At 63.1% G+C, this 56,592-nt stretch carries 52 protein-coding genes and 1 pseudogene (2 of these 53 running past the window's edge); 26 read left to right on the top strand and 27 right to left on the bottom strand.

Translation table 11 applies throughout. From position 1 onward, the window contains the following. From AC2FML_RS14315 to AC2FML_RS14260, 12 genes are all read right to left on the bottom strand, one after another. Window positions 1–209: the 5' portion of a hypothetical protein gene (locus AC2FML_RS14315; protein WP_093963201.1), read on the bottom strand. 55 nt of this gene lie to the left of the window's left edge; the window shows 209 of its 264 coding nt (coding positions 1–209); its start codon is at window positions 207–209; its stop codon lies beyond the left edge, outside the window. Further along, on the bottom strand, window positions 166–1,719 hold the full coding sequence (locus AC2FML_RS14310) for a cytochrome D1 domain-containing protein (RefSeq protein ID WP_496783695.1): 1,554 nt from the start codon (window positions 1,717–1,719) through the stop codon (window positions 166–168). Before AC2FML_RS14310 ends, AC2FML_RS14315 begins: the two co-directional genes overlap by 44 nt. Then, window positions 1,694–2,908, bottom strand: coding sequence for a heme d1 biosynthesis radical SAM protein NirJ (gene nirJ / locus AC2FML_RS14305; RefSeq protein ID WP_170457573.1), 1,215 nt, complete (start codon window positions 2,906–2,908; stop codon window positions 1,694–1,696). The genes AC2FML_RS14310 and nirJ overlap by 26 nt, the downstream gene beginning before the upstream one ends. Window positions 2,909–2,913: 5 nt before the next feature. After that, the gene (gene ahbB / locus AC2FML_RS14300; protein WP_496783694.1) at window positions 2,914–3,396 is read right to left on the bottom strand and encodes a siroheme decarboxylase subunit beta; all 483 of its coding nucleotides are present in this window, start codon (window positions 3,394–3,396) and stop codon (window positions 2,914–2,916) included. Beyond that, complete coding sequence (locus tag AC2FML_RS14295) at window positions 3,393–3,845, bottom strand: Lrp/AsnC family transcriptional regulator (RefSeq protein ID WP_170359686.1); 453 nt, start codon at window positions 3,843–3,845, stop codon at window positions 3,393–3,395. Before AC2FML_RS14295 ends, ahbB (AC2FML_RS14300) begins: the two co-directional genes overlap by 4 nt. Beyond that, window positions 3,842–4,831 (bottom strand): siroheme decarboxylase subunit beta, encoded by a 990-nt coding sequence (gene ahbB / locus AC2FML_RS14290; RefSeq protein ID WP_170359688.1) that lies wholly within the window; start codon window positions 4,829–4,831, stop codon window positions 3,842–3,844. The genes AC2FML_RS14295 and ahbB (AC2FML_RS14290) overlap by 4 nt, the downstream gene beginning before the upstream one ends. Window positions 4,832–4,834: 3 nt before the next feature. Beyond that, window positions 4,835–5,983, bottom strand: a complete 1,149-nt coding sequence (locus tag AC2FML_RS14285) for a cytochrome D1 domain-containing protein (RefSeq protein ID WP_496783693.1) — start codon at window positions 5,981–5,983, stop codon at window positions 4,835–4,837. Further along, window positions 5,980–6,330 carry a c-type cytochrome gene (locus tag AC2FML_RS14280; protein WP_174822313.1) on the bottom strand — a complete coding sequence of 117 codons (351 nt, stop codon included), beginning with the start codon at window positions 6,328–6,330 and terminating at the stop codon, window positions 5,980–5,982. The genes AC2FML_RS14285 and AC2FML_RS14280 overlap by 4 nt, the downstream gene beginning before the upstream one ends. Beyond that, window positions 6,323–7,084, bottom strand: a complete 762-nt coding sequence (cobA, locus tag AC2FML_RS14275) for a uroporphyrinogen-III C-methyltransferase (RefSeq protein ID WP_496783692.1) — start codon at window positions 7,082–7,084, stop codon at window positions 6,323–6,325. Before cobA ends, AC2FML_RS14280 begins: the two co-directional genes overlap by 8 nt. Before the next feature lie 213 nt (window positions 7,085–7,297). Continuing rightward, window positions 7,298–7,705, bottom strand: coding sequence for a cupredoxin domain-containing protein (locus AC2FML_RS14270; protein ID WP_496783691.1), 408 nt, complete (start codon window positions 7,703–7,705; stop codon window positions 7,298–7,300). A 54-nt stretch (window positions 7,706–7,759) separates the two neighbouring features. Then, window positions 7,760–9,547, bottom strand: a complete 1,788-nt coding sequence (locus AC2FML_RS14265; protein WP_496783690.1) for a NapC/NirT family cytochrome c — start codon at window positions 9,545–9,547, stop codon at window positions 7,760–7,762. 145 nt (window positions 9,548–9,692) lie between these two features. Next, window positions 9,693–11,369, bottom strand: coding sequence for a cytochrome D1 domain-containing protein (locus AC2FML_RS14260; protein ID WP_170359698.1), 1,677 nt, complete (start codon window positions 11,367–11,369; stop codon window positions 9,693–9,695). Window positions 11,370–11,602: 233 nt separating this feature from the next. On the opposite strand from AC2FML_RS14260, the gene AC2FML_RS14255 reads away from it, so the two are divergent. Then, the gene (locus tag AC2FML_RS14255) at window positions 11,603–12,796 is read left to right on the top strand and encodes an NnrS family protein (protein ID WP_496783689.1); all 1,194 of its coding nucleotides are present in this window, start codon (window positions 11,603–11,605) and stop codon (window positions 12,794–12,796) included. 5 nt (window positions 12,797–12,801) lie between these two features. Here the strand turns inward: AC2FML_RS14255 and AC2FML_RS14250 are convergent, their stop codons facing one another. Beyond that, complete coding sequence (locus AC2FML_RS14250; protein ID WP_496783688.1) at window positions 12,802–13,908, bottom strand: Hint domain-containing protein; 1,107 nt, start codon at window positions 13,906–13,908, stop codon at window positions 12,802–12,804. Between the two features lie 244 nt (window positions 13,909–14,152). On the opposite strand from AC2FML_RS14250, the gene AC2FML_RS14245 reads away from it, so the two are divergent. From AC2FML_RS14245 to AC2FML_RS14220, 6 genes are read left to right on the top strand one after another with little or no spacing between them, the layout of a single operon-like run. After that, entirely contained in the window at window positions 14,153–14,602 is a 450-nt protein-coding gene (locus AC2FML_RS14245) for a c-type cytochrome (RefSeq protein ID WP_005977183.1), read from the top strand. Between the two features lie 15 nt (window positions 14,603–14,617). Beyond that, window positions 14,618–15,985: a cbb3-type cytochrome c oxidase subunit I gene (locus AC2FML_RS14240; RefSeq protein ID WP_170341159.1), complete on the top strand. Its 1,368-nt coding sequence runs from the start codon at window positions 14,618–14,620 to the stop codon at window positions 15,983–15,985. 5 nt (window positions 15,986–15,990) lie between these two features. Beyond that, entirely contained in the window at window positions 15,991–16,800 is an 810-nt protein-coding gene (locus AC2FML_RS14235) for a CbbQ/NirQ/NorQ/GpvN family protein (RefSeq protein ID WP_170341161.1), read from the top strand. An 8-nt stretch (window positions 16,801–16,808) separates the two neighbouring features. After that, a complete protein-coding gene (locus AC2FML_RS14230; protein WP_496783687.1) occupies window positions 16,809–18,731 on the top strand; it encodes a nitric oxide reductase activation protein NorD in 1,923 nt (640 codons plus the stop codon). After that, complete coding sequence (locus AC2FML_RS14225; RefSeq protein ID WP_496783686.1) at window positions 18,728–19,276, top strand: cytochrome c oxidase subunit 3; 549 nt, start codon at window positions 18,728–18,730, stop codon at window positions 19,274–19,276. The genes AC2FML_RS14230 and AC2FML_RS14225 overlap by 4 nt, the downstream gene beginning before the upstream one ends. A gap of 4 nt (window positions 19,277–19,280) precedes the next feature. Then, on the top strand, window positions 19,281–19,556 hold the full coding sequence (locus AC2FML_RS14220; protein ID WP_496783685.1) for a cytochrome C oxidase subunit IV family protein: 276 nt from the start codon (window positions 19,281–19,283) through the stop codon (window positions 19,554–19,556). 58 nt (window positions 19,557–19,614) lie between these two features. Here AC2FML_RS14220 and hemA read toward each other — a convergent pair whose 3' ends face one another. After that, window positions 19,615–20,838, bottom strand: coding sequence for a 5-aminolevulinate synthase (gene hemA, locus AC2FML_RS14215; RefSeq protein ID WP_496783684.1), 1,224 nt, complete (start codon window positions 20,836–20,838; stop codon window positions 19,615–19,617). Window positions 20,839–21,017: 179 nt separating this feature from the next. Here hemA and AC2FML_RS14210 point away from each other — a divergent pair, with 179 nt between their 5' ends. Next, window positions 21,018–21,719 (top strand): Crp/Fnr family transcriptional regulator, encoded by a 702-nt coding sequence (locus AC2FML_RS14210; protein ID WP_170359769.1) that lies wholly within the window; start codon window positions 21,018–21,020, stop codon window positions 21,717–21,719. Between the two features lie 10 nt (window positions 21,720–21,729). Here AC2FML_RS14210 and AC2FML_RS14205 read toward each other — a convergent pair whose 3' ends face one another. The 6 genes from AC2FML_RS14205 to AC2FML_RS14180 all read right to left on the bottom strand — a co-directional run bounded on the left by AC2FML_RS14205 (window position 21,730) and on the right by AC2FML_RS14180 (window position 27,765). Next, window positions 21,730–22,725, bottom strand: coding sequence for an ABC transporter ATP-binding protein (locus AC2FML_RS14205; protein ID WP_496783683.1), 996 nt, complete (start codon window positions 22,723–22,725; stop codon window positions 21,730–21,732). Between the two features lies 1 nt (window position 22,726). Beyond that, window positions 22,727–23,755, bottom strand: a complete 1,029-nt coding sequence (locus tag AC2FML_RS14200) for a Gfo/Idh/MocA family protein (protein ID WP_496783682.1) — start codon at window positions 23,753–23,755, stop codon at window positions 22,727–22,729. Beyond that, window positions 23,752–24,591: a carbohydrate ABC transporter permease gene (locus AC2FML_RS14195; RefSeq protein WP_170341791.1), complete on the bottom strand. Its 840-nt coding sequence runs from the start codon at window positions 24,589–24,591 to the stop codon at window positions 23,752–23,754. The genes AC2FML_RS14200 and AC2FML_RS14195 overlap by 4 nt, the downstream gene beginning before the upstream one ends. A gap of 14 nt (window positions 24,592–24,605) precedes the next feature. Beyond that, a complete protein-coding gene (locus tag AC2FML_RS14190) occupies window positions 24,606–25,520 on the bottom strand; it encodes a carbohydrate ABC transporter permease (RefSeq protein ID WP_496783681.1) in 915 nt (304 codons plus the stop codon). Window positions 25,521–25,588: 68 nt separating this feature from the next. Further along, complete coding sequence (locus AC2FML_RS14185; protein ID WP_496783680.1) at window positions 25,589–26,839, bottom strand: ABC transporter substrate-binding protein; 1,251 nt, start codon at window positions 26,837–26,839, stop codon at window positions 25,589–25,591. 32 nt (window positions 26,840–26,871) lie between these two features. Then, a complete protein-coding gene (locus AC2FML_RS14180) occupies window positions 26,872–27,765 on the bottom strand; it encodes an N-acetylmuramic acid 6-phosphate etherase (RefSeq protein WP_496783679.1) in 894 nt (297 codons plus the stop codon). Window positions 27,766–27,922: 157 nt separating this feature from the next. Here AC2FML_RS14180 and AC2FML_RS14175 point away from each other — a divergent pair, with 157 nt between their 5' ends. The 7 genes from AC2FML_RS14175 to AC2FML_RS14145 all read left to right on the top strand — a co-directional run bounded on the left by AC2FML_RS14175 (window position 27,923) and on the right by AC2FML_RS14145 (window position 35,668). Then, window positions 27,923–28,810, top strand: coding sequence for a glucosamine kinase nucleotide-binding domain-containing protein (locus tag AC2FML_RS14175; protein ID WP_496783678.1), 888 nt, complete (start codon window positions 27,923–27,925; stop codon window positions 28,808–28,810). Further along, entirely contained in the window at window positions 28,807–29,574 is a 768-nt protein-coding gene (locus AC2FML_RS14170; protein ID WP_170367411.1) for a GntR family transcriptional regulator, read from the top strand. The genes AC2FML_RS14175 and AC2FML_RS14170 overlap by 4 nt, the downstream gene beginning before the upstream one ends. Window positions 29,575–29,582: 8 nt before the next feature. Then, the gene (locus tag AC2FML_RS14165; RefSeq protein WP_496783677.1) at window positions 29,583–30,614 is read left to right on the top strand and encodes an SIS domain-containing protein; all 1,032 of its coding nucleotides are present in this window, start codon (window positions 29,583–29,585) and stop codon (window positions 30,612–30,614) included. Then, the gene (nagA, locus tag AC2FML_RS14160; protein ID WP_496783676.1) at window positions 30,611–31,762 is read left to right on the top strand and encodes an N-acetylglucosamine-6-phosphate deacetylase; all 1,152 of its coding nucleotides are present in this window, start codon (window positions 30,611–30,613) and stop codon (window positions 31,760–31,762) included. Before AC2FML_RS14165 ends, nagA begins: the two co-directional genes overlap by 4 nt. Window positions 31,763–31,913: 151 nt before the next feature. Next, the gene (locus AC2FML_RS14155) at window positions 31,914–32,831 is read left to right on the top strand and encodes a dihydrodipicolinate synthase family protein (RefSeq protein WP_496783675.1); all 918 of its coding nucleotides are present in this window, start codon (window positions 31,914–31,916) and stop codon (window positions 32,829–32,831) included. A 3-nt stretch (window positions 32,832–32,834) separates the two neighbouring features. Next, window positions 32,835–34,331 carry an aldehyde dehydrogenase gene (locus AC2FML_RS14150; RefSeq protein WP_170452747.1) on the top strand — a complete coding sequence of 499 codons (1,497 nt, stop codon included), beginning with the start codon at window positions 32,835–32,837 and terminating at the stop codon, window positions 34,329–34,331. After that, the gene (locus AC2FML_RS14145) at window positions 34,328–35,668 is read left to right on the top strand and encodes an NAD(P)/FAD-dependent oxidoreductase (protein ID WP_496783674.1); all 1,341 of its coding nucleotides are present in this window, start codon (window positions 34,328–34,330) and stop codon (window positions 35,666–35,668) included. Before AC2FML_RS14150 ends, AC2FML_RS14145 begins: the two co-directional genes overlap by 4 nt. A gap of 42 nt (window positions 35,669–35,710) precedes the next feature. Here the strand turns inward: AC2FML_RS14145 and AC2FML_RS14140 are convergent, their stop codons facing one another. Then, entirely contained in the window at window positions 35,711–37,261 is a 1,551-nt protein-coding gene (locus AC2FML_RS14140; RefSeq protein WP_496783673.1) for a trimethylamine methyltransferase family protein, read from the bottom strand. A gap of 161 nt (window positions 37,262–37,422) precedes the next feature. Between AC2FML_RS14140 and AC2FML_RS14135 the strand changes: the two genes are divergently transcribed. After that, window positions 37,423–39,048, top strand: coding sequence for a GMC family oxidoreductase (locus AC2FML_RS14135; protein ID WP_496783672.1), 1,626 nt, complete (start codon window positions 37,423–37,425; stop codon window positions 39,046–39,048). Window positions 39,049–39,082: 34 nt separating this feature from the next. Then, window positions 39,083–40,048, top strand: coding sequence for a cation efflux transmembrane domain-containing protein (locus AC2FML_RS14130; protein WP_496783671.1), 966 nt, complete (start codon window positions 39,083–39,085; stop codon window positions 40,046–40,048). On the opposite strand, the gene AC2FML_RS14125 is transcribed toward AC2FML_RS14130, so the two are convergent. The 5 genes and pseudogenes from AC2FML_RS14125 to AC2FML_RS14105 all read right to left on the bottom strand — a co-directional run bounded on the left by AC2FML_RS14125 (window position 40,042) and on the right by AC2FML_RS14105 (window position 45,053). After that, complete coding sequence (locus tag AC2FML_RS14125; protein WP_170407401.1) at window positions 40,042–40,707, bottom strand: D-lyxose/D-mannose family sugar isomerase; 666 nt, start codon at window positions 40,705–40,707, stop codon at window positions 40,042–40,044. The two genes, AC2FML_RS14130 and AC2FML_RS14125, sit on opposite strands and share 7 nt — an antisense overlap. Window positions 40,708–40,725: 18 nt before the next feature. Then, window positions 40,726–41,652 carry a carbohydrate kinase family protein gene (locus AC2FML_RS14120; RefSeq protein WP_170367402.1) on the bottom strand — a complete coding sequence of 309 codons (927 nt, stop codon included), beginning with the start codon at window positions 41,650–41,652 and terminating at the stop codon, window positions 40,726–40,728. A gap of 39 nt (window positions 41,653–41,691) precedes the next feature. After that, window positions 41,692–42,672, bottom strand: coding sequence for a glucokinase (locus AC2FML_RS14115; RefSeq protein WP_496783746.1), 981 nt, complete (start codon window positions 42,670–42,672; stop codon window positions 41,692–41,694). 48 nt (window positions 42,673–42,720) lie between these two features. Continuing rightward, window positions 42,721–44,019, bottom strand: a pseudogene (locus AC2FML_RS14110) (GH1 family beta-glucosidase); the annotation flags it as partial. A gap of 2 nt (window positions 44,020–44,021) precedes the next feature. Continuing rightward, window positions 44,022–45,053: a LacI family DNA-binding transcriptional regulator gene (locus AC2FML_RS14105; RefSeq protein ID WP_480634143.1), complete on the bottom strand. Its 1,032-nt coding sequence runs from the start codon at window positions 45,051–45,053 to the stop codon at window positions 44,022–44,024. Between the two features lie 231 nt (window positions 45,054–45,284). Here AC2FML_RS14105 and AC2FML_RS14100 point away from each other — a divergent pair, with 231 nt between their 5' ends. The 9 genes from AC2FML_RS14100 to AC2FML_RS14060 all read left to right on the top strand — a co-directional run bounded on the left by AC2FML_RS14100 (window position 45,285) and on the right by AC2FML_RS14060 (window position 56,434). Then, the gene (locus tag AC2FML_RS14100) at window positions 45,285–46,553 is read left to right on the top strand and encodes an ABC transporter substrate-binding protein (RefSeq protein WP_496783669.1); all 1,269 of its coding nucleotides are present in this window, start codon (window positions 45,285–45,287) and stop codon (window positions 46,551–46,553) included. Between the two features lie 63 nt (window positions 46,554–46,616). Further along, window positions 46,617–47,624 (top strand): carbohydrate ABC transporter permease, encoded by a 1,008-nt coding sequence (locus AC2FML_RS14095; RefSeq protein ID WP_170359279.1) that lies wholly within the window; start codon window positions 46,617–46,619, stop codon window positions 47,622–47,624. Between the two features lie 11 nt (window positions 47,625–47,635). Beyond that, a complete protein-coding gene (locus tag AC2FML_RS14090) occupies window positions 47,636–48,784 on the top strand; it encodes a carbohydrate ABC transporter permease (RefSeq protein ID WP_496783668.1) in 1,149 nt (382 codons plus the stop codon). Window positions 48,785–48,793: 9 nt separating this feature from the next. After that, complete coding sequence (locus tag AC2FML_RS14085; RefSeq protein ID WP_496783667.1) at window positions 48,794–50,449, top strand: alpha-glucosidase; 1,656 nt, start codon at window positions 48,794–48,796, stop codon at window positions 50,447–50,449. A gap of 3 nt (window positions 50,450–50,452) precedes the next feature. Further along, window positions 50,453–51,535: an ABC transporter ATP-binding protein gene (locus AC2FML_RS14080; RefSeq protein ID WP_496783665.1), complete on the top strand. Its 1,083-nt coding sequence runs from the start codon at window positions 50,453–50,455 to the stop codon at window positions 51,533–51,535. A gap of 351 nt (window positions 51,536–51,886) precedes the next feature. Then, window positions 51,887–53,011, top strand: coding sequence for an extracellular solute-binding protein (locus AC2FML_RS14075; protein ID WP_170341229.1), 1,125 nt, complete (start codon window positions 51,887–51,889; stop codon window positions 53,009–53,011). Between the two features lie 124 nt (window positions 53,012–53,135). Then, entirely contained in the window at window positions 53,136–54,248 is a 1,113-nt protein-coding gene (locus AC2FML_RS14070) for an ABC transporter ATP-binding protein (RefSeq protein ID WP_170341232.1), read from the top strand. 12 nt (window positions 54,249–54,260) lie between these two features. Beyond that, a complete protein-coding gene (locus AC2FML_RS14065) occupies window positions 54,261–55,181 on the top strand; it encodes an ABC transporter permease (protein WP_170341829.1) in 921 nt (306 codons plus the stop codon). Then, the gene (locus AC2FML_RS14060; RefSeq protein ID WP_170359288.1) at window positions 55,178–56,434 is read left to right on the top strand and encodes an ABC transporter permease; all 1,257 of its coding nucleotides are present in this window, start codon (window positions 55,178–55,180) and stop codon (window positions 56,432–56,434) included. Before AC2FML_RS14065 ends, AC2FML_RS14060 begins: the two co-directional genes overlap by 4 nt. Window positions 56,435–56,476: 42 nt before the next feature. Here the strand turns inward: AC2FML_RS14060 and AC2FML_RS14055 are convergent, their stop codons facing one another. Then, window positions 56,477–56,592, bottom strand: the 3' end of a protein-coding gene (locus tag AC2FML_RS14055) for a beta-galactosidase (RefSeq protein ID WP_496783663.1). 1,804 nt of this gene lie beyond the right edge of the window; 116 of the gene's 1,920 nt are visible here — the last part of the coding sequence; its start codon lies off the right edge, out of view — the gene reads right to left on this strand; its stop codon occupies window positions 56,477–56,479.

Raw genomic sequence — 56,592 nt, 5'->3', positions numbered from 1 at the left:
GCCGGAACCCCAAGGGGCACACACCAGATCAGCGCGGCCACCGGTGTAACTGCGCCGAACCCCAGCGCATGGGCGATCAACCCGGCCAGAAACAGGTTGATGGCGACGGTCAGCGCCGTCGCCGGATACAACAGAATGGCCAGTTTCCAGACCGGCCAGCGCCCGTCAGTGGCTGGTGCCTTCCGAGAAGGTGATCTTGTTCCAGACATTGTATTTCCCCGAAGGTTTGCGCATCGGCAGGCGTTTGATTTCCTCGAGCGTCTGCGCGTCATAGACGATCACCGCGCCGTCATCCTCCCAGATCGACACCAGCGCATGGGCGCCGTCGCGGGTGAATTCCACATGCGCCACGGTCTTGCCGGGCGCGGGCCGCAGGGTTTTGACGATCTCGAGGCTCTGCTTGTCAATCACATGCATCGCATCCTTGTTGGGGCCGAAAAACACGTCGGCCCAGACATAGGGCGAGTTCTCGTGGCTGCGCATGAAAAAGCCCGGGCCTTCGGTCTCGATCCGCCTGATCGTTTCCCAGGTGCCCATGTCGATGACCGAGATGGTGGCTTCGGTCAGGTGCGGCGTGGCCATCACCGTGGTGCCGTTCCGTTCCCAGGTGATGCCCGAGCCCAGATGCGGCATGCCGGGCAGGTCCAGATCCGCCACTTTCTGCCCGATCACAAGGTCGATCACCTGACCGCCCTTGCCATCGCGCGACGCGCCCATGACGTATTCATAGCTCTGGTCGAAAAAGAAATCGTCCAGATAGTCGGGCGTGGTGATCTTGCGCACGGGGAAGGGGTCGGGGTTCTTGAACTGCCCCTCGATCCGGAAATCATGGCCCAGCCCGAATTGCGGCGGGTTGTCGCCATAGAACACTTCCCAGATCTCGGGCACGTCCTTGAGCGCCAGCACGAAGCTTTCGCGCGGCGGGGCCTGGTACACCGCCGAGACCCGGCTGGGCTTGCCCTTCTTGCCCTTGACCTCGACCACCCTGGCCACCGACAGATCCTCGGTCGACAGCAGGGTCAGGCTGTTGGGCAGATAGTTCGCAACGGCCAGCCACTTGCCGTCGCCCGACATGGCGATGTTGCGGCTGTTCAGGCCGGCGCGGATGCGGCCCACCTGTTTCAACGCCCAGATGTCGTATTTCTGCACCCAGCCATCGCGCGACATGATGAATACATAGCGCCCGTCGGGGCTGAACTTGGGGCCGCCATGCACGGCAAAGGGGGTCTCGAACCGGTCCAGAACCTCGAAGGTGTCGCCGTCCAGAACGCTGACATGGTGATCGCCGGTTTCCACCACCAGCGTGATGTTCATCGGGTCGCTGTCCCAAACCGGCGCATCGACCGGTGCGTAATCGGCATCCAGAGTACGGCTGGCCATGATCTGTTCGGCATCCCATTCGGGGTCCACCTCCAGCGGAGATTTCAGCCAGCCCGCCAGTTCCTCGATCTGCAGCGCGTCGAGTTCGTGTGCGAAGGCGGGCATTTGGGTGGCCGGACGCCCCTCGGCGATGACGGCGGCTACGCGGGGGCCGCGCATGCGTTTGAGCGTTTCGGGGATCAGCGCCGGACCGACGCCGCCCAGCCGGGCCTCGCCATGGCAACTGGCGCAATGCTCGGCGTAATCTGATTGAGCATCCGCCCAAGCCGTTCCAGCTAGCAACACCGAGCACAAAGTACCGAATTTGAGTGCCTTAAAAGAACTGATGCGCCGGATCATGGCTTTTCCCCCGGAAAGGCGTGACCTGCAGGCGCTCGCCCGCGCCGTCCACGCCGATTTCGTCATTGGTCAGGTAGCAGGCCGGGTCTTCGGCCCACGGATCGCCGGTCAGTTGCAGGGCCCGGATGCGGGTATTGCCGCCGCAGACATCCTGCAACCGGCAGGTGCCGCACCGCCCCTTCAACGGGCGCGGCCGCGTGCGCAGCAGGGCCAGCATCGGGTCATCGCCGGACCACAGCTCGGAGAACGGAGTGAGCTTGACGTTGCCGACCGTGTAGTCCGACCAGTAGGTATCGGGATGGACGCGGCCCAGATTGTCGATATTGGCCACGCCCAGACCGCTGGAATTGCCGCCCCAATGGGCCAGATGTTCGCGCACATGCGCGACGGTATCGGCGTCGAACCGGGCGGCGGCCCAGTTCAGGAAATACCCGGCATCCGCGTCGTTGTTGCCGGTCACGATGTCCAGCGGGCGTCCGCCCGAGGCGGCCTCCCATGCGCGGTTCAGCAACAGGTCGAGCCCCTGCCGGGTGCGCTGATGTTCCGCGTCCTCGCCCCGGTTCTTGTCGCCGCGCCCGGCATAGACCAGATGCGAGAGATAGAACTTGTCCACCCCCTCGTCGTCGCACAGTTTCAGCAGGTCGGGAAGGTGGTGCTGGGTGCCTTCGGTCAGGCAGAACCGCAGGCCCACCTTGATGCCGCGTTTCTTGCATTCGCGCACGCCGCGCAGGGCGTCATCAAAGGCGCCCTCGACCCCGCGAAACCAGTCATTCGTGGCCCCGATCCCGTCGAGCGAGATGCCGACATAGTTGAAGCCCACGTCGGCGATCATGTCGGCCGTTTCGTCGTGGATCCGCGTGCCGTTGGTCGACAGGGCCAGCATCGGCACCAGCTGGCGCGCGCGCCGGGCGATGTCGAAAAAATCGAACCGGTCCAATGGCTCCCCGCCCGAGAGGATCAGGGCCGGGACGCGAAATTGGCCCAGATCCTCAAGGGTGACCATGGCTTGCTCGTGGCTGAGCTCGCCCGGGAAGGCCACATCCGCAGACACGGTGTAGCAATGGCGGCATTTCAGGTTGCAGCGCCGGGTCAGGTTCCAGATCACCACCGGCTTCACCGGTCCGGGGCGGCGTTTGCGCACCGGCGTCGGGTTGACAAGCTGCTGCATGTATTCGGTCAGGCGGAACATTGGTCTCAGCCTTTCGCTTTCAGGCGCAGCCCGGTTTTCTTCAGGATGCGCGTGGAATAGAGGATGTCGCTGCCCCGGCAGGCCGATCCAAGGATTGCGGCGATCTGGCCGCGTTTCTGTTCGACCTCATCGGGCGAGCTGCCGTGAACCATGGCGAACAGGTTGTAGGGCCAGTCGGGCAGAGCGCGGGGCCGTTCGTAGCAATGGGTGACAAAGGGTAGCGCTCCGATTTGCGCGCCGAGTTCGCCGATCAGGTCGTCCTGCACGTCCCAGACCGTCATGCCGTTCGATGTCATGCCCAGCTTGTAGTGGTCGGGGGCTGCGGCGATCCGCCGGATCACCCCGCGCGCCTTCAACGTGGCCAGCCGATCCAGCAGGGCGGCTTCCTCGATCCCCAGATCGTCGGCGACCTGCGCATAGGGCGCGGGCACCAGGGGCAGCCCGCCTTGGAGAGCCTCGATGATCCGTCTGTCGGTTGCGTCGATCATGCTGCCACCCGGAAGCCGATGAAAAATTCCTGCAGTTTCGGGAACCGGTGAACCGTGAGTCCCGTCTTGCGTTCGATCGCGTCGGCCGTGGCGGTGATCGCCTCGGGCGTTTCGGTCGCCAGAACGAACCACATGTTCAGCCGGTGCGTGCGTTCATAATTATGCGCCACCTCGGGGTGCGCATTGATTTTGGTCAGGACGGTTTCAAACTCGGCCTCGGGCACAGCCATGGCGCACAGGCAGAAATCCCCTCCCATGGCGGCGGCGTCGAAGAACGGGCCGAACCGGGTGATGACCCGGTCGGCCTTCATCCGCGCCAGCCGGTCCAGTAGGTCCTGTTCGGTGATCCCCAGTTCGGCCGCCACGTCGGCATAGGGGCGGGGGGTCAGCGGCAGGTCCTCCTGCAGGCGGTTCAGCAGGCGGCGGTCGGTGTCGTCCAGCGGGGTCATGCGGCGGCCTCTTTCGGTTTGATCAATGCGCCGGTCTGTTTGAAGCACCGGGTCGAGAACAGAACCTTGTGCGCGGCGCCCGCCAGTTCGGGCAGGGCGGCGGCGCCGGCCAGGATACCCCGCGCCTCGGAGCGCGACCGGGCGTGGATCATGGAGTAGAGCCGATAGGGCCATACGCCCTCGACCGGCTGGCGTTCATAGCACAGGGTCACGCCGGGATGCGCGGCCAGTGCGGGGCCCGCGTGGTCGATCCGGTCGGCGGGCAGGTCCCACACGACCATGGCGTTGGCCGACCACCCCAACGCCCGATGCCGCACGATGACCCCAAGGCGTGAGATGACGCCTGCTTTGTGCAACCCCCGGATACGGTCCATCACGTCTTCGGGGGCCCGGTTCAGGGATTGGGCCAGCGCCGCGTAGGGGTCGGCCATCAGCGGCAGCCCCGCGCTGAGCGCCTGCAGGATGTCGCGGTCGCCTTGCCGCAGAACGCTCCGGTCGACCGTACGCGGCCGAGGCACGCGGCGCGAACAATCGGACATGCGAAAACCCAGATCGACGTTGAACGGGCGGACCAGACGCAGATCCAGCACGCGCAGCCCGGTGCGGTCGCTGATCCGGGCCAGTGTGGCATCCACATGCGCCCGGTCGGGGCCGGTGGCCACGAACCACAGGTTCCAGTCATCCTCGCGCTGGTAATTGTGGTTCACGCCCGGTTCGGCGTCGATCAGGGCGGCGATCTGTTCCACCTTCTCCTCGGGCGCGGCGACGGCGGCCAGGGTGCTGGCCGAGGCCACGCCGGGCGCGACCGTCGCGCCGACACGGGTGATGCGCCCGGCGGCGCGCATGCGGTCCAGGCGGTCGATCACTTCGGCCTCATCCAGCCCCAGCGCCGCGGCCAGCACTTGGAACGGCCGGTCGGTGACGGGAAAATCGCGCTGCCAGTCATCCAGCAGCCTTCGGTCGATCGGGTCGGTGATATGGCACATCGCTTACAGCCCCGTTCTGTGCGCACGCGCGGTGAAGAAGATGCCCGAGGGGCTGTCGGCCGGGATTTCCCGCAGCTTTTCAAAGCTGTGGGTGTCATAGACCATGATCTTGTTGGCATCGCGCACGCTGATCCAGACCTCGTGCCCACGCGGGGTGAACTCCATGTGCAGCACCGCCGGGCCGGGTTTGAACTCGTGGATGACCTGTTTGCTGACCGTGTCGATCACTTGGATCGTGTCGTTCATCGGGTGGGCGAAATTCACCCAGACCTGCCGGCCGTCGGGCCGCGCCATGGCAAAGACGGGCTGGCCATAAGTCTGGGTGCGCCCGGTTTCCGTGAGTTTATCGGCATCGACCCAGAGCACCTGGTGATGGCCGACGGCCGGCAATACGAATTCGGCGCCCGTATGCGCCCAGCCTTCCAGATGGGGCATCTTGTAGACGGGCATCTCTTGTTGGCCGCGCCCATAACCGGGCAGCACCCGGATCGGTTCGGGCGTGTCGTCCCACAAATCCAGAGCGGTCAGCCCGTCCTGCCCGAACAGGCCGGTGATGTAGGTGCGGCCATTGGCGGTGATCAGTGCGTCATAAGGATTTTTACCCATGTCGGTGATCTTGGTGATCTGAGGGTCGGTGCCGCGCGCGAAATCGGCGATCCAGGTCTCGCCCGTATCCCACATGGTGAACACGAAACGGCGGCCCGGTGCATCGACCAGGCCGATGGTCTTGCTGCCGGTAGGGATGTCGGCCACCAGATCCAGCGTGTCGGCGTCAAAGACGCGCACCCCGCCGGGTTCATAATTCGACACCGCCACCAGCTTGCCGTCGTCAGAGATCGCCCCGCCGATGGCGTTCCCGGCTTGCACGACGCGCTTGGCGATCTGACGGGTCACGATATCGACCTTGGTCAGCCCTCCGTCGCGCCCGAACACATAGGCAAAGCGTTCGTCGGGCGAATAGACCAGCGAGGCATGGGACAGATCGCCCAGTCCTTCGATCCGGGCCAGTGCGGCGCGGTCGGACTGATCGACCAGCAGGACCGAGCCGGTGCCCCGTTCGATCACCAGCCCCAGGTCTCCGGTGGCGGTGGGGTCGGCATGGGCTGCGGTCATCAGCAGCGAGGCCGCGAGGCCAAGGACAAACTGTTTCATTGGGCCTCCGGTTTCAGCAGATAACGGGCGATCCATTCGGCCTCTTCCTCGCTGATGAGGGGCCGCCACGGCGGCATGGCCGTGTCGGGGATGCCGTCCAGGATTACGCCGGTCAGGATTTCGGGGTCATAGTGCTGCAGGTTTCCCGCCCGCAGATCGGGGCCCAGCCCGCCTTTCAGGGTCAGGCCGTGGCAGGACCCGCAATCCTGATGCACCAGACGTTTCAACGCGTTGGGGTCCAGCGTGTCGGCGGCAAAGGCCGAGGTGGCCACCAGCACGGCGGCGGTCAGCACCGCGCGCCCGGGCCAGTCCTGGCGGGCCGGTTCAATGGGCAGAGTCCTAGCCATGAGCGTGCTCCAGCAATTCGGCAACCGGCCGTTCGGCATAGAGCGATACGACCTTGCCGATGATGAACAGGGTGGGGGCGGCCAGACCGGCCGCGCGCACGTCGGCGGCGACACGGTCCAGACGCGAGACAAGGCGGCGCTCGTCCGGGGTGGTCGCCTTGCCGACGGCCAGGACGGTGGTCGATCCCGGCAGGTTCTCGGTCATCAGGCCCATGGCGATCTGGCCGATATTTGCGACGCCCATGTAGATGACCAAGGTGGTGTCAGGGTCCGCCAGGCGCTTCCAGTCGAGGTCCAACACCTTGTCGGCCTGACGATGGCCGGTGACATATTGCACCGATGTGGCCAACCCGCGATGGGTCAGCGGCACGCCGGTCGAACAGCTCGCCCCCTGCGCCGCGGTTATCCCGGGCGCGTATTCCACGGCAATGCCATGGTCCATCAGAAACGCCGCCTCTTCCGAGCCGCGGCCAAAGATCATCGGATCGCCCCCCTTGAGGCGGGCAACCCTGTGGCCCGCGAGGGCCTGTTCCAGCAGGATCTGGTTGATCCGGTCCTGCGGCACGGTATGGCATTTGGGCGCCTTGCCCACGGGGATCAGCTGCGCACCGGGGGCGTGCATGGCCAGGATCTCCTCCGAGACCAGACGGTCGTAGACCACCACATCCGCCTCGCGCAGCATACGCAAGGCGCGCAGGGTCATCAATTCGGGGTCTCCGGGTCCGGCGCCGATCAGAAAAACCTTACCGCTCATGGTGCAATCTCGCTTGGTCTGAATGTCATCGGGACCCGGGTGTTCCGGTAGGTTCCGAGCGCGGACAGAGCGGCGGATCGGGACGTTGCTGGGATGGCCGGGCGTGTCATGGCCGCAGACTGGCGCATTCGCAAAGAGGCCTCCTTGACATAAGTTAAGGAGCGCGGGATTTGCGCCCGCGCTCCTTTAGTTTGCCTGTATGTCTGCCTGCGTTCAGGGCTCGACGGTGACCATGCCGACCATGTTCTGCGTTTCCCAATGCGGGCCGCACAGATAGTTCTGCGGGCCGGGTTCAAGGAACGTCATCTCGACCGATTCCTCGGGGAAGATGCGGTCGGATTCGGGCCGGCTGCCGTCCTCCAAAAGCACCGAATGGCTGGTGCGCTTGTCCACGTTGACCCAGCGCACCGTGGTGCCGGGCTTGACCGTGATCTGGGCCGGGCAGAAGTGGTACTTGTACATCAGCACCACCTCGGCATCCAGCACGGCGTCGGAAGGATCGCCGAAGAGTTCGACATAGCTTTCCTCGGCCTCGGCGCAGATCTGGTCGGCTTCATCGGCTAGGGCTGGCAGAACCATCGCCAGGGTCAGGACTGCGGTCAGAAGGGGCTTGGTCGTCATGGTCGCGTGTCTCCTCGGCCGTGGAAAAGGGGCCGTATCGCCGGCCCCTTTTCGTTACTGTTTGACCACGTTGATGTCGGCGCTGTCGTCATCCAGCGCGAGGCTGGTGTTCAGCGTGACGTGGTGGAACCGTGCGGCCGAGTGGTCATCGTGGATGGCAAAGCCCACCGTGTAGGTCTTGCCCGGCTCCAGCGGCACGTCGCCCGGTGCGCCCGAGTTCAGCGGCCGCGAGAACACCACCGTCCACATGCCGCCCGACAGGCTGGCCGAGGCCGAGATCTCGCCATCGTTGACCGCGCGCTGTTCCAGCAGATAGCCATTGGTGGCGCTGCCGTCGGCATAGACGCGCATCAGGTCAAGGAATGTGCCGTCCTGCAGGTATTGCGCGATCTGCTCTTCGGCCTGCAGCTTGTCCCAGCCGCCTAGCGGCTTGCCGCGCCGGCCTTTGACTTCGACCTCGGTGCGGCTTTCGCTGATGTACTTGGTGACGGTGTCCTTGGCCGTCAGGCGTGCGGCCACGTCCGGGTTGGCGGCGATGGTTTCGGCATCGGGCGCAAAGGGCATATAGGTGTTGTCGGCGTGGCACGAGGCCCAGCACCCCACCTGTTCGCCCAGCTCGATCCCGGTGCCGGTGATCATCATTGCGACCTTGATCGGGTTGTCCGGGTCCATCTTACCGCCGTCGACGAAGGGCGCGGGATTGTGGCCCGCATCCGCCCATTGCAGCCGGATATACAGGATTTCGTCGTCATGCGCGGCCTGAACCGTAGCGTCGATCACCCCGCGCTTGCCGGGGATGGGGGTCGGTTCGAGATCACCGCCAGCGACGATCTTGTTGCCGATCGCGTCCAGCTCCTTGGCGTGGCAGGTCGAGCACTGGTCGCCACCCTTGGTCAGAGGGCGTGCGCCACCGTGGGTCTTGCCGTTCTGCACCCATTCGAACGAAGCCTGTCCCGGATAGAACAGTTTCAGATCGGTGCTGGCCACGGCGTTCCAGTCGATGTTGCCACCAACGTCGCTGCCGCCCGAGGCCGCGGCGTCGGTTGCTGTGCCATCGGCCTTGGCGCGTTCCTCGGCCAAGGCGGTGTCGACCGCTGCAGCGATCTGCGCTTGCACCGCCTCCTGCTGGGCTTTGCGGGCGGCTTTCTCGGCTTCGGCCTCGGCGGCCTCCTTGGCTTCGATCCGCTCCAGGCTGGCCAGGTATTCCGGCGGGATCGGACGGGCGAAGGCCGGGTTCGGGGCTTCGAGCTCTTCCAGGAAATCTTCGGGTGCGCGGTCACGGATGTTCGAGTGTGCGATACCCTTGTGGCAGTCGATGCAGGTTTGGCCCACCTCCATCGCGTTCAGGTGCTGCTGCCGCGCGCGTGGCTTCTGGAACTCGGGCATCATCGACTCGAAATCGTGGCAGTTGCGGCACTCGCGCGAGTCGGTCTTTTTCATCCGCTGCCATTCGTTCATGGCCAGATGGATGCGCTTGGCCTCGAATTTCTCGGGCGTGCTGATCGAGCCAACCATCTTGCCGTACAGCTCTCTCGAGGCTTTGATCTTGCGGATGATCTTGTGCGTCCAGTCCTTGGGCACGTGGCAGTCCGAACAGACCGCGCCCACGCCCGAGCGGTTCACGTCATGGATCGTTCCCTTGTACTCGGTGTAGATATAGTCGCGCATCTCATGGCACGAGACACAGAATTTCTCGGTGTTGGTGGCTTCCATGGCGGTGTTGAACCCGCCCCAGAAGATGATGCCGGCGACAAAGGCCGCGGCGATGCCGGCCACGGGCATTCCCCACAGGAAATACCGGCGCCAGATCGGTTTTTTCTTTTCCGGTTCGGACTGGGTCATGTCCAGGCTCCGTTTTGGCTGTCATGTCTGGCCTTGGATTTCAGGCCGGTTGGAATGGCGGTTGGGATGCCGGGCAGGGCGCCGCGGACAAACGTGGAAAGGGCGGGCGAGGGGCCCGCCCTTTCCTGTGCTTGCTGCCAACCCGTCAGGTGACGTGGTTCGAGCGGTTGTAGACGTTGAACTTGCCGGTCGGCGCATAGAGCCCGTCGATACGGCCGATCTCTTCCAGCGTCTTGGCGTCGAAGATCACGATTTGACCGTTGGGTTCCTTGGAGTCAGACAGGTTCCACTTGGAGACCCAGACCTCGGTGCCGTCGGCATTGAATTCAAAGTGAACGGCGGCACTGCCTTCGTCTTCGGTGATCTGGATCGTTTTCACGATCTCGCCGGTCTCTTTCGAGATGACTTGCACCGACTGCTGGATTTCCGGCTCGGGGTGTTTGGTCTGGTCAGCCCAGATGTAGTCCGAGTTCGGGTGGGTGCGGACAAACAGGCCGGGGCCGTCCGTCTCTACTTCGTAGCAGACCTTCCAAGCCTGATCCGGGTGGCCTTCGGGGTCGTTGCCCCAAACGGTCACGGTACCCACACCCAGGTGGGTCGTGCCGGCAACCGGTCCACAGTTCGGATCGACCCAGTTTGCGCCCGGTCCGGGGTGCGGCAGGGCGGCGGTGTCGATCATCGCCTCCAGCTTGTGGGTTTCAGTATCGACGACCACCATTTTGTTCGACGCGTTCGCGGCGATCTGGAAATAGCGGCCCGTCGGGTCAAAGAACCCGTCATGCAGGAACTTGGCGCTGTCGATCTTGTCGATGCGCAGGTTGTCGAGGTCCGTGTAATCGACCTGCCACAACTGGCCCAACTCTTTCACGGCGACGATCCAGGTCGGTTCGTTCGGTGTCGTGTAGATCGCGGCCACGCGGCTTTCTTCGACATAGTCGCCGTCCACGTTCACGCCGCGGGTCGAAACGACCTTGAGCGGTTCCATGGTTTTGGCGTCAACGATCGCGAAGTGAGGCGGCCAGTAACCACCACCGATGACGTATTTGCCATCGCCGGAAACTGCGACGTCGCGGGCGTCATAGGCGATCTTGACCTCAGAGACCAACATCTTGTCCGGCGTCTGCCAGAGGTCGATTTTGGTCATCTTGCCGTCGCGACCCATGGTGTACCAGAAGCGGCCGGGATGTTCCGGTTCGGTCAGGCTATGGTGTTCGGACGCTTTCAGAACGTGCACGGCATAGCCGGTGGGGATGTGGGTCAGCACCTCTTTGGTGTCGCCGTCGATTACGGCCACCTTGCCCACGTCACGTTCGATGACGACGAAGAAGTTCTCCCAGTTGCGACCGTGCAGCGGCTCGGTCGGATAGTCTGCCTCTTCGACATAGACCTTGCGGGTCGCCTTCATCTGTTCCAGCGACATTTCCGGCGGCTTGGGCGGGTCCATCATGATGTAGGTCGCCATGTCGCGGATCTGCTCCTCGGTCATGATGTCCGAGAAGTTGTTCATACCGCCTTCGGTGCCCCACGCGATGATCTTTTCAAGGCGCTCCTGGCCCAGTTGCAAGGTGCCGCCTTCGGTCACGGTGCCGTCGGCTGCGGTTTTCTTCCAGTGTGGCTCGAGGTTCTTGCCGGTGGCGCCCTTGCGCAGCACGCCGTGGCAGCCGGCACATTGTTCGAAGTAGAGCTGTTTCGAAGCCTCGAAGGCTTCGTCGCTCAGGGTTGGCTCTTCGGCGAATGTCGGAGCAGCGACGCTGCCCAACAACATGGCCAGACCGACCCTGAAGGCGCGGCCGGTGGTGTAATGGCTGATTCCAAGTGACATGATCACTCTCCGTTTGCTGGTGAGGCAGGCCGGACACTGCGCCGGGACGGGCGTCTTCTCCTTGACGAAAGTCAACGGAGGGGGTGTTCAGACGGAAATGACGCGGAAAAAAGCCATGAAAATAAGTGCTTTTTGGGGTCATGTTTTCGCCGACGCTTGATTTTGGTTAAGGGGCGCGGGTCCGCCGGTTGCTAGTGCTTGGCCATCGAACAGCTTGGCCAAGGAGAGCAGGCATGCCATCGGCAATCACGCGCGTTATGGGTGAGGGGTTCCGGGTCTTTTTTCTGTTTGCAGGTCTTTACGGCGTGTTTGCCGGTCTGGCCTGGGGAGGGTGGCTGGCAACGCTGGCCGGGGTCGAAATGTGGACCGAGGCGCCCTATGCCATGAGCCCGCCGATGTGGCACGCGCACGAGATGATTTTCGGCTATGCCAGTGCCGCACTGGGCGGGTTCTTTCTGACCGCCGTTCCCAACTGGACCGGTGCCCCTGAGGCGCGGCGTTTGTTTATTGCCGCTGCAGCGGCGCTGTGGTTGGCCGGTCGCGTGGCGCTGTGGTTTTCGGGTGTGATCGACCCGGTGATTGTCGCGGTGCTCGATCTCGCCTTCGTGCCGGTTCTTGCGGCCAAGATCGCCACCCAGCTGATCCGGCGACCAAAACCGCAGAACATGATCTTTCTTCTGTTGCTGGCCTACATCTGGGTGTCCAACCTGTTGACCCATCTGGACTGGATCGGTGTGACGGTCGGAACCCTCGATGTCGGTCTGCGTACAGGACTGCTGGCCTTGTGTTCCATGATCTCCATTCTGGGTGGTCGGATCACTCCGGCCTTTACGCGCAACGCAATGAAGCGCGCAGGCGTGCCCGAAGCTGAGTGGCCTGTCAGTCGCGATTGGATGGAAAAAAGCAACATGGTGCTGGCCCTGCTGCTGCCCGCTGTGATGCTGATCTTCGGGGCCGGGCACGCGGTCGCGATTCTGGCGCTGGTCCTCGGAGCGATACAGGGCTTGCGCCTGTCAGGTTGGCGGGGGGCTTGGGCTGTCCGGCAGCCGATTCTGTTTGCGCTGCATCTGGCCTTGGGGATGCTGGGCCTTGGACTGGTTCTGTGGGGAATGGGCTTGTTGGGCCTCGGCAGTGAACTTGGTGCGCTGCATGTGTTGGGCATCGGCTGCGTCGGTGGCATGACGCTGGCGGTCATGAGCCGCGCGGTGCTTGGCCATAGCGGACGGGCGCTGGTCGCCCCCGCGCCGGTGGTCGTCGCCTACGGAGCTATGGCTCTGGCTGCGATTCTGCGCTGGATTGGGTCCGGGTTGGACGCGCAATTCTTGACTGCCATGCTGGTTGCCGACGGGCTGTGGATCAGCGCGATGGCGCTGTATGTGGTGGCGATGTGGCCGGCCTTGGTGGGTCCGCGTGCGGTACCGTCCTGAGCGGCTCAGGCCCGGTCGATCAAAGGTCGCGCGTTTTTGACATGCCGATGGATCATGTGCCGCGCACGCTTGCCGGTTTCGGGAATGGGCCGAGCGGCGATCGGGACATGATCCGGGTCGTCAAGCTCGGGGAAAATCTCGAAGATCTCGTCTCGGGCATCGCGGCCAATGCTTTTGAGTGCTTCGGGCCCGGTGTACAGGCTTTCCGACGGAGCCCCTTCGGCGGTCACGATTTCATGGCGGTCGAACAGAATGTGGTAGTACGTCACGCTGCTGGCGGTTTCATCGGCATGAACGCCGGGAACGCCGACCAGCTTGTGGGCTGGGATCAGCACCTCTTGGGCGTCGAACATGCGCACGGCAATCGACGAGCGAACCAGCATCCGGTGCTGCGGAGAGACCCGCAGGTCGCGCCGCGGTAGACCCGCCCCCAGCGCTCCGGCTGATACACAGATCGGACGCAGGCGTGGGTTGGCCTGCAAATCGATCGACGTCAGGGTGCGCGAGCCGATCCAGCGAATCGGTTGCGGGCCGTGATCGAGCGTCAGCACCAGATCGCCTTCGGCCAGATCTTCTATCGCCTTGGCGCCGGTGGGTGTTTCGATCAGCGTACCGGCGGTAAAACAGGGCACGTCGACAATGGCTGTGGGATCGGTGGTGTCCGGAGCGTTTGAAGGGGTCACATTCGAACGAATGAAGGAATAGGCGGTACCGGGTACCAAAGGTTCGGACGTGATGTATCCGACAAGATTTCCTTCAACCTCGACCCGGAAAACATCGATCGTACCGCCGCCCGGTTTGGTCAGGGCATAGGATTCTTCCAGATAGATAGCGCCGGAATCAAAGGTGGTTGATCCGTCAAGGCTGGTGACGACGCCTGTCTGTGTCAGGTCATCGCCGACTTCGTTGTTGAAACGGTCGCCGTTGAAATCAGTTCCGTTGTCCGGATCTCCGTTCACGAGCGTTCCACCGGCCGCGTCGGTTACGTCAAATACCCGGCGATCGGTGTTCGGATCATAGCCTGAACTCAGAGTGATGGTACCGGAGTTAAACCCGGTAAAACTAAGTGAAATCACCCCTGGCGCGTAGCCGATATAGGAATAGTTCGCCATCTCTTACTCGTTCACTCGCTCAATCAAAGACACCGGAACAGCACATCACGGATCCGGAAACTCCATCTGACTTCGCACCCTGATAACAGCGGTTCAAGGCGATTTCGGGGCATTTCACGCTTATTTTAAGGGAATGTAGCCTATTGGCCGTGTGCCAGGACAGAGTCTTGACTTTCGTTAAGGCGGCAAACCGCCCATCCCGCCATTGTCCCCCCACCAGCAAAGCGGCGCAAAGGAGAGCGCAATGCGAGAAGTCATGACCAAGAGCATGGCCCGCAACATATTCTATGGCGGGTCACTGTTCTTCATTTTAATCTTTCTGGCCCTGTCGGCCCACTCACACCTGTACATCGTCAATTCGCCGAACTCGGCGAAGCTGGATGAGAGCGTGATCCGGGGCAAACACGTCTGGGAAAAACACGCCTGCATCAACTGTCACTCGATCATGGGTGAGGGTGCCTACTTCGCCCCCGAGGTCGCCAACGTGATGACCCGCTGGGGCGTTCTGGACGACCCGGAATCGGCCTTTGAATCTCTCAAGGGCTGGATGGAGGCGCAACCCACCGGCATTCCCGGTCGCCGGCAGATGCCAAGGTTCAACCTCAGCGACGAAGAGATCCGTGATCTGGCCAACTTCCTGATCTGGACGGACAATATCGACGCTCAGGACTGGCCCCCGAATGACGCGGGCTGAGAAGGGAACGGAGCAATGAAATACGAATCCCAAAAAGTGGCCTATGCCTATTTCGCATTCGCAATGGGCCTGTTCGCGATCCAGGTGATCGGCGGTCTTCTGGCCGGCTGGATCTATGTATCCCCCAATTTTCTGAGCGAGCTTCTGCCGTTCAACATCGTGCGGATGCTGCACACCAACGCGCTGATCGTGTGGCTGATCACCGGCTTTTTCGGCGCGGCCTATTTCCTGATCCCCGAAGAGGCCGAGCGCGAGATCCACTCGACCAAGCTGGCCTATATCCAGCTGGCGATCCTGATCTTGGGTACGCTGGGTGTGGTGCTGACCTATGTCTTCAACCTGTTCGAAGGCAACTGGCTGCTGGGCAAAGAGGGGCGCGAGTTCCTTGAACAACCCAAATGGGTCAAGGCCGGCATCGTCGTGGCGGCGCTGATCTTCCTCTACAACGTGTCGTTGACCGTTCTGAAGGGCAAGAAGACCGCCATCACCAACATCCTGCTGCTGGGCCTCTGGGGTCTGGCGCTGCTGTTCCTGTTCGCCTTCTACAACCCGGGCAACCTGAGCCTCGACAAGCAGTACTGGTGGTACGTCGTTCACCTGTGGGTCGAAGGCGTGTGGGAGCTGATCATGGCCTCGATCCTGGCCTACCTGATGCTCAAGCTGACCGGAGTTGACCGCGAGGTGGTCGAGAAATGGCTGTATGTCATCGTCGCCGCCGCGTTGTTCTCGGGCATTTTGGGCACCGGCCACCACTACTACTGGATCGGTACGCCGGGTTACTGGCAGTGGATCGGGTCGATCTTCTCAAGCCTCGAGGTGATCCCGTTCTTTGCGATGATGGCCTTTGCGTTCGTCATGGTCTGGAAGGGCCGTCGGGACCACCCCAACAAGGCCGCGCTGCTGTGGTCGCTGGGCTGTGCCACGCTGGCCTTCTTCGGCGCCGGCGTCTGGGGCTTCCTGCACACGCTGCACGGGGTGAACTACTATACCCACGGTACGCAGATCACGGCGGCGCACGGGCACCTGGCCTTCTACGGCGCCTATGTCTGCCTCAACCTGGCGATCTTCACCTATGCGATGCCGATCCTGAAGAACCGTGATCCGTACAATCAGGTGCTGAACATGGCCTCGTTCTGGCTGATGACCGGCGGCATGGTCTTCATGACCTTCGTGCTGACCTTTGCCGGCACCGTCCAGACGCACATGCAGCGCGTGGTGGGTGACTACTACATGGATGTGCAGGATCAGGTCGCGATCTTCTACTGGATGCGCTTCGGCTCCGGTCTGGTCGTGGTCATCGGTGCGCTGCTGTTCATCTACTCGATCTGGGTTCCGCGCAAAGAGGTCATCGAACCCGGCGTCGTGGAAACCCCGGCGGAGTGATGGATATGGACGGCTCCATGAAACTGGGAACGGGGGCGGCAGACGCCCCCTTCTACCTGCCCCAGGGCGACGAATGCGACGTGTTCGCCGCCGCCTATACCAACAAGCTGCCGGTCCTGCTGAAAGGGCCGACAGGTTGCGGCAAGACCCGCTTCGTGTCCCATATGGCCGCCAGTCTGGGTCGGCCGCTCTATACCGTGGCCTGCCACGACGACCTGGCCGCGGCCGACCTGATCGGGCGCTACCTGCTGAAAGGCGGCGAGACCGTTTGGGTCGACGGCCCCCTGACCCGCGCGGTGCGCGAGGGCGCGATCTGCTACCTTGATGAGGTGGTCGAGGCGCGCAAGGACGTGACCGTGGTGCTGCACCCGCTGACCGACGACCGGCGCATCCTGCCGATCGATCGCACCGGAGAAGAGCTTGAGGCCGCGCCCGGCTTCATGCTGGTGGCCTCCTACAACCCCGGCTATCAGAACATTCTGAAAACCCTCAAACCCTCGACCCGGCAACGGTTCATCTCGCTGGAATTCGACTTCCCCTCGCCTCAGATGGAGGCCGAGGTGGTCGCGCAGGAAAGCGGTCTGCCGCTGGAGCGCTGCAAGCCGCTGGTGCGGCTGGCGGGCAAGCTGCGCGGGCTCAAGGGTCAGGACCTCGAGGAAGGCGTATCCACCCGCCTGGTCGTCTATGCCGCGACTCTGATCGCGCAGGGCATGTCCACCGACCGCGCCATCCTTGCCGCCATGATCGAACCTCTGACTGATGACGAGGATATCAAACGCGGGCTCCTCGATCTTGTCACCGCCGTCTTTGGGTGAGGCCGGCGATGGTCAGGATCGACTTTGAGCCATGGGAACCCGAAGAAACCATCGGGAAACTGTGGCACAGCCTTGCCAGCCGCCTTGATGCACCAGAGGTGCACGAAGGAGCCGCGGTCGACCTGTCGCAGGTCGCGGGGCGGCTGGCCGTTCTTTTCCGGGGGTTGGGCGGCAGTCCGGGCGTCGAACTGCGCCCGGTTTCGCCCGAACTCTCGCGCCACCGGCTGGGCTGGCGGCGCAAGCTGGCCACCGAGGCCGAACTGATCCCACGCGCCAGTTTCGACGGCGAGGTCCTGCGCCTGCCCGACCGGCTGGCGGTGTTTCCCGCACGCGAGGCCAATGGCGCGCTGTATGTCTGGCTGGCGGCGGTGGCCGCCCATGCCGGAACCCGCATCGACGAGGACGATCCTTTGCGCGCCGATCTGCGCGCCCTGCAGGCGGCCCGCGCGATGGTCGCCGCAACGCTCGAGGACGCGCCGGGCCTGTGCCCGCTTTACACCGAACTATGCAAGGGCGTGCTGTATCAGCGCAATCTGCCCGGCCTGCCCCCGGCCGAGGCCGCCGTCGAAGACCTGATCCGCCGGATGCTGGGTGATCCGGCGCCCCTGTCCGCCCGCGCCCAGGCCTATGACGCCCTGGGCGACGACGTGGCCGCCCCGCGCGGGTACCAGCCGTTCCGCCCGGTGCCCCTGTGGCCCGAACTGCGCGCGGTCGCCTTTTCCGAACACACCGAGGTCGAAAGCCGCGACACCGACGGCCCACCCGAGGAATCGGGGGAAAAGACCCACCGCGCCCGCCGCCGCAAATCCGACCAGGCCGAGCGGCAGGACAGTCTGATCCTGCACAAGTTCGAGGCGATCCTCAGCTGGGCCGAATTCCTGAACCTCAACCGCCGGATCGACGATGACGACCCGGACAACGCGAAAAAGGCCGCCGACGATCAGGACGAAATCGGGCTGGGCCAGATATCGAAGGCGCCGCCGACGCGGCTGAAGCTGCATCTCGATCTCGCGCCCGAAGACGTGAACCGCGAGCGCCTTTCGGGGCGTGTGCTGTACCCGGAATGGGATGTGCGCACGGGGCAGTATCTGCCCGATCACGTCAACGTTCTGACTTCGGATGCCGAGATTCGCGTGGATGCCGCCGATTTCGGCAAGGACCCGGCCACCGCCCGCCGCATCCGCGCCGTCAAACGCCAGTTCGAGGCGCTGCGTCCCGGCCGCGTGATGACCCGCGGCCATCTGGACGGCGACCAGCTGGATATCGAGGCCGCCGTGCGCAGCGCCGTGGACCGCCGCGCCAATGGCGAGGGCAACGAGCGCGTCTGGATGCAATCCCGCCCCGAGGCGCGCGACCTGGCGGTGTCGATCCTGCTGGATGTCAGCCGCTCGACCGAAAGCGCGGTCGCGGGGCGTGCGGTGATTGACATCGAACGCGAGGCGCTGGCGGCGCTGGCCTGGGGTCTGAACGCCTGCGGCGACGATTTCGCCATCCACGCCTTCAGTTCACTGAAACGCCAGCGGGTCTATGTGCAGCGCTGCAAAAAGTTCAATGAGCCCATGACCGCCACCGTGGAACAGCGTATCGCGTCGCTGCGGCCGGGCCATTACACGCGGCTGGGGGCGGCGATCCGTCATGTCTCGGCCGATCTGGCGGCGCAGGCGCGCAAGCGCCGGCTGTTGCTGGTGATCACCGATGGCAAGCCCAATGATCTGGACCACTACGAGGGCCGCCACGGCATCGAAGACACCTGCATGGCCGTGCGCGAGGCGCGCCGGGCGGGGCAGTCGGTCTTTGGCGTCACCATCGACAAGACCGGCAAAAGCTGGTTCCCGCGCATGTTCGGGCAGGGCGGGTTCGCGGTGATCCCCGACCCCAACCGCCTGACCATGGCCCTGCCGCAGATCTATCGCCAACTGGTCGGCGCATGAGCGATACGTCCTTGATCGACGAGCTGCCCGGCGAGTTACTGATGTGGGTTCTGATCGTCTCGGAACTGTTGGTGTTCGGGGCCGGACTGGTCGCCTTCATGGGTGTCCGCCTGACCGATCCGGCGGGCTTTGCCGAGGCGCAATCACACCTGTACCGTACCGGGGCCGCGCTCAACACGGGGGTTCTGGTCACCTCGGGCTTTCTGGCTGCGCGGGCCCTGCGCTGGCGGCAGGCGGCGCGCCGCGGCGCCGCGCGGCTGGCCCTGATCGGCGCGGCCCTGCTGGGCGTGGTGTTCCTGATCATCAAGGGCGCGGAATATGCCGGCAAGGCCGCGCAGGGCATCAGCTACGAAACCCACCCGTTTTTCCTGTTCTACTACCTTCTCACCGGGTTTCACGCCGCGCATGTGCTGGCCGGGGTCGCCATTCTGCTGCTGGTCGCCTGGCGCGACGATCCCCGCAATATCGAGGCCGGCGGCCAGTTCTGGCACATGGTCGATCTGGTCTGGATCCTGCTGTTTCCGGTGATTTACCTGTTGGGGTGACGCGATGCCGAGGTTTTTCTTTGCCCGATACACCCATGCGGATCGCCTGACCCGCGCCTGGGCCGGCCTGATCGCGCTCAGCCTGGCCTCGGCCCTGCTGACCCTCATGCCCGTAGGGTCCCGACCGGTCGGGGGCGGTATCCTGCTGTTGGCCCTGTTCAAGGCCCGCATCATCCTGGCGCGGTATCTCGACCTTGAACGCAGCCCGGCCTGGCTGCGCGGCTTCACGCTGGTGCTGAGCACCTTTGCGGCACTCATCTTCGCGCTCTATCTGGTCTGAGGCAAAAAGAACCGCCGCGCACAGGGGCACGGCGGCTTGCCAGTTCAGGGACAGAAATCTATTGCGCGGCCATCGGCATCCGGGCGATCTGGCACCGTTGCCACAGCGCCGAGAGCGCGCCGACCAGATGGTCGATATCGGCATCGGTGTGCACGGGTGAGGGCGTGATGCGCAGCCGCTCGGTTCCTTTGGGCACGGTGGGATAGTTGATCGGCTGGATGTAGATGCCGAACTCTTCCAGCAGCGTGTCCGAGATGAACTTGCACTTGACCGGGTCGCCCACCATCACCGGGATGATGTGGCTGGGGTTGGGCAGATGCGGGATGCCCTCGGCGTCGAGCCGGGCGCGCACCTGGGCCACGCGCGCCTTCTGCAGGTCGCGTTCCGCATTCGACTGCTTCAGATGCCGGATCGAGGCCGCCGCACCGGCGGCGATTGCCGGGGGCAGGGCGGTGGTGAAGATGAAGCCGCTGGCAAAGCTGCGCACGAAGTCGCACAGCGCGGCCGACGCGGCGATATAGCCGCCCACCACGCCGAAGGCCTTGCCCAGCGTGCCCTCGATCACGGTCAGACGGTGCATCAGACCCTCGCGCTCGGCGATGCCGCCGCCGCGGGGACCATAGAGGCCGACCGCATGGACCTCGTCCAGATAGGTCATGGCGCCGAATTCATCGGCCAGGTCGCAGATTTCCTTGATCGGCGCGATGTCGCCGTCCATCGAATAGACCGATTCAAAGGCGATCATCTTGGGCGCCTCGGGGTCGGCGGCGGCCAGCTTGGCGCGCAGGTCGTCCAGATCGTTGTGCTTCCAGATCACCTTCTGCGCCCGCGAATGGCGGATGCCCTCGATCATCGAGGCATGGTTCAGCGCGTCCGAGAACACGATCAGGCCGGGGATCTTTGCCGCCAGCGTCCCCAGCGCCGCCCAGTTCGAGACGTAGCCGGATGTGAACAGCAGCGCCGCCTCTTTCCCGTGCAGGTCGGCCAGTTCGTGTTCCAGCAGGACGTGGTCATGGGTGGTGCCGGAAATGTTGCGGGTGCCGCCCGCACCGGCGCCGCAGCGGTCTAGCGCATCATGCATTGCCGCCAGAACCGAGGGGTGTTGGCCCATGCCCAGATAGTCGTTCGAACACCAGATGCGCACGTCCCGTGCCGCCGCGCCATCGGTCTGGCGGGCATTGGGGAAGGCGCCGCATTTGCGCTGCAGATCGATGAAGACACGATAGTTGCCCTCGGCCTTCAGGTCGCTGAGGCTCTGGCTGAAGAAATGCTCGTAATCCATGTCTCGATCTCCCCGGAAAACTGGCTGTTGGCGTGCAGACTATGGGCGCGCGCGCGCCGGGAACATGACAATAGTCAAGCGAGGCCGGGAAAAGGGTGGTGCGCGGCGCGCGGGTTTGGCATAGGCTGGCGCAGGGATGGATGGGTCGGGTTTTCGGCCGGACAAAAGGGGATGCCTTCGTGGCGCATGAAGCACAAAAAGCCATTGCGCGGCAGTCGTTGCTGCTCAAAAGCCTGCCGGATCAGCATGTCGAAACCCTGCTGAGCCACGCGATCTGGCGCCAGTATGACCGTGGCGAGACGATCTTTGTGCAGGAAGAAAGCGCCCAGGCCGTGCATGTGGTGCTGGCCGGATGGGTCAAGCTGTTCCGCATGTCGCCCACCGGGGCTGAGGCCGTAGTCAGCGTCTTTACCCGCGGCGAAAGCTTTGGCGAAGCGGTAGCGCTGCGCAACGTGCCCTATCCGGTTTCGGCCGAGGCGGTCTCGGCCTGCGAGATCATGCACATTCCCAGCCCGGTGCTGATTTCCTTGATGAAGACCGACCCCGAGATCGGGATCTCGATCCTGGCTTCGACCTTCACCCATCTGCATTCGCTGGTGTCCCAGCTGGAACAGCTCAAGGCCCAGACCGGGGCGCAGCGGGTGGCCGAGTTCCTGCTGAACCTGTGTGATTGCGACGAAGGCGCCTGCGAAGTCGAGCTGCCTTATGACAAGATGCTGATCGCCGGGCGTCTGGGCATGAAGCCCGAAAGCCTGAGCCGTGCGTTTTCACGGCTCAAGGCGGTGGGAGTAAAGATCAACCGCAACCACGCGGAAATCTCGAACATTCCGCAGCTGCGAGACTATGCCGACAGCGACCCGGCCGACAATTGGGGGCGCTGAACGCGCCCGGTCAAACCCGCAACCCGTCCTCTCCGAACGTCAGTGCATTGGCCGGATCATAGTCGATGCCGACCTGTGTCCCCGGGGACACCTGATGCTGACCAAAGGCCCGAACGGTAAAAGGCTTTTCGGTACCGATATCGACCAACACGTTGGTATCTGCGCCAAGGTTTTCCACGTGAACGACTGTGCCTGACAGCGGACCCGTCTGCCCAAGGCGAGCGTATTCAGGGCGAATGCCGATAAGTTGCCGGCCAGATCCACCGATCCGATCGGCGGGCACGAAATTCATCGCCGGAGACCCGATGAACTCGGCCACGAACCGGTTGGCGGGGTTGTTGTAAAGCTCCATCGGGCTGCCGATCTGTTCGACTCGGCCGTCCCGCAACACGACGATCTTGTCCGCCAAAGTCATCGCCTCGGTCTGGTCGTGGGTCACGTAGATCATGCTGGCGTCGATCTGGCGGTGCAGGTTTGCGATTTCGACCCGGGTGTTCAGGCGCAACGCGGCATCCAGGTTCGACAGCGGTTCATCGAACAGGAACAGTTTGGGGTTGCGCACGATCGCGCGGCCGATCGCGACGCGCTGGCGCTGACCGCCGGACAACTCGGCCGGGCGACGTTCAAGATAGGGATCCAGCGACAACATGCGGCTGGCTTCGGTGATGCTGCGCGCGATTTCGTCCTTGGGATGCCCGGCCTGCTTCAAGCCCAGTTCCATGTTCCCCCGAACAGTCAGATGCGGATACAGCGCATAAGACTGGAACACCATTGCGATGCCGCGCTTGGCGGGTGGGACCTCGTTGACGGTCTGGCCATCGATTTCGACCGTTCCCGAGGTCGCCTCTTCAAGCCCCGCAATCACGCGCAGCAGGGTGGACTTGCCGCATCCCGAGGGGCCTACAAAGACCACGAATTCGTTTTCCTCGACGGTCAGGTCGATGTTTTTCAGCACGTTTACCTGTCCGAAGGACTTGCACACATTGGTCAGTTTCAGGGCGGTCACGTCACGTCTCCTTCAGGTCGACCGGCTGGCCGGATCGAATGCTTTGGTCGGCGGCAAGGCAGATCCGCAGGGATTGCACCGCGTCATTCATATGGCGGGTCAGGTCGATGTCCTGCGCGATGGTTTGCAGCATGTAGGCTTGTTCGGCGTCGCACAGTTCCTGGTGGCCGGGTTCGCCATCCATCTCGATCATGGTGTCGCCGCTGGCTTTGTGCACCAGAATGCCGCCTACCTTCGTGTGGCCGTCCACATCGTCGGATGCGCCCTTGTTGCCCTCGGTTATGGAAACCGCGCCATTGGGTGAAACGATATCTTTCACGAAGAACGCCGTTTCGGACATCATAGGACCCCAACCAGCCTCGTACCAACCAACCGAGCCATCTTCGAACACCACCTGGAACTGGCCGTAATTGTACATGTCAGGCGCGATCTCATCCGACAAACGTAGGCCCATGCCGTTGACCCGGACGGGCCGGGCATCGGTAATCTGGCACATGACGTCGACGTAATGCACACCGCAGTCCACGATGGGTGAGGTGGTTTGCATCAGCGCCTTGTGCGTCTCCCATGTCGGGCCGTCGGACTGCTGATTCAGGTTCAGGCGAAAGACATAGGGGCCGCCCAGGTCGCGCGCCTCGGATATCAGCCGCATCCAAGAGGGGTGATGCCGAAGGATGTACCCAACCACCAGCTTGCGGTTGGCTTCAGTGGCCTTCTCGACGACACGGCGTGCGTCCGCGACGGTGGTGGCCAAGGGTTTCTCGACGAACACATGCGCACCGGCGTCCATTGCGGCACAGGCATAATCGGCATGGCTGTCGGAATAGGTGGCAATCACGGCCAGATCAGGGTTGGTGTCCGCAAGCGCCGTATGGAAATCGGTGAAGACCGGATACCCCTGCAAATCCGGGTGATCCACTGTCCCGGATCGGTTCACCAGACCCACGATCTGGGCGTCGGGATGGTGATGATGCGCCAGCGCGTGGCTGAGACCCATGTTGCCCAAACCTGCGATCAGAACCCGGATCATTTGACCGCCCCCGAAGTGATCCCGCGGATCAGTTGCCGCGAGAAGATGACATACAGAACCATGACCGGCAGGATCGCCATGCTGAGCGCGGAAAGCACCGCGTTCCAGTCGGTGACGAACTGCCCGATAAAGACCTGGCTACCGAGGGTCAGGGTCTTGGTCTCTTCGGCCGGGGCCAGGATCAGCGGGAACCACAGGTCGTTCCAGATCGGGATCATGTTGAACACGGCTACGGTCGCCATCGCCGGACGCACCAGCGGCAGAACAAGGCGGAAGAAGATGGTGTATTCGCTCAGCCCGTCGATGCGGCCTGCATTCTTGAGGTCGTCGCTGACTTGCCGCATGAACTCGGACAGGATGAATACGGCCAGCGGCAGGCCCTGTGCGGTATAGACGAGGATCAGCGCCATCAGCGTGTTGACCAGACCGGTCGCCACCATCATGTCGAGGATCGCAACCGTGCCGATGCGGATCGGAATCATGATGCCCAATGCAAGGTACAGGCCCATCAGCGTGTTGCCCTTGAACCGGTATTCGCTGAGCGCGAAAGCCGCCATTGCACCGAACAGCAGGATCAGGAACAGCGACACGACGGTGACAATCATCGAATTCTGGAAATACAGGAAGAAGTCGCCCTGTTTCATCACCGTCTGGTATCCGATCATCGAGAACGAGTCGGCATCCGGCAGCGCCAACGGTTCACGGAAGATCGCCTTTCGCGATTTGAAGCTGTTGATCACGATCACGAAGACCGGAAACAGGGCGATCAGGGTATAGAGGATCAGCGCGCCATGCATGGCGGCGATATTGAAGGGGTTTCTGCGGGCTTTGTTCATGCTCTTCGGGCCCCTCAGAACTGATACCGGCGGATGCGGGTCTGGATCAGGAACAGATAGATGCAGACCCCCGTCAGGATGATGGCGAACATGCCCGTTGCGATGGCCGATCCCATATGCGGGTCACCGAGCTGCAATTGGAAGCCGAAGAAGGTTCGGTACATGAACGTGCCAAGGATGTCGGTCGAGAAGTCCGGCCCCGCCAGCGCACCCTGAGATGCGTAGATCAGGTCGAACGCATTGAAATTGCCGACAAATGTCAGGATCGAGATGATGCCGATCGAGGGCAGGATCAGCGGAAGCTTGATCTTCCAGAAGGCGGACATGCCGGTGATGCCTTCGACTTCGGCAGCCTCGAGGATCTCTTCGGGGATCGACAGCAGGGCGGCATAGATCAACATCATCGGAATACCCACGAACTGCCAGACCGAAATCAGGGCCAGCGTGGTCAGCGCGTATTCCTCCTTGCCCAGCCAAGGCGCGAACAGAGATTTGAGTCCGACCGTGGCCAGCATATCGGGGGCGATGCCCCAGATCGGCGACAGGATCAGCTTCCAGGCGAAGCCAACGATCACGAAGGACAGGATCGTCGGGATGAAGATGGCCGAACGGTAAAACGCCGCAAAGCGCAGGCGTGGGTGGCTGAGGATCGCCGCCAGTGCGATCCCGATCGGATTCTGCACCAGCATGTGAATGAAGAAGAACCAGAAATTGTTGCCCAGTGCGTTCCAGAACGCATCCGACCAAATCGGGTCGCCGAACAGGGTGCGGAAGTTGTCCAGGCCTACGAACACACGGGCCTGATCGACCTCGGTGTAAAGCGCCAGCCGCAGCGTGTTGAACAGCGGAAAGACCATGACGGCCGAGTAGACCAGCACTGCGGGTGCCAGAAACACCACGATGTGCCATTTGATCCGGCGATTGCCCATGTTGTTCCTCGAAAGCTCAGGGTGGCTCTGGCCGTCTGGCCAGAGCCGTTTGCGTTACGAAAGACGGGTTACTGGTGCGGGGCGTACCAGCTGGCCAACCCGTCCTGCAGGCGCTTGCCGGCGTCCTCGGGCGATTCCTCGCCCTTGATCACCTGAGCCGAGGCGTTCCATGTCTCGTTCTCAAGGTTGGGCGTTCCACGCGACAGGATCTGATAGGTGGACCGGATGGTCGAGTTGCACTCGTTCCGCCAGCTGACGAATTCCTGTGCCAATGGGTCCTCCATCGCCACATCGAAGCTGGAGAGAGAAAAGAAGCCGGGCAGCGCGTTTGCATAGATCTGCGCGAATTCCTCGGAACCGACCCAGTTCAGGAAGGTGCGTGCCGCATCGGCGTTGGGCGACGCCGCGTTCAGACCAATGGCGATGTCGGTGTGATCCGAGATATAGCACTCGTCCCCGGCGTTCTGGACCGGCGGCTTGAAGGCGCCCATTTCGAATTCGGCCAGGTTGTTGAAGCCGCTGATCTCCCAGCTGCCGGCCGGATAGATGGCGGCGCGGCCCAGCGTGAACAGGTTCTGGCTGTCGGGATAGGTCTGCGCTTCGAACCCGTCGCCCAGATAGGCGCCCCATTTGGCCAGCTGGCGGTAGGGGGCGACCCACGGCTCGTCCGTCAGTTTCTGAGAACCTTCGATCAAGGCGAGGCGACCTTCTTCGCCCTTCCAGTAGTTCGGCCCGATGTTGTTGTAACCCATGGTGGCCGCTTCCCATTGGTCATTGGTGCCCATGGCCAAGGGGATATAGGTGCCGTCTTCCTTGATCTTGTCCAGAACGGCAAAGAACTCGGCTTCGGTTTCCGGAACCGACAGGCCCAGTTCGTCGAACGCGTCCTTGTTGTAGATGAACCCATGGATCACCGAGGCCATCGGCACGCAGAAGGTGGCCGAGCCGTCGTCGGTCTGCCACGCCGATTTGGCGACGTCCGAGAAATTTGCCATGCCTTCCAGGTCAGAAAGATCGGCCAGTTTGCCTGCCTCGTACAGGCCAAGTGAGGTGTCGAAGGGACGGCAGGTAATCAGGTCTCCGGCCGAACCGGCATCCAGTTTGGCATTCAGGGCGGCGTTGTATTCCGCCGGGGCCGATGGGGTGAACTTGATCTTGATGTCGGGATGCTTGGCCTCAAAGGCCGGGATGATCTTTTCCTGCCACAGGGCCAGGTCGTCGTTGCGCCAGCTTTCGATGGTCAGCGTGGTTTCGGCCATTGCCGCACCGGCCAGGGCCGATGACGCCAGCAGCACGGCGGTCAGTGTGGTTGTTCTCATGATGTATTCTCCCTTTTGGTCTTCTTCTTGGTTCAGATCTGGTCCAACGCAGGGCGCAGATGACCGCCCGATGCCGTCAGCAGTTCACTGGCCTGCGCCCGAGTTGCGGCACCGGCGGCCAAAAGTACGGCAAGCTTCAGGTTGCCTTCGGCGCGATCGAGGGCATCAGCGGCGTGCTGAGGTGTGGCGCCGGTTATGTTCCGGATGATTCCTTCTGCACGCTGACGCAGCTTGGCATTGTCGGCGACCACGTTGACCATCATGCCGTCATGCACATGCCCCAACCTGACACCCATGAGGGTCGAGAGCATGTTGAGCGCCGCCTTCTGCGCGGTTGCGGCGCCCAGTCGGGTCGATCCTGCAATGACTTCGGGCGGGGTGTTCAGGCAAATTGCGCAATCGGCGTGCTCGAACAGGGGTGCGTCGGCGTTGTTGGCGATGCAGATGGTTTTGGCGCCGCGGGACTTTGCAATTCCGGCGAAGGTCAACGGGTAGGGCGTGGTGCCGCTGGCGGATATCGCGATCACCGTGTCTGTGGGGCGGAGGTCGGCAGCGGCGATTTCGGCCGTCCGAGTGTCATCTTCGGTGTGGCCCGGCATCTCTGCCCCGGTTGGTATGCCGCCGGCCATGCAGATGGCGATCGAATCTGGCGACAGGCCGAATGTTCCCGGTATTTCCGCCCCATCGGCCAAGCCTATCAGCCCGGACGACCCGGCGGCGGCATAATAGAGCCGCCCGCCGGCGCGGATGGTTTCTGCCATCAATGCCGCACCTTTCGAGATATCCGGAAGGCAGGCATCCAGCCCGTTCAGCGCGGCTTTCTGCGCATCCAACAGCAGGCGCAAAACTTCGGTGTCCGGGCGCAGGTCCAGCCCCTCGGATTCGTCGCGCAGCATTTCGGTTTGCGGCAGCATTTGCGGCGTCATGTGATTCCCCTTTGGCATCAAAGATAATACCTATATAATACCTTTTGTCTACCATTCGTTTTAGATCACCAAATATCCGCTGAAAAGCACGAAAAATCACAACCTCAGCTCATAAGAGATCTTTTTTTCGGCCCAAAGGTATTGTAAAGGTATCTATATGGATGAGTCCCTCCCATATCTCATTGCAATTGACGGTGGCGGTACGCGCTGCCGGTTTGCCATGGCCGGCCCCACCGGGCGGCATGATCTGATTCTGGGAAGCGCCAATGTCTATTCTGATCGTGCGGCGGCTATCTCAACGCTGAATGCCGGGCTGCGGGCTCTGGCCGAGCGTGCTGCGATGCCCGAAGCGGCTTTGACCGGGATTCCGGTCTACGCTGGGTTGGCAGGCGTGACCGACGCGGACACAGGCGCTGAAATCGCACGGCACCTGCCATCGCGCATTGTGCAGGTCGAGGATGACCGCCGCTCGGCCGTGGTTGGGGCGTTGGGGTCAGTCGATGGATGTTTGATCGGGATCGGCACTGGATCGTTCCTGGCGCGGCAAAGCGATGGCGCAATCCGGTTGCTTGGCGGATACGGGGCGCTCATCGGTGATGATGCGTCCGGGTATTGGCTTGGGCAGCAGCTGCTGCGGCGGGTGTTGCTTGCAGCGGACGGAATAGCCCCCGACAGCGCGCTGACACGATCCGTATGCAGACGTTTTGACGAAGACCCGATGCAGATCGTGCGATTTGCGGGGCAGGCGCGGCCAGCCGAAATCGCAGACTTCGCACCCGAAATCATTGCGGCGGCTCAAAAAGGCGATGTGGTGGCCGTGGCCCTGATGCGCGAGGGCGCCGACTATGTCGCTGCAGGGCTTCAGGCCCTTGGTCGAGATGATGCCGAGCCGGTCTGTGCAGTGGGCGGGGTGGCATCGCATTACATCGCCTATCTTTCCGCCGAGGTGCAGAGCGCGATGATCGAACCGGAGGGCTCCGCCCTTGACGGGGCGCTGCAGCTCGCCGCACAGCTGGCCGAGCGCGCCAGATTGGGGGCAGCATGACCGCCGAAACGATCGAAACCTTCCTCAGGACCGGTGACTGGATGCAGCGGGCCGTTGGGCCGCGGTACGTTCGGTTGCGCAAGCGGATCGAAGAGGGCATCGAGAACGGTCTGTTGGCGGAAAGTGCACCGCTGCCGGCCGAACGCGAGATCGCAAACCTGACGGGCCTTTCCCGCGTCACCGTGCGTCGGGCGATGCAGGATCTGGTAGATCGGGGAATCGTCATTCAGCGCCAGGGCTCGGGCAGTTTCGTGGCCGACGGCACGCCTCGGGTCGAGCAATCTCTGTCACGGCTGACCTCGTTCACCGAGGACATGAATCGACGCGGTCTTGAATCCTCAAGCGAGTGGCTTGAGCGCGGCGTGCACACTCCGTCGCCCGAGGAGGTGATGGCGCTGGCCCTGTCCTCGGGCGAAGCGGTTGCGCGCATCTCGCGCCTGCGTATGGCCAATGATCGGCCCATGGCTATCGAACGGGCCTCGCTGCCGATCGACATTCTGCCGCGCCCGCAGGAGGTCGAAGCCTCATTGTACGAAGTCCTGGAACGGGATGGAAACCGGCCGGTACGGGCGCTGCAGCGGATTTCGGCGATCAATCTGGACATCGCCGACGCGGGTTTGCTTGGGGTCGAACCCGGTGCGGCCGGGCTGCGCATCGTTCGAACATCATACCTGTCCAACCGGCGGGTCGTTGAATTCACTCGGTCGATCTATCGCGGCGACGCCTATGATTTTGTCGCCGAGTTGCGGTTGGCCAACAGCTAGGACACATCATGCAACAGCAGATCACCCGGATGCGCCGGGAAATTGATGAAATCCCCGTGGCCGTAGAGCGGCTTTTTAGCCGGGGTCAGGCAGATATTGAGGCGGTCGCCTCGGTTGCCCGCGAACTGGACCCTACATTTGTCGTGACGGTCGCACGCGGGTCTTCCGATCACGTCTGCACCTATCTCAAATACGCCTCGGAAATCCTGTTGGGTGTGCCGGTGGCCTCGGTCGGGCCGTCGATCGGATCGATCTACGACTCGGTTCTCCGCATGCGCCAGGCGATGTGCCTGTCGGTGTCGCAATCCGGCAAAAGCCCCGACATCGTGGCCATGGCTCGCAATGCCCGACGCGACGGCGCATTGACAGTAGCGTTGACCAACGACGCGGCTTCACCGTTGGCCGAAGTCAGCGATCACGCCATAGATATACAGGCGGGCCCCGAACTGAGTGTTGCGGCCACCAAGACATTCGTCACTTCGGCGGTGGCCGGCTTGTGGCTGTTGGCAGAGTGGGGGCAAGATGCGGCGTTGCTGGCGGCGTTGCGCGACCTGCCCGAGCAGCTGGATCAGGCGGCCCGGATCGATTGGCCCGAAGTGCGTGACGCTATCGGTGCTCACCCGTCCTTGTTCACGCTTGGCCGAGGTCAGGCACTGGCCGTATCGAACGAAGCTGCGCTGAAGTTCAAGGAGACCTGCCAGTTGCACGCTGAAAGCTATTCTTCGGCCGAGGTTCTGCACGGGCCGGTGTCCATCGTCGAGGACGGTTTTCCGGTACTCAGCTTTGCAGCGGCAGATGCGGCGGAGCCTGCGTTGGCGGAGGTGGCCGACGCAATCAGCGCCAAGGGTGCCCGTGTCTTTGCGACCACGGACAGGGTTACTGCCGCGACGCGCATTCCGCATGTCCGCACGGGGCATGCTCTGACCGACCCGCTGAGCCTGATCGTCTCCTTCTACGCGATGGTCGAGGCCTTTGCCGCTTCGCGCGGGATCGACCCGGACGCACCGCGGCATCTGAACAAGGTGACGGAAACCGTATGACCAGCGAACTGCAGGCTCTGGCGGGCGCGGACATTCTGACCCCTGCAGGTATCCTGCAGGATCATGCCCTTCTGTTCGCGGAAGGGCGTATCGAGGGCGTGACGCTTGTCTCGGATATTCCTGGCACAGCGAGGGTGTCGCGGCTGGATGGTGGCCTGCTGGTTCCGGGCTTCGTCGATCTGCAGGTCAATGGCGGCGGCGGGGCAATGCTGAACAACGCCCCCGATCTGGACACGCTCCGCACCATGTCGCGGGCGCATGCTCGTATCGGAGCAACGTCGATCTTGCCAACGCTGATCACGGATACGCCTGAGGTCACGCGCCGGGCCATAGCAGCCACGATTGCAGCCGTGAACGAGGGTGTTCCCGGCATCGTCGGGCTTCATCTGGAAGGTCCGCACCTGTCCCAAGCCCGAAAGGGTGCACATGATGCTTCCCTGATCCGACCGATGGAGCCGGCTGATCTGGATTTGTTGCTGGACACAGCCGCGCAGTTGCCGGTTCTCAAGGTTACGGTGGCGCCGGAAAGCGTGACCGATGATCAGATACACGCCATGACCCAAGCGGGGATCGTCGTCTCGCTGGGCCATACGGATGCGAGTTTTGAAACCTGTCAGAAAGCGGCTCAGGCCGGGGCGCGTTGCGTCACACATTTGTTCAATGCTCAGAGCCAGATGGGTAACCGAGAGCCCGGCGTCGTAGGCGCGGCGCTGGCGCTTGGCGAGCTGTCTGCGGGCCTGATCGCTGATGGAATTCACGTCCACCCGGTTTCAGTGCGCAATGCCATCCGGGCAAATAATGGGCCGGGTAGTGTCTTCCTTGTTAGCGACGCGATGGCGACCGCCGGGTCGGATATCGACAGCTTCCTGCTGAACGGACGGCAGATCTTGCGCGACGGCAACCGGTTGACCCTCGCCGATGGAACGCTCGCCGGTGCGCATCTCGAGCTGTTGGACGCGGTTCGCAACGTGGTTGCATTTGCGCAACTGCCTTTGCAAGCTGCTTTCGACATGGCGACCCGGTTGCCTGCGGACTTGATCGGTAGAACAGATCTTGGCCGTTTGGCGGCCGGTGCCAGCGCCAATGTGCTGCATGTCTCCGACCACGGGCTGCTCCAGGTCTGGCAGGAAGGTCACCCACTCAGCTGACGGTTTGCAGGCCGACTTTTGGTCGTCTGATTTTTTCGACATGTCGGACCCTGGGCCGTTCATGTCGGGAATCTACATTGTGCACATCTTGTATTTTTCTTAGCCTTGGTGTCGGGCGCAAGCTTCACGCGTGCCCGGCAAGAGGATTGAGATGACGCCCGTGTTCAGATTTCAGGGGATCTATACCCCCGTGGTGACGCCCTATGCGGATGATTTCAGCGTCGATTGGGATGCGCTGGCCGAGGTGATCGAATACCTGGTCGAGAATGGCGTGCACGGTCTGATCTCGGGCGGTTCCACGGGCGAAAACTATGCCCAGACGGTCGATGAAAGGCTGGAACTGGCGCGTTTTACCCACCAGCGATTGAACGGTCGTCTGCCTTTGGTGGTCGGGACCGGCGCGATGTTGACGCCGGATTCGATCGCGTTGGCCCAAGGCGCGCGCCAGATCGGGGCCGATGCCATCCTGCTGGCCAGCCCGCCCTATTCGGTGCCGACCGACCGGGAAAACGCCCTTAATGCGCTGGCCATCGACAAGGCGGCCGATCTGCCGGTGATGCTGTACAATTATCCGCACCGCACCGGCACGATGATGGGGGCTGAGTTCCTCGACCGTGTGGGACGCAGCCGCAATTTCTGCGGCATCAAGGAAAGCTCGGGCGACATCAACCGTGTACACATGCTGGCGCGGGACTATCCGCATATCCAGCTGGGCTGCGGCATGGACGATCAGGCGCTGGAATTCTTCGCCTGGGGCGCGCCGTTCTGGGTCTGTGGCGGGTCGAATTTTCTGCCGCGCGAGCATGTGGCGCTGTATGAGACCTGCGTGCTGAAGGGCGATTTCGCCAAGGGCCGCCGGATCATGTCGGCGCTGATGCCGTTGATGCGGGTGCTCGAACAGGGCGGCAAGTTCATCCAGACCATCAAGCATGGGGTCACGATGAACGGCATCCCGGCGGGCGCGGTGCGGCCGCCTCTGAAGGGGCTGAACAAGGATGACACGCGCGCGCTGGAACAGGTGACCCGCGTGCTGAAACGCAAGATCGCAGACATCATGGCGGAGGGCTGAGGCATGGGCTTGCTGACACGGGACGAATACGCATCCATCGCCGCCGGGCTGGACCTGCCCACCGGCGCATTCATCGACGGCGGCTATCGCCCGGCGATATCGGGCGCGGTGTTTCCCACCGTGAACCCGGCCACCGGCGCGGTGCTGACCGAGGTCGCGGCCTGCGCCGCCGCCGATGTGGACCTGGCCGTGGAAAAGGCGCGCGAGTCCTTCGATGACGGCCGCTGGTCGCGCCTGCACCCGTCGGCGCGCAAGGATGTGTTGATCCGGCTGGCCAAGCTGATGACCCGCAATGCCCGCGAACTGGCGGTGATGGAGAGCGTCGACAGCGGCAAGACGATCCATGACTGCGAAACCGTCGATGTGCCCGAGGCGATCCACTGCCTGAAATGGCATGCCGAGGCGATCGACAAGATCTATGACCAGGTCGCGCCCGCCAGCGACGACCACATCGCGATGATCCTGCGAGAACCGATCGGGGTGGTGGGGTTGGTGCTGCCGTGGAACTTCCCCCTGCTGATGCTGGCCTGGAAGATCGGCCCGGCGCTGGCGGCCGGGTGCTCGGTTGTTGTGAAGCCGGCGACGGAAACCCCGCTGACCGCCCTGCGTCTGGCCGAACTGGCGGCCGAGGCCGGGCTGCCGCGCGGGGTTCTGAACGTGGTTCCGGGTGGCGGCGCCGAGGTGGGCGAACCCATCGGGCGGCATATGGATGTCGACATGGTGTCCTTCACCGGCTCGACCGTAACGGGCAAGAAATTCCTGTCCTATGCCGCCGAAAGCAACGCCAAGGAAGTGGTGCTGGAGATGGGCGGCAAGAACCCGGCCATCGTGCTGGAGGATGCCGAGAACCTCGACCGGGTTGCCGCCCATGTGGTGAACGGGGCGTTCTGGAACATGGGCGAGAATTGCTCGGCCACGTCGCGCCTGATCGTGCACCGCGCGGTCAAACCCGAGTTGCTGGAGCGCATCGCCCATCACGCCCGCCAGTGGACTGTGGGCGATCCGCTGGACCCTGCAACCCGGCTGGGCGCGCTGGTCAGCAAAGACCATTTCAACAAGGTCTGCGGCTATCTGGACAAGGCACCGTCAGTTCTTCTGGGCGGCAAGGCCGAGAACGGGTTCGTCGAAGCAACCGTGGTCGAGATTCCGGACAATGACGCGCTGCTGGCGCGCGAGGAAATCTTTGGGCCGGTCCTGTCGGTGATCGAGGTCGCGGGGTTCGATGAGGCCATCGCGATGGCCAATGACACGCCATATGGGCTGTGCGCGTCGCTATTCACCGCCAATGCCAAGCGTGCCCTGCGCGGTGCCCGCGCGATCCGGGCCGGAACCGTGACGGTGAACAGCTTTGGCGAGGGCGACATCTCGACCCCGTTCGGCGGCTACAAGCAGTCGGGCTTTGGCGGGCGGGACAACGGGCTGCACGCGCACGACCAGTACACGCAGCTGAAGACGCTGTGGATCGACCTGTCGGATGATGCCGACGAGGCGGTGGATTGACGCGGTTCACCGCTTGCCGCCTGCCGGTGCAGCGCGGCCCGGCGGCGTGGAATGCCCTGCTGGACCCGCAACCTGCCGCGCGTCAGCTTTCGGACAAAATCACCGCAGATTTCACCATCGTGGGCGCAGGCTTTTCCGGCCTGTCTGCGGCGCGGCGTCTGCGGCAGCTGGTTCCCGATGCGCGGATTGTGGTGCTTGAAGCTGGGCGAGTGGCGGAAGGCGCGGCGGGGCGCAACTCGGGCTTCATGATCGATCTGCCGCATGATCTGGCCTCGGACGACTATGCCGGGGCGGGCGATGACCGGGCGATGATCAGGCTGAACCGGCAGGCTATCGCCTTTGCCCGTGCGGCGGTCGAGGAATACGGCATTGACCCCAATTATTTCGATCCGGCGGGCAAGGTGAACGGCGCGGCCAGCCCGGCGGGACATGCGCACAACCAAAGCTATGCCCGCCATCTGGACAGCCTCGGCGAGCGGTCCGAGATGCTGGACCGGCAACAGATGCAGGAACTCACCGGGTCCGGGCACTATGTCTCGGGGTTGTATACGCCGGGCACGGTCATGCTGCAGCCTGCGGGCTATGTGCGCGGGTTGGCGGCGGGTTTGGCGACCGATGGGGTGCAGATATTTGAAAACAGTGCGGTCACGGGGTTCCAGCGCGACGGGGCAGGCTGGCGCGTGCAGACTGCGCAAGGGCAGGTGTCGACCGGTCGGCTGATCCTGTCGGTGAACGGCCATCTGGAAAGTTTCGGGGTGGAGCGTGGCCGGCTGATGCAGCTGTTTCTGTTCGCGGCGATGACGCGAGAACTGGAGGCCGATGCGCTGGCCCGGGTGGGTGGCCAGCCGCGCTGGGGCGTGACTCCGTCCGATCCGATGGGCACCACCATGCGCCGGATCGACACCGGGCAGGGCGGCAACCGGATCATCACCCGCGCCTGCGCCGTGCTGCGCCCGGGCATGGAGGCGCGGGCAGCGGACCTGCGGCGCGCAGCTGCTGTGATGCGGCGCAAATTCGACCGGCGATTTCCGCAGCTGCGGGGCATCGCGATGGAGTACGAATGGGCCGGTCATCTGTGCCTGAGCCTGAACGGCGTCTCTGTCACCCGCGAGATCGAGACCGGCGTTTATTCCGCCTGCGTCCAGAACGGGTTGGGTACCGCGCGCGGCACCCTGACCGGGATCGCCGCGGCCGAAATGGCCTGTGGCGTGCGGTCCGGGATCAGCGAGCATTTCGGAGCCGAGGACCGTCCCAAACGCCTGCCGCCCCGACCGTTGTCTGAGGTCGGCGCCAACATGGTGCTGCGCTGGAAGGAATGGCGCGCGCGCAACGAATGAAAAAGGCCCGCCTGACAGGCAGGCGGGCAAGTGGAGTGTTTCCTAACAGTGCTGGTTCAACTCGTCGGCGGCGGGGATCTCCCGCTCGCGCCGGGCGATGTAGTCGCGCAATGCCTCGTCGGTGGCCGGGTCCAGGCGGGGCTCTTGATACTCGGCCAGCAGCTTGCGGGCGTGGTTCAGGGCGCGCTCGGTGATCTCGACCTCGCCCTCGGCCACCCATTGTTCGATTGAGTTGTTGTCGAACAGTTCGGGCATGAAGAACGCCTCCTGGAAATTGTCCTGCGTGTGCGGATGGCCCAGGTAATGCCCGCCGGGGCCGATATCGGATACGGCCGCAACGGCCTCGTCGAAATCGTGCCACTTCGGGCCCTCGGCCATGCGGTAGGCCATGGCGCATTGCTCGGCATCGACAACGAACTTGGCGGTCGAACAATGCATCCCGGCCTCGTTCCAGCCCGCCGAATGCCAGATATAGTTGGCCCCGGCATGGATCACTGCCGACAGCGTGGTGGCGGATTCATATCCCGCCTGAGCATCGAATGTCTTGGCCCCGCCCAGCGTGTTCGAGCTGCGCCAGGGCACGCCGTAGTGCCGGGCCATCTGGCCGATCATGAAGTTCATCAGGCTGATCTCGGGCGTGCCCGCCATCGGCGCGCCGGATTTCATGCTGACGGTCGAAAGGTAGTGCCCGTAGATCGCGGGACAGCCGCGCCGGATCACCTGCGTATAGGCCAGCGCGCTCAGCGCCTCGGCGTTCAGCTGCGCGACCGTCGCCGGCACGCTGGCCGGCGTGTTGGCCCCGCCCAGCACGAAGGGCGAGCACAGCACCGGCTGGTTGCGGCGGCAGAAGGCGCGCATCGCCCCCAGCATGGTCTCGTCCCAGACCAGCGGCGAGTTGCCGTTGCAGTTGCCGGTGGTGACCGGGTGATCCTCCATGAACTTCTCGCCGAACAGGATCGCGCACATCTCCATCACGTCTTCGGCGTTTTTGGGCGAGGTGGTCATGCCCATGAAGGTCTTGTCGGAATATTTCATCGACGAATAGGTGATGCGCAGGTGGCGCTGGCTGATCGGGTGGTCGTAGGGCTCGACGATGTGGTGAGCCGAGGAATGCAGCGCGGGCAGCATGTGGCTGAGCTTGTGGAACATCGCCAGGTCGTCCAGTGTCGGATTGCGGCGCACGTCCTCCAGATCGCGCAGAAACGGCGCGCCGGTCATCGGCACGAAGATCGCGTGCGGACCGCCCAGGCGCACATTCTTGCGCGGGTCACGGGCGTGATAGATGAAGTCCGAGGGGATCGTCGCGATCAAGTCGCGGACCAGCCCGCGATCAAGATACACCCGCTCACCGTCAACCTTGGCACCGGCCGCCTTCCAGTCGGCCAGCGCAATCGGGTCGCGGAACTGCACGCCAACGTATTCGAGGATGTCCATCGAGGCTGCGTCGATCCGCTCGACCTGTGACCCGTCCATCACTTCGCACAGCGGGATGTTGCGGGTCAGGCCCGGCAACATGTCAAAGCTGGGCGCGGCGCGCAGGGCGCGGCGGGCGGCGCGGCCTCCGGTGCGGACGCGGGTGGCGGTCTGGGTCATTCTGGGCCTCCTTTGACACCAGTCTGACCAGCAACTGGGGGCGCGACCTGCAGGATTGCGAAATACTGTTGCGGAATGCGACATCTGACCCGTGCATTGCCTGCAACAGCTGCTAAGCTGCGCTCCGCAGGATCAGGAACAATGCACAGAGCAGACCGAGAATGAATTCCGCCACATCTGAAACCGCCCGGCTTGAGGGTGAATACGACTATATCATCATAGGCGCGGGTACCGCGGGCTGCGTGCTGGCCAACCGGCTGACCGAGGACCCCAAGACACGGGTTCTGCTGCTCGAGGCGGGCAAGTCGGACAACTACCACTGGGTCCACATCCCGGTGGGGTATCTGTACTGCATCGGCAATCCGCGCACCGACTGGATGATGAAAACCGCGCCCGAGCCGGGGCTGAACGGGCGGTCGCTGGTCTATCCGCGGGGCAAGGTGCTGGGCGGGTGCAGCTCGGTCAACGGGATGATCTACATGCGCGGGCAGGCGGCCGACTATGACCATTGGCGGCAGCTGGGCAATGCGGGCTGGGGCTGGGACGATGTGCTGCCCTATTTCCTGAAATCCGAAGATCACCACGCCGGCGACAGCGAAATGCACCGGGCCGGCGGCGAGTGGAAGGTTCAGAAACAGCGGCTGAGCTGGGAGATCCTGAAGGCCGTGCAGGACGGCGCGCGCGAGATCGGCATCCAGCCGCGCGCCGATTTCAATGACGGCAACAACGAAGGCTCGGGGTTTTTCGAGGTCAACCAGAAGAACGGCGTGCGTTGGAACACGGCCAAGGGATTTCTGCGCCCGGCGAGGAAACGGCCCAACCTGCGGGTCCTGACCGAGGCCGAGACGCTGGGCCTGATCCTCGAAGGCAAGACCGTGCGTGGCGTGCGCTTTGCCCGTGGCGGCACCGAATACCGGGCCTTGGCCGGGGCCGAGGTTCTGCTGGCGGCGGGGTCGATCAACTCGCCCAAGCTGCTGGAACTGTCGGGGATCGGCGACCCTCAGGTGCTGGCGGCGCAGGGGATCGCGGTTCAGCATGAAAACGCGGGCGTGGGGGCAAACCTGCAGGACCACCTGCAGATCCGAACCGTGTTCAAGGTGCAGAACGCGAAAACTCTGAACACCATGGCCAACAGCCTGTGGGGCAAGGCGCGCATCGCGGCGCAATACGCCCTGACCCGGTCGGGTCCGATGGCGATGGCGCCCAGCCAGTTTGGCATGTTCACCAAATCCGACCCGATGCTGGCCACGCCGGATCTGGAATATCACGTGCAGCCGTTGTCGACCGACCGGCTGGGCGACCCGCTGCATCCGTTCCCCGCGATCACAGTCTCGGTCTGCAATCTGCGGCCCGAAAGCCGGGGGCACTGCCACATCACCACGCCCGATCCGAAGGCCCAGCCCGAGATCAGGTTGAACTACCTCTCGACCGAGCGTGACCGGCAGGTGGCGGTCAAATCCGTGCAGCAGGCCCGGCAGGTGATGGCCGCGCGGGCGCTGGCACCCTACCACCCGCAAGAGGTTCTGCCGGGCCCTGAGATCAACGACCAACAGGGCCTGCTGGATGCGGTGGGCGACATCGCCACCACGATCTTTCACCCGGTCGGCACCTGCCGCATGGGCAGTGACGCCGCCGCGGTGGTCGATCCACGGTTGCGCGTTCGGGGGCTGGAGGGGCTGCGGGTGGTCGATGCCTCGGTCATGCCGAAGATCGTGTCGGGCAATACCGCCTCGCCCGTGATCATGATCGCGGAGATGGCTGCCGACATGATACGCGGACGGGCATGAAAACGGGGCTTGCGCCTTGGCCCGTCGGACATAAATGACCGCCAGCCTCATCAACCGAAAAGCTGAACCGATGCAGGACACATTGATCTTTGAACGCCGGTCGCTGAACGCGGCAAAATGGGCCAGCCTGTTCATGGCGGGCGCCGGGGTTGTGGCCGGGTTGCTGGCAAACTCCGATGCGCTGTTGCTGGACGGGCTGTTTTCGGGGCTCAATTTCGCAACGGCTGTGGTGGCGGGATGGGTCGCCGCCTCGATCCGGCGCGCTCCGGACCAGAACCGCCCCTTTGGATACGAGATCGACGAATCCGTCTTCGTAATGTTCCGCAGCCTGCTGTTGTTCGGGATCATCCTGATGGCAGCCGGTTCGGCGGTGAACCGTCTGCTGGCCTATGCCAAGACGGGCGAAGCCGCGCCGGTGGTTCTGGAATGGATCCTGATCTATGCCGGCTCGATGGCGGCGATCTGTCTGACGCTGTTCGCCTATCACCGCTGGAACTGGCGCCGCACCGGCAAAACCAGCGATCTGCTGCGGGTCGAGTCCCGGGCCGCGATGGTCGACGGGGTGCTGAGCCTTGGGGCCGGGGCGGCGTTTTTCGCGATCAACCTGCTTGAGGGCGGGCCGCTTGCCGGTCTGGTTCCGGTGTCGGATGCGCTGGTGGTGTTGTTGCTGTGCCTGGCGTTGCTGCCGCAGCCCATCAAGGTGTTTCTGGGCGCGCTGCGCGATATCGTGGGTGTGGCGCTGCCGGCCGATGCCCGGGCCGAGATCATTGGGCAGGCCCGCCGGATCTGTGCAGACAGCCCGTTTCAAGTGCTGGACGTGGCAACGGTGCGCAGCGGGCGCGCACTGTTCCATCTTGTCTATCTGAAACCTGTCGAACCGGTGACGATCGAAGCCTTCGAGGCCGTCCGCGACCGGCTGGCCCAGGCCGCAAGCCCGGGCCGGGTTGCGTTGACACTGGCCTCGGACCCGCCCTTTGGTCGGGCCCCGCGCGTTCAGTAGTCGGCAACCAGCAGGAATTCGGGCGCGGTGTCTTCCTCGATCGTGGCAAAGCGCGGGATCGGCTGTTCGAACACGTTGTCGGTGCGGTCGTCATTGACGGTCGAGACCTCGCCGATCAGACAATCGCCCTTTTCCGCCCAGAAGGCGTGCCAGATGCCGGGCATCAGCGTGACGCTTTCGCCCGGTTTCAGGCGCAGAAGTTCGCCCGGCTGGATGGTCACCGGGCAGGCGTCGCTGGGTACGGTGACGGTGGTGTCGCGGTCGATGCTGCCATCGGGTGCCGAGGCGTAGATCTCCATCACCAGATCGCCGCCGCCGCGGTTGATGATGTCCTCGGCCTTGACGATGTGGCGATGCATCGGCGACAGCTGTTTGTCACGCGAAATCAACAACTTCTCGGCATAGAGCATGCCCCGTCCTGCGCTCAGGTCCTTTTCGTCGCCATTGCGCAGGGTGAACAGGAACAGGCCCAGTTCGTCGAACCTGCCCTGGCCGTAATCGGTGATGTCCCAGCCAAGGCTACGGGCGCGGATGCCGGCGGCCTGCGGGCTGCGCATCTGCTCGGGCGTCCAGTCGGCAAAGGGCGGCAGCGCAAAGCCGAACGAATTGATGAAGGCCTGCGCCTCGGCCTTGATGCGGTTGATCTCGGATCGTTTCATATCGGTGCTTTCGATGACTTACAGCTCGTGTGCCCAGGGCGGGTTGGCCCCGGCGCGGGATACGGTGACGGCAGCAACCTTGCCGCCCAGTTCCAGCGCGGCGCGCAGGTCGTCGGGCGAGATCGCACGGAGCGCCTGTTTGGTCAGCAGCCCGGCGCGGTGCAGTTGCGCCAGAACCCCGGCGTTGAACGTGTCGCCCGCGCCCACCGTGTCGACCACCTGAACCGGCGTGACCGGCACTGAAACCGTGCGGCCATCGGCCAAATACCCGGTCGCGCCCTGGCTGCCGCGCGTGACGATCACCACGGCGGGGCCGGCCTGCAGCAGCAGCGGCACCTTTTCTTCCAGCGTTTCAGGGCCGGGGACGATCCAGTCCAGATCTTCGTCCGAGACCTTGACGATGTCGGCCTGCGCGATCATCCGGTTCAGCCGGGTGCGATAGCGGGTCTGGTCCTGGATGAAGCCGGGGCGGATGTTGGGGTCGATCATCACCGCGCGCTCGGCCCCGTGACGGTCCAGCAGGGCGGCATAGGCATCGGCGCAGGGCTCGCAGGCCAGGCTGATGCCGCCGAAATACAGCGCCGAGGTCGCGGTCAGCTGGTCCGGCATGTCCTCGGGGCGCAGCATCCGCCCGGCCGAGTTTTCATCGACGAAGGAATAGGTGGCGTGCCCGTCCTGCAGTTGTACGAAGGCCAACGTGGTCGGACGGTCCGAAAGAACAACTTGCGAGCCATCCACATGACTGTCTTTCAGGGCCTGCGCCAGTTGCTGGCCGAACATGTCGCGCGACAACCCGGTCAGCATTCCGGCAGGCGCACCCAGCCGGCCCAGGGCGATGGCGGTGTTGAACACCGCGCCACCCGAATGCGGCACGAAACCTTGCGCGCCCGAAACCGTCGGTTCCGCGATCATGTCGATCAGGGCCTCGCCACAGCACAGGATCATGTCCCGGCTCCTTCCTTCTGCAAAGATCTGGCGGTGAGTTTACCGCGCGAGCGCATTTTTGCAGAAGTTGTTAGCGCCAACAATGCCAAATTCAGCCTGTTCCGACACATAAACGCCAAAGCCTTGCCGCAGCGCGTCGAACCGGCCGCCGGCGTTGAAGGCCGCCAGGAAGTCGTCGCCGAACAGCCAGCGGTTCTTCTCGGCCACGCCGCCCACAAGGAAGACGCCGCCGGTGGGCATCACGGTGACGGCCATGTCGCCCATCACGGCACCCAGATGGGTGGTGAAGATCTGCGCGGCGCGCATGGCGAGCGGATCGGACCCGTCGCGCGCGGCCTGCAGGATGTCCCTGGCGGGCAGGGCGGGCGTGTCGGGCTGGCCCGCGGCCATGCCCACGGCGCGGTACAGGATCGGCAGGCCCGTGCCGCTGAGGAACATCTCTGCCTCGAGCGTCAGGCTGTCGCCAAAGAAACACTCGGACGCGATCCGGCGGGCGGCTTCGAACACGTCCACCTCGTCGCGGGTGCGGGGCGACAGGCCGACATGGCCGCCCTCGCCCGAGACGGTGTGATAGTGGCCTTCGGAATACAAAAGCGCGCCGACGCCCAGCCCGGTGCCGGGGCCGACCACCAGTCGGGTGCCCTTGGGCGGGGTCGGGTCGCCCTGCAGGGCCTGCACGTCATCGCCGGTGATCTCGGCCACCGACCATGCGGCGGCGGTGAAGTCGTTGATGACAAAGGTATGGTCCGCGCCGGTGGCCGTGGCGATGTCGGCCTCGGACAGATCCAGATTGGCATTGGTCAGACGGATCGTGCCATTGCGCACCGGGCCCGCGCCCGCGGCGACCACGGCGCGCGGCGGCGTTCCGATCTCGGCGCATAGGTCGTGCAGGGCGGCCAGAAACTCGGGCAGGGAGCAGGTCGGCGATTTGCGCAGATCGGTGAGGGTGCCATTGGTGACGACCCCCAGCCGCGTGTTGGTGCCGCCGATATCGGCCACCAGGTTCCAGTGGTCGTGCATCGCGCCCCTGGGCTGCGCCATCGGAACCGAGACCGGATCGCCCTGGGCCAAAGCGGCCTGCATCGCCCGGAACGAGGCCTTGGGGCGGCGTTCCAGCGTGTCGAAATCGACATCGACCAGGCCGAACCGCTTTTCGAATCCCAGCGCCCATTCGTAGTTGTCCAACAACGACCAGATGAAATAGCCCTTGACCCGAACGCCCTGATCCAGCGCGTCCTGCACCGCAGCCAGATGCTGATTCAGATAGTCGATTCGGTCGTCATCCTGCTGCCGCTCGGGGCTGGCCATGCCGTTTTCGGTGACATAGATCGGCAGATCGCCCGTGTAGTCCCGGGCCGTACGGGTCAGAAACCGGGTCAGCGCGCTTGGCTCGATCTCCCACCCCATCTGCGTCTTGGGCAGGGGGCCGGGGATCTCTTGGAGGCTGGGCCAGGGCGTTTCGGCGGGCGCGATCAGCTTGCGGGTATAGTAGTTCAGCCCGCACCAGTCGACCGGCGTGCCGATCGTGTCGAAATCATCCTGCCACCCGTCGGGCAGGTGGGCCTGCAGCCCCTGCAGGACATTCTCGGGGTAGGCCTTGTTGAAAACGCCGCCCAGGAAGAACCGGTTGTAGATGCCGTCGTACAGATCGGCGGCTTCGCGGGCCTCGGGGGTGTCATCGGCAGGTTCGGCCCATTCAAGGTTGAACACCGCGCCCAGGTTCGACATGCCAAGGCCCCGCATCGCCTGAATCGCGCGGCCGTGGGCCAGAAGGACGTGATGCATGGCGCGGGCCGTGGCGCGGATGTCGCGCAGGCCGGGGGCGTGGTGGCCCTCGAAATGGCTCAGCCAACTGACGCACCAGGGCTCGTTGATCGGGGCGACGCTGTACATTCGGTCGCCGATGCGACCCATGATGATCTCGGTGAAATCGGCGAACCAGTCGGCGATGTCGCGGTTGCGCCAGCCGCCCAGATCGGCCAGGGCTGAGGGCAGTTCCCAATGATACAGGGTGGCGCAGGGGCGGATGCCGCGTTCCAGCAGGGCGTCGGCCAACCGGTCATAATAGTCCAGCCCGGCCTGATTCACCGGCCCGCGCCCTTCGGGCAGCACGCGCGCCCAGCTGGTGGAAAAACGATAGCAGTCGAACCCGGCCTCGCGGATCAGGTCGAAATCCTGTTCGTACCGGTGCAGGTGGTCGCAGGCGAGATCGCCGTTTTCGGCGCGCACCACGTTGCCGGGCGTGGCTGCGAAACTGTCCCAATGGGTCGGGCCGGCGCCGCCCTGTGCGTGGCCTTCGATCTGATAGGCAGAGGTTGCGACACCAAAGAGAAAGTCTTTGGGGAAATCAGCGCGGGTGTACTTCATGTTCAGAACCTGTTGGGGGCGGGACCAGTCGAGCCGCCGACTACCAGTTCGGCCTCGAGCAATCTAGTCTTGGCCGGGTCGTGGGGCGCGCGGATGCGCTCGATCAGCATCTCGGCGGCCAGTTCGCCGGCGTGGCGCACCGAAGACCGGGTGGCGGTAAAGATTGGAACGTCCTGCCCGTTCTTCAGATAGGACAGGTCGTCGTCATGTGCGATCACCGACACGTCGCGGCCCATTTTCAGCCCGGCCTCGTCCAGCGCGCGCCGCACCCCGATCGCCGAGATCATCGACGAGGTCAGGATCGCGGTCGGCGGATCGTCCAGCCGCAGCATGTCGCGGGTTTCGTGATGGCCATAGACCTCGGTCATTTCGGCGCTGCGCATCAGGGCCGGGTCGGGCAACAGGCCGGCCTGTTTCAGCGCCTCGAGATACCCGTCGCGGCGCCTTTGGGCAAAATCCATGTCTTCCAGACCGTTGATCAACGCGATCCGCCGGTGGCCCAGGTCGATCAGAAACCGGGTGGCCCGCAGGAACGAGCTTTTGTTGTTCACGTCGATCCAGTCATAGGGCACGCTCACGCCGGTCGACCGGCCATGCACGATGAACGGCACCTGCATGCGGGTCAAAACCTCGATCCGCGGCTCGTTCACCTTCGGGCCCTGCAGCACCACGCCGTCGACCGCACCGCGTTGGAACAGGCTGCGATAGGCGTCTTCGATCGAGGTGTCGTCGGCATTGGTGAACATCATGTCGTAGCCGTGCTCGGCATATTTCTTGACCGCGCCGGCGACGAAATCGCCGAAGATCGGGTTTACCATCTCGTGGCGCGACGAGCTGGGGATCACGTGGCCGATCACCATCGAACGACCCGTCGCCAGCCCCTTGGCGCGCGCGTTCGGCCGATAGCCATGTTTGGCCGCCGCCGCCTGAACCCGCATGCGGGTCTCTTCATTCACCTCTGGGTAACCGTTCAGCGCGCGGCTGACCGTCGTCTGCGACAGACCCAGGATCTGAGAGAGCTGTTTGAGGTTCATAGCGGTTTCAAAACGCTTTCAATGCTTGTGTGCGCCCTGTTGTGTGGGGATTTGCGGCTTGCGTCAAGTTGTTTTGCCATTCTTTGCTATATGTCAAGAAAACATGGACACGGACGGCCCATGTCAAAATCTAGCCATTGACAGGGCCAACATGTTAGCGGATAACGGCCGCATTCAAAGCGCTTTGAAAACTGAGTCTCACACGCGCGGATACAGTTGGGAGGAAAATCAATGAAACACTCGCTTTTGGCAGGTGCGGCCACGTTTGCCCTGATGGCGGGCGCGGCCCGGGCCGAAAAGGTCACCGTGTTCGGCCCGTGGCTTGGCCCGGACCAGGAGAATGTCGAAAAGGTGCTGGACGGCTTTGCCGCGGCCACCGGTCATGAATATGCCTATGTCGGGTCGGACAGCTTCGAGCAGCAGATCCGCATCGACGCCGAGGCCGGGTCGGCCCCGAACATCGCCGTGTTCCCCCAGCCGGGTCTTGCAGCCGATATGGCCAAGGCCGGGTTTCTGACACCGCTTGCTGACGGGACCGCCGACTGGATCCGGGACAACTATGCCGCGGGCCAGTCTTGGGTCGATCTGGGCACCTATGCCGGCCCGGACGGTCAGGACCACCTGTACGGCTTCTTCTACAAGGTCGATGTGAAATCGCTGGTCTGGTACGTGCCCGAGAACTTTGAGGACGCGGGATATGAAGTTCCGACCACGATGGAAGAGCTCAAGGCCCTGACCGACCAGATCGTCGCCGATGGCGGCACGCCCTGGTGCATCGGTCTGGGGTCGGGTGGCGCAACCGGCTGGCCTGCGACCGACTGGGTCGAGGATATGATGCTGCGCACCCAATCCCCCGAGGATTATGACGCGTGGGTTGCCAACGAGCTGAAGTTCAACGATCCCAAGGTCGTGGCCGCGATCGAGGAATTCGGCGCATTCGCCCGCAATGACGACTATGTCGCCGGCGGGGCCGGTGCGGTTGCAACCACGGATTTCCGCGACAGCCCCAAAGGCATGTTCAGCTCGCCGCCGCAGTGCTACATGCACCGTCAGGCCTCGTTCATCCCGGCCTTCTTCCCCGAAGGCACGGTCGTGGGTGAAGATGCCGATTTCTTCTACTTCCCGGCTTATGAAAGCAAGGATCTGGGCAGTCCGGTACTGGGCGCTGGCACCCTGTGGGCGATCACCAATGACAGCCCCGCAGCGCATGACCTGATCGCCTATCTGCAGACCCCCGAGGCGCATGAGACCTGGATGGCGCTCAGCGGCTTTTTGACCCCGCACAAGGGTGTCGATACCTCGGCCTTCTCGGATCCGACCCTGAAGAAGATGAACGACATTCTTCTGGGTGCGACCACCTTCCGTTTTGACGGGTCTGACCTGATGCCGGGCGCGGTTGGCGCAGGCACGTTCTGGACGGGCATGGTCGACTATGCCGGTGGCAAACCCGCGCAAGACGTGGCGGACGAGATCCAGGCGTCTTGGGACGCGATCCAATAAAGCCATGAAACCGGGCAATCCGACCTCAGGGTTGCCCGACCCATTGTCGCCAGGGAGGGTGACATGCATCCCGCATTGCAAGGTCTGCTGACGATCGCCATCGGCGTATCCGGCTGTGTTGGTTACTTCTACTTGTCCAACCAGTTTCTGGACAAGATTCTGTTCCCGCCGCGCGGCCCGAACGCCGGACGCAACATCAATCGGGCGAACATGGTCCGGCCATGGTTGTTTCTTTTGCCCGCTCTGGTCGCGCTGGGGCTGTACCTGGCCTATCCTGTGGTGGAAACGCTGCGCCTGTCCCTGACCGACCGGGTGCCTGGCGGCGGATACGAGTGGGTGGGTCTGGACAACTACGCCCAGATGATGGGAGAGCCCAAATTCTGGGAAGCGATGCGTAACAACATGCTGTGGCTGATTGTGGTCCCGGCGCTGTCGACAGCATTTGGCCTGTTGGTCGCCCAGCTGACCGACCGCATCCGATGGGGCAATGTCGCCAAATCTCTGATCTTCATGCCGATGGCGATCTCGTTCGTGGGCGCATCGGTGATCTGGAAGCTTGTCTATGACACCCGTCCGGTCGAGCAGGACCAGATCGGCATGCTGAATGCCCTGTACATCTTCTTTGGCGGAACCGACCCGCAGACCTGGCTGACGATCCCGTTCTGGAACAATTTCTTCCTGATGATCGTGCTGGTCTGGATTCAGACGGGCTTTGCCATGGTGATCCTGTCGGCGGCCCTGCGCGGCATTCCCGAAGAAACGGTCGAGGCCGCCATTCTGGATGGCGCCAGCCCGTTCCAGATCTTCTTCAAGATCAAGGTGCCGCAGATCAAGACGACGATTCTGGTGGTGTGGACCACGATCACCATCGTCGTGCTGAAGGTGTTCGACATCGTTTTCGCCATGACCAACGGCCAGTGGGAGACACAGGTCTTGGCCAACTACATGTTCGACAAGCTGTTCCGCGCCAATGACTGGGGCGTGGGTTCGGCCTCGGCCATGGTCATCATGCTGCTGGTGACGCCGATCCTTGTCTGGAACGTGCGCAACGCGCGCAAGGAAATGGAATAGGAGGGCGCGTCATGAGTGAGATCGCAGGAACCCGCCCGGCGCTCAGATGGGCCGTACATGCCTCGGTTCTGTTTCTGGTGGTGCTGTGGGTGGTGCCCACGCTGGGCCTGTTCATATCGTCCTTCCGCACGGCGGACCAGATCGCGACCAGCGGCTGGTGGCGGGCGATATTCCCCTCCGAGCAGAACCTGACGCTGCGCAGCGCCGCGCCCGACACCCAGGTGCAGGATAACGGCTTGTATGTGATCGAGGGCAACCTGTTCGACGCCGGAACCAAAGCGCGCATCTCGAAATGGGGCATCAGCTCGCGCGAGATCGATGCGTTTGAGCCGGGCCAGACCGCCGAACTGCGCAAGGGCGGCACGATCACCGTTCAGGCCAATGGCGACTACCGGATGGAGAACACCGAGGAATTCACCGGCAGCCGTGGGTCGCGCGTCTTCGTGACCGCCGAGTTGCCGCCCGAGTTCACGCTGGACAACTACCACAAGGTCCTGCTGGCCGAGGACAGCACTGACAGCATGGCCAAGGCGTTCTTCAACACGTTGACAGTCACGATTCCGGCCACGATCATTCCGATCCTGGTGGCGGCTTTCGCGGCCTATGCGCTGGCCTGGATGGATTTCCCGGGCCGTGCGCTGTTGATCGCCGCGGTGGTCGGTCTGCTGGTGGTTCCCTTGCAGTTGGCGCTGATCCCGCTGCTGAAATTCCACCTGAACATAGGCATCGGCAAAGGGTATCTGGGCGTCTGGCTGGCCCATACCGGCTTTGGCATGCCGCTGGCGATCTATCTTCTGCGCAACTACATGGCCGGGCTGCCCCGCGACCTGATCGAGAATGCGCGGGTCGATGGCGCCACCGAATTTCAAATCTTCACCAAGCTGATCCTGCCGCTGAGCTTTCCGGCGCTGGCCTCGTTCGCCATCTTCCAGTTCCTGTGGACATGGAACGACCTGCTGGTGGCCAAGGTGTTCCTGATCGACGCATCCGGCGAGACTACCGTGATGACCAACAGTATCGTCGAGCTTCTGGGCACCCGTGGCGGCAACTGGGAAATCCTGGCCACGGCCGCATTCGTGTCGATCGCGGTGCCGCTGGTCGTCTTCTTTGCAATGCAGAAATACCTGGTCCGCGGATTGCTGGCCGGTTCAGTCAAATAAGGGCGTGTGATGAACGTGCAGAACAACGTGGACCTCAAGCACTCAACCAAGACGGCGTCCGACTGGTGGCGCGGCGGCGTGATCTATCAGATCTACCCGCGCAGCTTTCAGGACAGCAACGGCGACGGCATCGGAGACCTGCGGGGCATTACCCAGCGGCTGGATTACATCGCTGGTCTGGGGGTTGATGCGATCTGGATCTCGCCCTTCTTCAAGTCGCCGATGAAGGATTTCGGGTACGATGTCAGCGACTATCGCGCCATCGATCCGATGTTCGGCACGATGGAGGATTTCCAGACGTTGCTGGACCGCGCCCATGGTCTGGGTCTGCGGGTGATGATCGACCTAGTTCTGTCGCATACCTCGGACCAGCATCCGTGGTTCGTCGAAAGCCGCAGCAACCGCGAAAACCCCAAGGCCGACTGGTATGTCTGGGCCGACCCCAAGCCTGACGGGACCCCGCCCAACAACTGGCTGTCGATCTTCGGCGGCTCGGCCTGGCAGTGGGATACGCGCCGGCAGCAGTATTACCTGCACAACTTCCTGACCTCGCAGCCGGACCTGAATTTCCACAACCCCGATGTGCAGGACGCGCTGCTGGACGTGGCGCGGTTCTGGCTGGACATGGGCGTTGACGGGTTCCGACTGGACACGATCAACTTCTACTTCCACGACGCGCAACTGCGCGACAACCCGGCGCTGCTGCTGGATCAGCGCAACGCAACCATCGCGCCGATGGTCAACCCCTACAACCATCAGGACCACCTGTATTCCAAGAGCCAGCCCGAAAACATCGCCTTCCTGGAACGGCTGCGCGCCCTGACCGATCAATATGACGGTCGCGCCTGTCTGGGCGAGGTGGGCGACGCACAGCGCGGGCTTGAGATCATGGGCGAATACACCCGTGGCGACAAGCGTATGCACATGTGCTATGCCTTTGAATTTCTGGAAAAACGCCGCCTGACGGCAGAATACACCAAGCATGTGTTCGACCAGCTCCTGTCCAAGGCCGGCGACGCCTGGCCGTGCTGGGCGTTCTCCAACCACGACGTGCAGCGCCACGCCTCGCGCTGGGATCTGGATGAGGCCGGCATCCGGCAGCACGCGGTTCTGATGATGTGCCTGCGCGGCTCGGCCTGCCTGTATCAGGGCGAAGAGCTGGGCTTGCCCGAGGCCGACGTGCCCTTTGAGCACCTGCAGGACCCCTATGGCATCGAGTTCTGGCCTGAATACAAGGGCCGCGACGGCTGCCGCACGCCCATGGTCTGGGCTGCGCAGGACGAACAGTCGGGCTTTACCACCGGTGCGCCCTGGCTGCCCGTCAGCACCGCGCAGGCCGAGCGCGCCGTGGACCGGATGGACGCCGACCCGCAGTCGGTGCTGAACCACTATCGCCGTGCCATCGCTTTGCGCCATGAATATCCGGCGCTGATGGCGGGCACCCAGTCCGACATGCGCGAAACCGGCCCGATCCTCAGCTTCCTGCGTGAGGATGACACCCAGCAGGTGTTCTGTGCCTTCAACCTGGGCGATGGCGCCGCGGAAATCGACCTGCCCGAAGGCAACTGGCGCTGCATCGGTCAGGATCTGGGCGCAGTCGAGGCGCAGGGCCGCGCCACGCTGGCGCCCTCGCAATTCTGCCTGATGGTCCGAGAGAAAGGGTAACCCATGTCCGAGCTCAAGCTGACCGATGTCGCCAAGACCTATGGCAATGTCGATGTCCTGAAGGACATCAACCTCGAGATCGAGCGCGGCGAGTTGATCGTGTTCGTCGGCCCCTCGGGCTGCGGCAAGTCCACACTGCTGCGGATGATCGCGGGGCTGGAACGCATTTCGGGCGGGACGCTGGAGATCGAGGGGCAGGTGATGAACGACGTGCCCCCGGCACAGCGCGGCATTGCCATGGTGTTCCAAAGCTATGCGCTGTATCCGCACATGACCGTGCGCGAGAACATGGCCTTTGCCCTGAAAATCGCCAAGATGCCCACCGATCAGATCGACGCGGCAGTGAACCGCGCGGCGCAAATCCTGCAGCTGGAACCGTTTCTGGACCGGCTGCCCAAGGCCCTGTCGGGCGGTCAGCGTCAGCGGGTGGCCATCGGCCGGGCCATCGTGCGCGACCCCAAGGTCTATCTGTTCGACGAGCCGCTGTCGAACCTGGATGCCGCGCTGCGGGTGGCCACGCGGATCGAGATCGCGCGCCTGAAAGAGGCGATGCCCGACAGCACGATGATCTATGTCACCCACGATCAGGTCGAGGCAATGACCCTGGCCAGCCGGATCGTGGTTCTGGCCAACAAGGGCATCGCGCAGGTCGGCACGCCGCTGGAACTGTACGAGACGCCCGACAATGAATTCGTGGCCCAGTTCATCGGCTCGCCCGCCATGAACCTGCTGCCGGCCACGATCACCGGCACCGGTGCCACCACGACCGTTGCGCTGGACTGTGGCGGCACGGCAGTTTCGGCCATTCCGACCCGGGACGCCGACGCCGGCAAGAAGGTCAATGTGGGCGTCCGGCCCGAGGACCTGGTGGTGGCCGATGGTAACCCCATCCTGACCGGGACCGTGGACTTTACCGAAGCGTTGGGCGAGGTGACGTTGCTCTATTTCGCGAAAGCCCCCGGCGCCGAGTCGGTGATCGGCAAACTGCCGGGCATCCATCGTGGCTTGCGTGGCCAGACGGTTTCGGTGACTGCCGCGCCGGAGAAGATCCACCTGTTCCATGACGGCCGGTCAATGCGCAAATAGCTCGGACCTCGTCGTGATTCTGGTCTGAATTTGTCGCAAATCGATTTTTGCGGCTGAAATGATGCGCATCTATTTGGCGGATGCGCAAAAAATTCGCGTGATCTCCCTGTGTGACATGAGGCCAGTTCCGATGCGCCGTTAGGTATCGTCGGCCCTTTTGATATATGATCCTCGCGCGAATTCCCGCAGAGTCGCGCCCTGTTTGGGCGGGCTCCGGGCTTGGGCTTCCAAGGGAACTGGACCTAAGAATTTCGCAAACTGTCACTTTTTGGACTGACGGGGCGACCGCAAAACTCTAACGTGACGCACGGATAAAAAACAAAACTCAGTCCAAACACGGGAGAAACACGAATGACCAAATCGTCAAACTTCAGCCGTCGTACGGTGTTGAAAGGGGCCGGCGCCGCAGCGCTGGCGGCACCTCTGTACAGCAAAAGCGCCCTGGCATCTTCGGGCGAAGTCAACATCCTGATGTGGTCGGATTACCTGCCGCCCAGCTTCATCGAAGAGTTCGAGACCCTGACCGGGATCAAGGTGAACTACACCGGTATCGGCTCGAACGAAGAGATCATCAACAAGATGAAGGCCACCAAGGGCCAGGGCTTTGACATCGTTTCGCCGACCAACAACCGGTCGCTGCAGTGGGAGCCGCTGGAGCTTCTGCAGCCGTTCGACATGAACAGGGTGCCGATCGACAAGGTCAACCCGGCGATGGCCAAGATCGGCACCGATGCCTGGAACTTCGGTGACAGCGGCGCGCATTGGCTGCCGCATATCTGGGGTACCGAAGGCATAGCCTATCGCACCGACCTGTGGCTGCCCGAAGGCGACGCTCCGTCCTATGGTGATGTCTGGTCGGAAGAAAACGCCGGCAAGACCATGGGTCGAGCGCATTCGATGATGCTGGGCGCGGGTCTGTACATGGAGCGCATCGGCGAGATGGAGCCCGGTTCGGTCTGGGCCGCATATGGCGACGAAGACACCATGCGTAAGGTCTGGGGTCAAATCACCGACTGGTGCATCGCCCGCAAGGACCGGATCAAACTGATCTGGAACGACGCCGACACCCAGAAGAACGGCCTGCTGAACGAAGGGGTTGTCGTCGGACAGACTTGGGATGGCCCGCCGCTGGCACTGAAATCCGCGGGCGAACCGGTGCACTACCAGGCTCCGGTCGAGGGTGCGATGGCTTGGGTCGACGGCATGTCGATGCCGACCGGTGCAACCAATATCGACCAGGTCTACGCCTTCATCGACTTCGCCTATCAGGCCAAACCGGCCGGTGTCGCGATCGACAGCCACGGCTACAACTCGCCGGTTCTGGGTGCCGACCAGTATTCGGGCGACACCTACAAGAAGAACTTTGCCGAGGCCTATCCGGGCGACTCGCTGGCCAACCTGAACCCGTGGCCTGCCGAAGCACCTTGGTACGCCGAGACCCGGACCGAGTTCGTCAACAAGTTCAAGAGCGCCTGATCGCCTTGAGATCGCGCCCCTCGCGTTGTCGCGCGGGGGGCCTTTGGACCCCGCACGCGTTTGCCCCGCGTGACGGACAACGATGCGGTGCGGCCTGAAGCTGCATCACAGGGAGATACCAAAAATGAGTGCAGGGATCGGAGTCGATCTGGAAAACCTGTGGATCCGCTTCGGCGATTTTGTCGCTGTGCGAGATGCGAACGTGAACATCAACGGCGGCGATTTCTTTTCGTTCCTGGGGCCCTCGGGCTGCGGCAAGACGACGATTCTGCGCGCGGTGTCCGGGTTCCTGGAGCCCAGCGAAGGCAATGTCCTGATCGGCGGCAAGAACATGAAGGGCATCGGGCCGAACAAGCGCCCGACCGCGTTGATATTTCAGAACCTTGCACTGTTTCCGCTGATGAAGGTCTGGGAGAACATTACCTTTTCGATGGAGATCAAGGGCGCCAGCGCTGCCGAGCGCCGCAAGCGCGCGGATGAGCTGCTGGACATGATCGCGCTGCCGGGCCAGGGCGACAAGCTGCCCAGCGAATTGTCGGGCGGCCAGCGCCAGCGTGTCGCCATCGCGCGCGCCCTGTGCGCCGAACCGGACGTGCTGCTGTTGGACGAACCGCTGTCGGCGCTGGACCTCAAGCTACGCCAGCACATGCGCACCGAACTGCGTGAGATCCAGCAGCGTGTGGGCATCACCTTCATCTACATCACCCATGACCAGGGCGAGGCCCTGACCATGTCGGACAACATCGCCGTGATGCGCGCTGGCGTGATCGACCAGATCGCCGATGGCAAGACCATCTACAACGACCCGACAACCGCTTTTGCCGCCTCGTTCGTGGGCGAAAACAACGTCTTCCGCGGCAAGGTCAAAAGAGTGATGGGCGAAGAGGCCCTGATCTCGACCAACCGGTCCGGCGATCTGGTGGCGCGGATATCGACCGCCAATCAGGGCAAGTTGGCCGAAGGTGACGACGCCATGATGTTCATCCGACCCGAGGCGTTCTCGATTGCACCCGAGGGGACGAGCGGCGATCACTTCGTCACGGCACGGGTGACCCACGAGGAATTCGAAGGCAACGTCTTCAACATCTTCACCGAAGGAGAGGGCGGCAAGGAGATCAAGGTCTCGATCCCGAACCACGGGCAGTCGTTCAAAGATCACACCGGGCAGAACATCACGCTGGAATACGAAACCCGCAACGCGGTCGTCGTTCCGGCGGGTGAACTGGCTGCGGAATAAGGAGGCCCGACGATGCCTGGCTTCCTCAGGGACTTCTTCAACCGCAACGGTTTCGGCATGGGGCTCGCGATTCTGGGACTTGTCCTGTTCTGGACGATCGGCCTGATCATCCTGCCGCAGCTGTCGATGCTGGACTTTTCCTTCCGTCCCAACCTGCCGCCCCCGGAAATCGGCGGCCCCAAGGACGTGTACACGCTGGAGAACTACAAATACCTGATCTACGGCCCGGAAGGCGGTAGCCAGTCCTACAACGCCGTTGATCTGCGCGTTTTCTTCCGGACGTTGATCGCCGCGGTCTGCGTGACGATCTTCAACCTGATCATTTGCTATCCGATTGCCTATTACCTGGGTCAGTCCAAGGGCAATCACATTCGTATCTTCGCGATCATGCTGATCATCCCCTATTGGATCAACGAGATCCTGCGTGCCTTTGCGCTGCGTATCATCTTCGGAGAGACGGGTGTTCTGAACACGCTGTTCGTCGGATTGGGGATCTGGGACACACCGTTCGATTTCATCCGCAACGACATCGCGCTCTATGCGGGCCTCGGCTACGCGTACATCCTGCTGATGATCTTCCCGATGTACAACGTCATCGAAAGCCTGGATGGAAACCAGATCGAAGCGGCGCGCGACTTGGGCGCTCCGTGGTGGCGGATTCACTGGAGGGTGGTCATTCCCTATGCCAAGCCTGGCATCAGTTCCGGCTGTACGATGGTGTTCATGCTGTCGGCCGGTGCGCTGGCCGCACCGCAAATCCTGGGCGGGCCGTCCAGTCTGTGGTTCACGCAACTGATCTATCAGCAGTTCAATGACAACAACGACTGGCCACAAGGCGCAGCCTACGCCATCGTTCTGCTGGTCACCTGTATCCTGTTCGTGCTGGCAATGATGCGCCTGTTCAAGGTGAACATGGGGGATATCGGGAAATGAATATGTCCTTCCTCCGTATCAGCATCTGGGTCTATCTGGCGATCTTCTTCGCCTACCTGCTGGGTCCCCTGGTGATCATGTCGATCACCGCCTTCAACTCGTCCGGTTTCCCGCGCATGAGCCCGTGGGAATGCCTGACCTTCCAGTGGTTCGGCGAGTTGTTTCAGGACCAACGCATCCTGAACGGCATCAAGAACTCGTTGATCATCGGCGCGGGAACCGTGGTTCTGTCGGTGGCGATGGGCTTGGCCGGAGCGCTGATGTTGACCCAAATCTGGCCCAAGCTGCGCGCCACCTACTACACGATCATCATCGCACCGATCCTGATCCCGGGCGTTGTTCTGGGTATCTCGACGCTGGTCTTCTGGGACCGGATCAACCGGATGCTGGGGCTGGGCGCCGACAGCTTTTTGTCGAACGGTATTTTCCTGACCGTGATTGGCCAATCCACCTTCATCGCCAGCTATTGCATGTTGGTTCTAGTGGCCCGGCTGCAGCGATATGACCTGGCGCTGACCGAGGCGGCACTGGACCTTGGTGCAACGCATGCACAGGCGTTTCGCAAGATCCTGCTCCCGTTCATGCGCCCGGCGATTGCTTCGGCGGCGGTGCTGGCGTTTCTTGCCTCGTTCGAGAACTACAACACCACCACCTTCACGTTCGGCGAATATCCGACACTGACAATCGAACTGGCTCAAAAGGTGCGCTACGGCATTACACCCGCGATTTCGGCGCTGGCCTTTATCATCGTAGCGCTGACCGTGTTCTTCGCCCTGTTGAACGAAGCCAAGTTGAAGCGTCAGGAACTGGTCGCCGCCGCGCGCAAGGAAGCCACGGTCGAGGAGCTTGCGGGCAAGATCAAGTTGCCCAGCTTTTTCTCGGGGAACATGGCGGCCGTGCTGCTGGTCATGTTTGCCGTGGCAACGATCACTGTCGTCGGGACGGCCATGGCTTACAACCCGGCCCAGTGCATCGCGGACGTCAAGGAAGAAAAGCGTTTGGAAGCCGAGCAGCGCATTCAGGAATTGCGCAAACAACGCGAGGAGCAGCGCAAGCAGCGCGAGGCCGAGCAAGGCGACGCGCAGCAATCCACGCCCAAACCGTCGAACAACAGCGGTTTTGGCAATGTGTTCGCTCCGAACACATTGGGTGGTCAGGACGACGAAAGCTCAGCCGAGTCTGACGATCAGCCTTCGGGCAACAGTGGGTTCGGCAATGTCTTCGATCCAAACAGTCTGAAGACCGACGAGTAGGAAGAAGCGCCTACCAGAGCACCACATCCGCCCGGTTCAGGTTCATTCCTGGCCGGGCGGATTGCGTTTCAGGATGGCGACTCCGCAGGCAGCGATGCTGTGGCCGTTCCAATCCACCGGTGTGGCGTTGTAGTTGATCAGGAAGTCATGGGTCGCGG

The sequence above is a fragment of the Ruegeria sp. BHSC029 genome, from assembly GCF_059613085.1.
This window is presented reverse-complemented; position numbering and strand designations above follow the sequence as displayed.

Excerpts from the sequence above, each read along its gene's own strand:
- AC2FML_RS14310 (WP_496783695.1), bottom strand. The coding sequence starts at position 1,719 with ATGATCCGGCGCATCAGTTCTTTTAAGGCACTCAAATTCGGTACTTTG.
- nirJ (WP_170457573.1), bottom strand. The coding sequence starts at position 2,908 with ATGTTCCGCCTGACCGAATACATGCAGCAGCTTGTCAACCCGACGCCG.
- ahbB (WP_496783694.1), bottom strand. The coding sequence starts at position 3,396 with ATGATCGACGCAACCGACAGACGGATCATCGAGGCTCTCCAAGGCGGG.
- AC2FML_RS14295 (WP_170359686.1), bottom strand. The coding sequence starts at position 3,845 with ATGACCCCGCTGGACGACACCGACCGCCGCCTGCTGAACCGCCTGCAG.
- ahbB (WP_170359688.1), bottom strand. The coding sequence starts at position 4,831 with ATGTGCCATATCACCGACCCGATCGACCGAAGGCTGCTGGATGACTGG.
- AC2FML_RS14285 (WP_496783693.1), bottom strand. The coding sequence starts at position 5,983 with ATGAAACAGTTTGTCCTTGGCCTCGCGGCCTCGCTGCTGATGACCGCA.
- AC2FML_RS14280 (WP_174822313.1), bottom strand. The coding sequence starts at position 6,330 with ATGGCTAGGACTCTGCCCATTGAACCGGCCCGCCAGGACTGGCCCGGG.
- cobA (WP_496783692.1), bottom strand. The coding sequence starts at position 7,084 with ATGAGCGGTAAGGTTTTTCTGATCGGCGCCGGACCCGGAGACCCCGAA.
- AC2FML_RS14270 (WP_496783691.1), bottom strand. The coding sequence starts at position 7,705 with ATGACGACCAAGCCCCTTCTGACCGCAGTCCTGACCCTGGCGATGGTT.
- AC2FML_RS14265 (WP_496783690.1), bottom strand. The coding sequence starts at position 9,547 with ATGACCCAGTCCGAACCGGAAAAGAAAAAACCGATCTGGCGCCGGTAT.
- AC2FML_RS14260 (WP_170359698.1), bottom strand. The coding sequence starts at position 11,369 with ATGTCACTTGGAATCAGCCATTACACCACCGGCCGCGCCTTCAGGGTC.
- AC2FML_RS14255 (WP_496783689.1), top strand. The coding sequence starts at position 11,603 with ATGCCATCGGCAATCACGCGCGTTATGGGTGAGGGGTTCCGGGTCTTT.
- AC2FML_RS14250 (WP_496783688.1), bottom strand. The coding sequence starts at position 13,908 with ATGGCGAACTATTCCTATATCGGCTACGCGCCAGGGGTGATTTCACTT.
- AC2FML_RS14245 (WP_005977183.1), top strand. The coding sequence starts at position 14,153 with ATGCGAGAAGTCATGACCAAGAGCATGGCCCGCAACATATTCTATGGC.
- AC2FML_RS14240 (WP_170341159.1), top strand. The coding sequence starts at position 14,618 with ATGAAATACGAATCCCAAAAAGTGGCCTATGCCTATTTCGCATTCGCA.
- AC2FML_RS14235 (WP_170341161.1), top strand. The coding sequence starts at position 15,991 with ATGGACGGCTCCATGAAACTGGGAACGGGGGCGGCAGACGCCCCCTTC.
- AC2FML_RS14230 (WP_496783687.1), top strand. The coding sequence starts at position 16,809 with ATGGTCAGGATCGACTTTGAGCCATGGGAACCCGAAGAAACCATCGGG.
- AC2FML_RS14225 (WP_496783686.1), top strand. The coding sequence starts at position 18,728 with ATGAGCGATACGTCCTTGATCGACGAGCTGCCCGGCGAGTTACTGATG.
- AC2FML_RS14220 (WP_496783685.1), top strand. The coding sequence starts at position 19,281 with ATGCCGAGGTTTTTCTTTGCCCGATACACCCATGCGGATCGCCTGACC.
- hemA (WP_496783684.1), bottom strand. The coding sequence starts at position 20,838 with ATGGATTACGAGCATTTCTTCAGCCAGAGCCTCAGCGACCTGAAGGCC.
- AC2FML_RS14200 (WP_496783682.1), bottom strand. The coding sequence starts at position 23,755 with ATGATCCGGGTTCTGATCGCAGGTTTGGGCAACATGGGTCTCAGCCAC.
- AC2FML_RS14195 (WP_170341791.1), bottom strand. The coding sequence starts at position 24,591 with ATGAACAAAGCCCGCAGAAACCCCTTCAATATCGCCGCCATGCATGGC.
- AC2FML_RS14190 (WP_496783681.1), bottom strand. The coding sequence starts at position 25,520 with ATGGGCAATCGCCGGATCAAATGGCACATCGTGGTGTTTCTGGCACCC.
- AC2FML_RS14185 (WP_496783680.1), bottom strand. The coding sequence starts at position 26,839 with ATGAGAACAACCACACTGACCGCCGTGCTGCTGGCGTCATCGGCCCTG.
- AC2FML_RS14180 (WP_496783679.1), bottom strand. The coding sequence starts at position 27,765 with ATGACGCCGCAAATGCTGCCGCAAACCGAAATGCTGCGCGACGAATCC.
- AC2FML_RS14175 (WP_496783678.1), top strand. The coding sequence starts at position 27,923 with ATGGATGAGTCCCTCCCATATCTCATTGCAATTGACGGTGGCGGTACG.
- AC2FML_RS14170 (WP_170367411.1), top strand. The coding sequence starts at position 28,807 with ATGACCGCCGAAACGATCGAAACCTTCCTCAGGACCGGTGACTGGATG.
- AC2FML_RS14165 (WP_496783677.1), top strand. The coding sequence starts at position 29,583 with ATGCAACAGCAGATCACCCGGATGCGCCGGGAAATTGATGAAATCCCC.
- nagA (WP_496783676.1), top strand. The coding sequence starts at position 30,611 with ATGACCAGCGAACTGCAGGCTCTGGCGGGCGCGGACATTCTGACCCCT.
- AC2FML_RS14155 (WP_496783675.1), top strand. The coding sequence starts at position 31,914 with ATGACGCCCGTGTTCAGATTTCAGGGGATCTATACCCCCGTGGTGACG.
- AC2FML_RS14150 (WP_170452747.1), top strand. The coding sequence starts at position 32,835 with ATGGGCTTGCTGACACGGGACGAATACGCATCCATCGCCGCCGGGCTG.
- AC2FML_RS14140 (WP_496783673.1), bottom strand. The coding sequence starts at position 37,261 with ATGACCCAGACCGCCACCCGCGTCCGCACCGGAGGCCGCGCCGCCCGC.
- AC2FML_RS14135 (WP_496783672.1), top strand. The coding sequence starts at position 37,423 with ATGAATTCCGCCACATCTGAAACCGCCCGGCTTGAGGGTGAATACGAC.
- AC2FML_RS14130 (WP_496783671.1), top strand. The coding sequence starts at position 39,083 with ATGACCGCCAGCCTCATCAACCGAAAAGCTGAACCGATGCAGGACACA.
- AC2FML_RS14125 (WP_170407401.1), bottom strand. The coding sequence starts at position 40,707 with ATGAAACGATCCGAGATCAACCGCATCAAGGCCGAGGCGCAGGCCTTC.
- AC2FML_RS14120 (WP_170367402.1), bottom strand. The coding sequence starts at position 41,652 with ATGATCCTGTGCTGTGGCGAGGCCCTGATCGACATGATCGCGGAACCG.
- AC2FML_RS14115 (WP_496783746.1), bottom strand. The coding sequence starts at position 42,672 with ATGCACGACCACTGGAACCTGGTGGCCGATATCGGCGGCACCAACACG.
- AC2FML_RS14105 (WP_480634143.1), bottom strand. The coding sequence starts at position 45,053 with ATGAACCTCAAACAGCTCTCTCAGATCCTGGGTCTGTCGCAGACGACG.
- AC2FML_RS14100 (WP_496783669.1), top strand. The coding sequence starts at position 45,285 with ATGAAACACTCGCTTTTGGCAGGTGCGGCCACGTTTGCCCTGATGGCG.
- AC2FML_RS14095 (WP_170359279.1), top strand. The coding sequence starts at position 46,617 with ATGCATCCCGCATTGCAAGGTCTGCTGACGATCGCCATCGGCGTATCC.
- AC2FML_RS14090 (WP_496783668.1), top strand. The coding sequence starts at position 47,636 with ATGAGTGAGATCGCAGGAACCCGCCCGGCGCTCAGATGGGCCGTACAT.
- AC2FML_RS14085 (WP_496783667.1), top strand. The coding sequence starts at position 48,794 with ATGAACGTGCAGAACAACGTGGACCTCAAGCACTCAACCAAGACGGCG.
- AC2FML_RS14080 (WP_496783665.1), top strand. The coding sequence starts at position 50,453 with ATGTCCGAGCTCAAGCTGACCGATGTCGCCAAGACCTATGGCAATGTC.
- AC2FML_RS14075 (WP_170341229.1), top strand. The coding sequence starts at position 51,887 with ATGACCAAATCGTCAAACTTCAGCCGTCGTACGGTGTTGAAAGGGGCC.
- AC2FML_RS14070 (WP_170341232.1), top strand. The coding sequence starts at position 53,136 with ATGAGTGCAGGGATCGGAGTCGATCTGGAAAACCTGTGGATCCGCTTC.
- AC2FML_RS14065 (WP_170341829.1), top strand. The coding sequence starts at position 54,261 with ATGCCTGGCTTCCTCAGGGACTTCTTCAACCGCAACGGTTTCGGCATG.
- AC2FML_RS14060 (WP_170359288.1), top strand. The coding sequence starts at position 55,178 with ATGAATATGTCCTTCCTCCGTATCAGCATCTGGGTCTATCTGGCGATC.